We start from the raw sequence: 57671 nt of genomic DNA, 5'->3' as shown, positions 1-57671 counted from the left end.
TCTGCTCCACCCGCAGGAAGCCGCCATAGTGGAGCGGGCACCGCTGTTCCCGACCCTGCGCCCGGGCCTGTATGCCTTGCAGTTCAGTTATCAGGAAAACAGCGTTGAGTTGGCTGGCGCCTTTGTCGTCACGGAAAAAAACAGCCCGCAGGCAAGCGACTTGAGCACGGCGCAAGACGTGGGCCAGGTTCTACTGTTCACCCCGGCACGCGGCATCGAATCCTTTGACTCCCTGGCCCTGCTCGACAACCACCTGTTGCAGAGCCTGGATCACCCCAGCGGCCAGCGTGAATTCAAAGCGTTGCTGCCGGTGCGCTATCACGCACTGAGCGCCGCCGGTATCTGGCCACTGCAATTGTCGCCCATCGTCGACAAACCGTTGTTCGAGCACACCGACGGCGCGCTGATCGACAGGCGTACCCAGGATATCGACCACGCCTTGAGCCTTGTGGATAACCCGGCCCAAGACCCGGCGCACGTGATCAATGCCCTGGACCAGGCCATCACCGCCGCCATGCCCGACCTCACGGCCCGCCTGGAGCTCCGAGCGCAGACCCTGCTTGAGCGCTGCTTGCGCTACAGCGCACCCGACTGGTATCGCAGCGCCAGCGAAGCCGCCCGGGCCACGCTGGCGGAACATCTCAATGGCTATAACCAGGCCCGACAGACCCTGCTGAACCTGCTGGCTCCCGCCACAACCCCCCAGAGCCTGGCTCGCCATCAATGGCTTGAGCGCCTGAGCGACGAGCTGGATATCCATGACCTGGAACCGGAGCACTTACAGCTCAGCACCCGTCGTTTCGTGGCTAACGTCGGCCACTACGATCACCAGCGGAACCTGATCGAACTGGCCCTGCGCGGCCTGCATAGCGGTGACGAAAGCAGGGGTTCCCCCTTCCGGACCCAAACCACCCTCACCTACAACGACGCGCCATTGCCCGAGGCCTACCAGGACGTGACACCCACCTGGCTCGCGCAGCAGATGACCAGTCTGCAACCGCGCATCGACTTTGCCAATGTGCAACGGGCACTGCATGCCCGAGCCGAAGTCAGTACCGCCATCGAACAGATGCTCGACCGACGCATTAACGCGCTGGCCTACACCGTCGTCCTGCAAGGCCACATAAGCGAAGACGACTTCCAGTTGATCCAGCACCTGCGCCAAGGCACCGACCCTCGACTCAACGCCGACACTCTCGGCGCCAGCTCGCTTGCGCTGCACGATGCGCAACTTCTGGATCTCTGGGTGCTGCGCCGCACAAATGCCAGCGGCACAGTCGACCGTATCCTGCTGTGCACACCCGAAGCACCGCGTGAGCAGCAGTTTCATGCCTTCGACACGGAGCTGGCGTGCCAGCAGCACATCCTCGGCTGGACGCTGGGCAATGGCCTCAATCCCCCTCCCGGCAGCCTGACCGACTACTTGATCACCCGCCTGCCCTTGCGCTTTCGCAACAGCATGAAAAACGTACTGAGCGGGCTGACCTTCAAGTTTCACGCCCAGGAGTACAAAGAGGTCGCCTTCATCAACACCGGTACCCACGCCGAATGCCTCAAATCGATGGCGCGTCATGTACTGGTCACGCGTATAGACGACTACGCGTTCAGCACACCGGGCTGGTATCGCTCGACCACCCACGAGAGCAGAAGAATACTCGCGACACGGGCTGAAAATGCCGAGGGCGCCCTGGATGCCTACAGCGCACATCCCTTGTCTGAAACCCAATTCCCCGACTTCAACGCCTTTTTGCATGAAAACGCCAAACGGCGATTGAACGAAATGCTCGGTCGCCCTCGAAACGATGTGGACCCGGACACGGTCTGGGTTTACTCGCCAGCATCTCTGGTCGGCACTCCCGATTCCCCGCCCATGACGTACACCCGGCTCTATCGTGATGGCTATGCCGACGGCGTGGGTTTTCTCGATGAAAAGTTTTCCCGTTCGGCAACCTTCAAAGGGCCAGAAGGTATCGATCTGCGCGCCCTGACAGCCGAAAAGGTCGCACGCTCGGTAACCGGTGCCTGGATTGGCGAGCGCTACATCGACAAGGTCAGGAGCGAGCTGTTGAAGCCGGACGACTCCGCCTATGCCTTCCGACGTGATGCAGTACTGGCCATCATCCAGCAACAACTGCTCAGCGCCGCCCTGGAGTCCAGGCTCAAGGGGGACATCGCCAACGTCGACCTGCAATGGCTTGAGCAAAGCATCTCCAGCATGGCCGACACTTCGCAGGCAACCCGAGGGACCTACGCCATCCATCGCTTGCTGGTGGACGGTGACTGGGTCATCGATAACTACCTGTTCAGCCACGGCACAAACCCCGTGCTGCTTTACACGCCGCAGGCACCCGACGGGGTCAGTTTTCGCGAGGCCAGGCAGTTCAATTACCTGCTCAAGAAAACGCCCGGCATGATTGCCTACTTCACAAATCGGGTCGGCGTGTCCTCTCAAGTGCGGGTCCGCCAGTTTCTGGAAGAGGCCCGCCAAGGGCTGCCCGAAGACCTGGACAGCAGCAGTACCAGCCCGGCGCGTTACGACTCAACGCGCACAGTGCCGCCGATATCCGACCTGCGCCAGGCGCTGTACAACATGAAGCTGCAACGCAAGATCGATGATGTGTACGCCACCACCGTCAATCGCACACAGATGATTACCGGTATTCTCTGGACCTGCGTGGAATGGGGCGTGGCCATTGCCACCGCACCATTCCCGCTCCTGAGCTTGAGTACCGGCCTGCTGCTGGCCTTCAAAGACGCCATGCTCGCGCTGCACGCCTACCATCAGGGCGATACCGCCGCAGCCCTTGAGCACTTCGCGGGCTACTTGCTCAACAGTGCCGGAGCCGTACTGACAGACCTGCGTCCGGCATTACGCTCACTCAAACCCCTCGGCAAACTGGCACGCCTGCCCGCTGCCAAGGCAGAGCCGGTACGGGCAATGAAGTTGATCAAAGCGCTGGAGCCTGCGCAGCCGACGCCAGTGGGCATGCAATCGGTGATCTTCGAGGGGCAACACCTTTGGGCCCCCAACACGCCGGATGTCATTGGCCGCTACTTGCTGTATCGCCTCGACCCTGCCAGCGGGAAATTGGTCTCGACCACGCGTGTGGCCGCACCGAACGCCGAAGGCGTCTGGAAACGTACAGGGGTTTCCGGTGGGGCTCCGGAGTACGAAGCACTGCCTGAAACGCCCAAGCCGCTTAGTGTCTATGAGATGCCCGAGAAAAAATGGCGTGACCTTGTGCCTGTCCTGGACCCACAGGTACGGAGCACTTTGCTCCGCTTGAACACCGAGTATGATATGCCCCCCGGCTCCATATTGGGCTCTGCCGCAGACAGTATGAAATCGCTGCACGGTATTTACGTGCAACAAGTCGAACGCCTGACCACGGACGCGCGGAATTTTTTCACCTTCCTCGATCCGCTCCCCCCACCTGCTGCCGTCCCGCCCGTTGAGGCCAGTACTTCATTGGCGCAGCTGATCGACAGCGACGCCTTTGCCGGCAACAAAAATCTGATTATCGGTGCAGTGCCAGGCTCCATCGCCAGCAAACAGGTGTTGATCGAACAGATGGACGCGTTGGTCGCGAAAGGCTTCAAGCGCTTGTACCTGGAATACCTGCCGGGGGATGTCTTCAGGCCGAAGCTTGAAAAGCTCAACAAAGGCAAGTCCTGGCTGAACATCAAGAAGCATCTGCAGACCATCGACACAGCCTTCGGCTTCGCCGAGGACGCGGACTTCTCTTATGTCGCCCTCGTGCGCACGGCCCAAGAGAAGAAAATCCAGATCAAGGCCCTGGACGCGACCACCTCCTATCAACTGGATGACTCCATGACGATGCTGGGTACCTCGCCCTCCACCACACCACGGGACAACAGCCTGAGAAACTTCTACTCCCATAAAGTCATCCAGGCCGATGTGGCCGATGCCCCGGATGAGCGTTGGATCGCGCTGGTGGATCAGTCGCGCTTGAGGACCTTCAATGAAACACCTGGCCTGGCCGACCTGCAAAACGCCGTCGCCCTGCGCATCGACGATGTCGGGTTGGATCAACCGGTGGGCATCTGGGTGGACACCCCTGGCTCGATAACCGGTGACGCGCTAGCCAAAGGCGACTATCGCATGAGCCTGCAAACCCCCTATAAAGCCCCTGCCCCCCTCCAGGCTGTTGCTGCCCCCGGCGCTCAACATTTCGATAATTTTGATATTCCCGGCGCGATGAGGGACGAGATTGATCACCAGTCCCAGAACCGATATGGCCTGGACTCTCGTTACCGCCCACAGGGACAAGAAAGCGGCAAAGCATTCGACATGTTTGTCGCACTGCGAAAGCGCTTGAAGAGTGAAGCCGAGCGCTATTTCACCGAGTACGTGGCGCCCGCAAAGCCAACACTTCCCGAGATAACGGCGGCCACCACGCCCGAATCGTTCCTCAAACAAATCGTCGATGGCCCCTATCCAGGGCTGATACTGGGTGAGGCTCACGGCCAGCAATCGTGCAAGGCGTTCCTACGAACCCAGATGAAAAAGCTCAGTGAGCTGAAATTCGAGACCCTCTACGTGGAACACCTGTGGACGGATCTGCACCAGGCACAGTTGGATGCGTTCTTTGAGTCTCAGCACCTGACCGGCCAGCTCAAGGCCTTCCTGAAAAGCCAGGATGCCGGCCACATGCCGTTCTACACGGGACCCAATACCTACTCGGAGGTCTACCAGGCCGCCGCCAAGTACAAGATTCGCATCAAGGCCCTGGACTGCGCCGCCAGCTATAACCTCAAGGGCATCTCCGACGGCGATGAAACCCGCGCCAGCATGTTCAACTACTTCGCCACCCAGGTCATTCAGGCCGACCAGGCTGCACGTGGGCCACACAAATGGATTGCCTTCGTCGGCAATAGCCACGCCAATCGTTACATGGGGGTGCCTGGGTTGGCGGAAACACTGGGCACAGTCAGTTTGAATATCAGGGACGCCGCGCCCACGCTGAGCAAAAGGATTCACCACAGTGCCTGGGAGACCATCACCACTAAACCTGGCTGGCCCGCGCTACGGTGCGACTTCGACCTGGATGAAGGGGTGGCGGGCATGAAAATACCAGCCCCCTTTACCCCCGTCGACCGTTCGAAATTGAGCGAGGCCGGGTACTTCCTGATCGAGCGCCCCTCCCGCCTTGAAACCAACCTGGTGCACCGCTCCAGTACCGGGGAAATTATCTCCACCCCGATCCAGGTGGACGACAAAGGTCTGTTTTTTATTGATCGTTGGGGCAAGCGCGATCAACGCTTCCTGCACCAGTTCACCTTGATCGAAATGCTTAAAGCGGATGTACACCTGAGGCCCGCACCGTAAGCCCAGCCTGCTGCAACCCGTCACCTGATCGACACGTTTAAAAGGCATGTACAAAAAAACCCGCTGGCCAGATCGGCACAGCGGGTCTTTTGTTCGGGCAGGGTGCGCATCAGAAATCCGCTAGCTGCCACACCTCATAAGCCGGTGTCTCATAGGGATGGTTGAGCTTCAACGCAGCCACTACCGCGACGATCAGCTCATCGGCCACCACCAGCTCAACCTTCCATTCCTCGACCACTTCGACCTGACCGACCTGGCCGATAAACGGCTGACTGCCGTCCATCGCCCGGAACTGGCCCTGGCCCAACACCTGCCAGGCACAACTGTCGTAGAGGCCGATGCGCCCGCCACCGGCTGCAAAGACGGCGGTTTTCACCGTCTCTACATGGCTGTCGGGCACAAAGAAGCTGAGCTTGTACACCGACTTAGTTCACCCACACGCGAGCATTACGGAACATGCGCATCCACGGTGCATCTTCGTTCCACTCTTCCGAGCGCCACGAGTTCTGCACAGCGCGGAATACCCGCTCCGGGTGCGGCATCATGATGGTCACGCGACCGTCACGGCTGGTCAAACCGGTGATCCCACGCGGCGAACCGTTCGGGTTGGCCGGGTAGCTCTCGGTAACCTTGCCGTGGTTGTCGACGAAACGCATCGCCACGCAACCCGACAGATCCGCTTCCAGCAACGCCTCTTCGCTGGAGAACTCGGCATGACCTTCACCGTGGGCAATGGCGATTGGCATGCGCGAACCGGCCATGCCTTGCAGGAAGATCGAGTTCGACTCCTGCACCTGGACCATGGCCACACGGGCTTCGAACTGCTCGGAACGGTTACGCACAAAGTGCGGCCAGAACTCGCTGCCCGGGATCAGTTCGTGCAGGTTGGACATCATCTGGCAACCGTTGCACACCCCGAGGGTGAAGCTGTCGTTACGCTCGAAGAAGCCCTGGAACGCATCGCGGGCGCGGCTGTTGAACAGGGCCGACTTGGCCCAGCCTTCACCGGCACCCAGAACGTCGCCGTAGGAGAAACCACCGCAAGCCACCAGGCCCTTGAACTCGTTCAGGTCGACGCGGCCGGCCAGAATGTCGCTCATGTGCACGTCGATCGCGCTGAAACCGGCACGGTCGAACGCTGCCGCCATTTCCACCTGGCCGTTGACGCCCTGCTCACGCAGTACGGCAACTTGTGGGCGAATGCCTTTCTTGATGTAAGGCGCGGCGATGTCCTGGTTGACGTCGAAGCTGAGCTTGACGCTCAGGCCCGGGTTGTCTTCCTCCAGCAGCACGTCGAACTCTTGTTCGGCGCAGTCGGCGTTGTCACGCAGGCGCTGGATCTGGTAGCTGGTCTCGGCCCACTGGCGTTGCAGCAGTCGACGCTGGCCTTCGAACACGGTGTCACCGTTGAAGGTGATGTTGATCTCGCCGTTGTTCATTGGCTGGCCGATCACCGACACGCAGTCGCCCAGGCCCGCAGCGCTGAACTGCGCGAGGATGTCCGGGGTAGCGTCCTGGCGTACCTGGATCACCGCGCCCAGCTCTTCGTTGAACAGGATCGCGGCGATGTCGGCCGAGGTTTCCGCCAAACCGTCGAGGTTGAGGCTCAGGCCGCAGTGGCCGGCAAACGCCATTTCCACGGTGCTGGTCAACAGGCCACCGTCGGAACGGTCGTGGTAAGCCAGCAAGTGACCGTCGGCGTTGAGGCCCTGGATCACCGCGAAGAAGGCTTTCAGGTCTTCGGCGTCGTCGACGTCCGGAGCCTGGCTGCCGAGCTTGCCGTGCACCTGGGCCAGGATCGAGGCGCCCATGCGGTTCTGGCCACGACCCAGGTCGATCAGGATCAGGTCGGTGGTGCCCTTGTCCATGCGCAGTTGCGGGGTCAGGGTCTGGCGGATGTCGGTCACTGGGGCAAAGCCGGTGACGATCAGCGACATCGGCGAGGTCACGGTCTTGTCGACGCCCTCGTCGTTCCAGCGAGTGGCCATGGACATCGAGTCCTTGCCCACTGGAATGGTGATGCCCAACTCAGGGCACAGCTCCATACCGACCGCTTTCACGGTGTCGTACAGACGCGCGTCTTCGCCCGGGTGACCGGCAGCCGACATCCAGTTAGCCGACAACTTGATGTCGGAGAGCTTGGCGATGCGCGAAGCGGCGATGTTGGTCAGGGTTTCGCCGATGGCCATGCGGCCCGACGCCGGAGCGTCCAGCAGGGCCAGCGGAGTACGCTCGCCCATCGCCATGGCTTCACCGGTGTAGACGTCGAAGCTGGTGGCGGTCACGGCCACGTCAGCCACGGGTACCTGCCATGGGCCAACCATTTGGTCACGGGCCACGAGCCCGGTGATGGTGCGGTCGCCAATGGTGATCAGGAAGCTCTTGCTGGCCACGGCCGGGTGATGCAGGACGCGCTCGACACAGTCGGCGATGTTCAGGGTCGACGGATCGAAATCGTCACCCAGTTCGTTTTCCCGAACCACCGAACGGTGCATGCGCGGAGCCTTGCCCAGCAGCACTTCCAGTGGCATGTCCACCGGGCTGTTGCCGAAGTGGCTGTCAGTCACGGTCAGCTGTGGTTCGGCAGTGGCTTCGCCGACCACGGCAAACGGGCAGCGCTCACGTTCGCAGATAGCCTTGAAGCGCTCGAAGTCGGCCGGGCCGACTGCCAGGACGTAACGCTCCTGGGATTCGTTGCTCCAGATTTCGTGCGGGGCCATGCCCGGCTCGTCGTTTGGAATATTGCGCAATTCGAAACGGCCACCGCGGTCGCCGTCGTTGACCAGTTCCGGGAAGGCGTTGGACAGGCCGCCCGCACCCACGTCGTGGATGAAGCTGATCGGGTTGTGTTCACCCAACTGCCAGCAACGGTCGATGACTTCCTGGCAACGGCGTTCCATTTCCGGGTTTTCGCGTTGTACCGAAGCGAAGTCCAGGTCTGCCGAGCTGGTGCCGGTGGCCATCGAGGAAGCGGCGCCGCCACCCAGGCCGATCAGCATCGCCGGGCCACCCAGCACGATCAGTTTGGAGCCGACGAGGATCTCGCCTTTTTGCACGTGCTCTTCACGAATGTTGCCCATGCCGCCGGCCAACATGATCGGCTTGTGGTACCCGCGCACTTCATCACCGTGCGGCGTGGTGATGGATTGTTCGAAGGTACGGAAGTAACCGGTCAGTGCCGGACGACCGAATTCGTTGTTGAACGCCGCGCCGCCCAATGGGCCTTCGATCATGATGTCGAGGGCGGTGACGATGCGCTCAGGCTTGCCGTACGGCACTTCCCACGGCTGTTCGAAGCCCGGGATCTGCAGGTTGGATACGGTGAAGCCGGTCAGGCCAGCCTTCGGCTTGGCGCCGCGACCGGTTGCGCCTTCGTCGCGGATCTCGCCACCGGAGCCGGTGGACGCGCCCGGGAACGGGGCAATCGCCGTCGGGTGGTTGTGCGTCTCGACTTTCATCAGGATGTGCACCGGCTCCTGCACCGCACCGTACTGGCGGGTTTCAGGGTCCGGGAAAAAACGTCCGGCAACGGAGCCGACGATCACCGAGGCGTTGTCCTTGTAGGCCGACAGGACACCTTCGCTGTGCATCACGTAGGTGTTCTTGATCATGCCGAACAGGCTTTTTTCCTGGCTTTCACCGTCAATATCCCAACTGGCGTTGAAGATCTTGTGGCGACAGTGCTCGGAGTTCGCCTGGGCGAACATCATCAGTTCGATGTCGTGCGGGTTGCGCTTGAGGCCGATGAAGGCGTTGACCAGGTAGTCGATCTCGTCTTCGGCCAGGGCCAGGCCCAGCTCGACGTTGGCGGTTTCCAACGCGGCGCGACCGCCACCCAGGACGTCGATTGCCGTCAGCGGCTTAGGCTCGGAGTGACTGAACAGACCGGCAGCCTGTTCAAGGTTCTCCAGGACGATCTGGGTCATGCGGTCGTGCAGGCCGTCGGCAATCAGCTGGGCCTGGGCGTCGGTGAACTCACCGGCGACATAGAACGCGATACCGCGCTCCAGGCGCTGGATTTTCGCCAGGCCGCAGTTACGGGCAATGTCGCTGGCCTTGCTCGACCAGGGCGAAATGGTGCCAAACCGCGGCAACACCAGGAACAGACGACCGGTCGGCTCTTGTACCGGAACGCTAGGACCGTACTTCAGAAGGCGCGCAAGCACCTGCTGTTCGTCGCCGGTCAGGACGCCGGTGACTTCGGCGAAGTGAGCGAATTCAGCATACAGGCCAGTAACAGCTGGAACCTTCTGGCTCAGTTGCTCAAGGAGTTTGCTGTGGCGAAAGGCAGAAAGGGCAGGAGCGCCGCGCAGGATCAACATCTTCGGGACAGCCTCGGAAGGGGGTGTGCTTTGAGGCCGTGCATTCTAGCCTAAACCGCCCGCGACAGCACCCGAAACGCTACACCCGGTATCACCCGAACGTCGGCCAGGGCTGGCAGGCCTATAACCAATGCTCATCAAGGTAAGTGCCGGCGGTTATTTTGCGCCGGATAAACGCCACCAAACGCCTATTCCTAAGGGCTTGGCGCCAATTTTCAAACATCTAGCAGACAAGCCCTTCACTGTCGAGATATGGCGGCCGTGGTCCTTTGCGTATACTGCGCAGATGTTTTCCCCAATGGTATTGCGTCCGCGAGTGGCCAAATGGCTTCTCGCCACCGGACTCTTCCTGGTGCTCAGCGGCTGTGTTGATAAACCCAACACCCTGGAGCGCGTAAAGGAGGATGGCGTGCTGCGCGTGGTCACGCGTAACAGCCCAGCCACCTACTTCCAGGATCGCAACGGTGAAACCGGCTTCGAATACGAGCTGGTGAAGCGCTTTGCCGACGATCTGGGGGTGGAACTGAAGATCGAAACCGCGGACAACCTCGACGACCTCTTTGAACAGGTGGGCAAGCCCAACGGCCCCGTGCTGGCTGCTGCCGGTCTGGTCAGCAGCGAGAAACGCAAGGCGCAGGTCCGGTTCTCCCACTCCTACCTGGAAGTCACCCCGCAAATCATCTACCGCAATGGCCAGTCGCGCCCAACCAACGCGGCGGATCTGGTGGGCAAGAAGATCATGGTGCTCAAGGGCAGCACCCATGCCGAGCAATTGGCCGTCCTGAAACAGAAAAATCCGCGTATCGAATACGAAGAGTCTGACGCGGTAGAGGTGGTCGACCTGCTGCGCATGGTCGACGAAGGGCAAATTGACCTGACCCTGGTCGACTCCAATGAAGTCGCCATGAACCAGGTGTACTTCCCCAACGTCCGGGTGGCCTTCGACCTCGGTGACGCCAGCAACCAGAGCTGGGCGGTGGCCGCCGGTGAAGACAACAGCCTGCTCAACGAGATCAATGACTTCCTCGACAAGGTCGAGAAAAACGGCACCTTGCAGCGCCTCAAGGACCGCTACTACGGGCACGTCGACGTGCTCGGCTATGTCGGCGCCTACACCTTTGCCCAGCACCTGCAGCAGCGCCTGCCCAAATACGAACCGCACTTCAAGACCTACGCCAAGAAAGAAAAAGTCGATTGGCGCCTGCTGGCGGCGATCGGCTATCAAGAGTCACTGTGGCAGCCGACGGTCACCTCCAAGACCGGTGTCCGCGGGCTGATGATGCTGACCCAAAACACCGCCCAGGCCATGGGTGTGTCCAACCGCCTGGATGCCCGCCAGAGCATCATGGGCGGCGCCAAGTACCTGGCGTACATGAAGGACCAACTGGACAGTTCGATCCAGGAGCCGGATCGCACCTGGTTCGCCCTCGCCGCCTACAACGTCGGCAGCGGTCACCTGGATGACGCCCGCAAGCTGGCGGCCAAGGAAGGACTGAATCCGGACAAGTGGCTGGATGTGAAGAAGATCCTGCCCCGCCTGTCGCAGAAACAGTGGTACAGCAAGACCCGCTACGGCTACGCCCGTGGTGGCGAGCCTGTGCACTTCGTGGCGAACATCCGTCGTTACTACGACATCCTGACCTGGGTCACACAGCCACAACTGGAAGGCGACCAGGTGGCCGAGGGTAACTTGCATGTACCCGGCATCGACAAATCAAAACCGGCCCAAGAGCCAGCCCCGCTTTGACAAACGCCTTGAACCACATATGGGAGCCAGCCTGCTGGCTCCCACGCTGGTTTTGTATGGTTGCTTAGGCCTTCGCCGCAGCCGCCAGGATCAGTGCCTTCATCTCCGACACCGCCGACTTGAATCCGACAAACAAGGCATGCGCGACCAGTGCGTGGCCAATGTTCAGTTCGTTGATGCCCTTGATCGCCGCAACGGCTTCGACGTTGTGGTAATGCAGGCCATGACCGGCATTGACGATCAACCCCTGAGCCAGGCCGCAGGCCACGCCGTCGGCCACGCGCTGCAGCTCTTCGGCGACTTCGGTGGGAGTCTGGGCATCGGCATAACGGCCGGTGTGCAATTCGATGGCCGGGGCACCCACGCGCTTGGAAGCCTCGATCTGCCGCTCATCAGCATCGATAAATAACGACACTTCACAGCCGATTTTGGCCAGGCGCTCTACTGCGGCCTTGATCCGTGCCTCCTGCCCCGCAACATCCAGACCGCCTTCGGTGGTCAGCTCCTGACGGGTTTCCGGAACCAGGCAGATGTGCGCCGGACGAATGCGTTCGGCGAACGCCATCATTTCCTCGGTCACGCCCATCTCGAAATTCATCCGGGTCCGCAGCACGTCCTTGAGAATCAGTACGTCGCGCTCCTGGATATGCCGGCGATCTTCGCGCAAATGCACGGTGATGCCATCGGCGCCCGCCTCTTCAGCGTCGAGCGCAGCCTTGACGGGGTCAGGGTATCGGGTGCCCCGGGCCTGACGCAGAGTGGCTACGTGGTCGATGTTCACGCCAAGAAGAATGCGGGTGCTGGTGGTCACGGAAAGCGCTCCAGAAGAAGAGAAAGTTCGGTGCACAGCATACGGGGTGATCAGGGCTTGCGAAACAGCTCGCGACTGACCAGGGGACGACCGCCCAGGTGAACGGCCAGCGCCTGGCGCATCAGGCGCTTGGCAGCCGACAGCGCACCGGGGGCGCTCCAGTCTGCTTCGGCCATGGCCAACAGTTCACAGCCATTGAACAGCCCCGGCTGCAACAGGTACACCCGCTCCAACCCGGCATCCACCTGCAGGCGGTACAGACCATCGGCGGCAATCGGCTCGGCGTGGACATCCTGGGTCAGTGCAAAGCCATAGCCCAGGTCATCGAGCAAGCGCCATTCGAAGGAGCGCAACAACGGTTCCAGCGCGCGACCTTCAGCGAGGGCCAGCAAGGTCGCGGCATAGTGCTCGAACACCGCGGGATGGGGATCTTCGGCAGGCAACAGGCGGATCAGCAACTCATTGAGGTACAGGCCACTGAACAGCGCCTCGCCGCTGAGCCAGGTCGAGACGCCGGCACTTTCCATGCGCCCGACGTTTTTCAGCTCGCCGCGCCCACGAAACTCCACTTCCAGCGGCACGAATGGCCGCGCCAGAGTCCCGGCCTTGCCCCGCGCGCTGCGCAACACCGCCCGCAGCCGCCCTTGCGGCGTGAGGAAGTCGACCAATGCACTGTTCTCGCGGTAGGCGCGCGAATGCAGGACGTAGGCGAGTTGGCTGGGTGGCGGAGAGGACATGGGCGTCTCACTGAAGGAGTGCTGTTTTGAAATCAACACAAACCAAATGTGGGAGCGGGCTTGCCCGCGATGGCGGACTTACAGTCAACATCGCTGCTGAATGTTCCATCCTCATCGCGGGCAAGCCCGCTCCCACAGGGTTCTACGGTACAGCGCTAACCGGGTTTACAGGTCGCCGTAACCCAGCGAACGCAGGGCGCGCTCGTCGTCGGACCAGCCACCTTTGACCTTCACCCACAGGTTGAGCATGATCTTGGAGTCGAACAGCAGCTCCATATCCTTGCGCGCCTCGGTGCCGATACGTTTGATCCGCTCGCCCTTGTCGCCAATGATGATCTTCTTCTGACCGTCACGCTCGACGAGGATCAGGGCGTGGATGTGCAGGGTCTTGCCCTGCTGCTTGAACTCTTCGATTTCCACGGTGATCTGGTACGGCAGCTCCGCACCCATCTGGCGCATGATCTTCTCGCGCACCAGCTCAGCAGCGAGGAAGCGGCTGCTGCGGTCGGTGATCTGATCTTCCGGGAAGAAGTGATCGTTTTCCGGCAGGTAACCGGCGATCACCCGCTCCAGCGCTTCGAGGTTATGCCCATGCTGGGCCGAGATCGGCATGATCTGCGCGTTCGGCAGTTGCTCTTGCAGCCAGGTCAGGTGCGGCATGAGCTCGGCTTTGTCTTCGATGCGGTCGGTCTTGTTCAGCGCCACGATCAAAGGACCGGTCACGTACTGCACACGCTCGAGGACCATCTGGTCTTCGTCGGTCCACTTGGTGCGATCGACCACGAAGATCACCACGTCGACGTCTTTCAACGCCGCCGAGGCGGTCTTGTTCATGTAGCGGTTCAGGGCCTTCTCGCCACCCTTGTGCATGCCGGGGGTGTCGACGTAGATCGCTTGCACCGCGCCCTCGGTCTTGATCCCGAGCATGTTGTGGCGGGTGGTCTGCGGTTTACGCGAGGTAATTGCCAGCTTCTGACCCAGGATGTGGTTCAGCAACGTGGATTTGCCCACGTTCGGGCGGCCGACGATGGCGACATAGCCACAGCGAGTTGCAGTTGAATCAGTCATGGCCATTCTCCACGCCCAGGGCTATCAGTGCTGCGGCGGCCGCTACCTGTTCGGCAATACGACGACTCACACCCTGACCTCGGCTTTTTTCATTCAATAAGGTGATTTCACATTCGACGAAGAACGTTCGGCAATGGGGCTCACCCTGGATATCCACCACTTCGTAACGCGGCAGCTCACAGGCACGCGACTGCAGGAATTCCTGCAGGCGGGTCTTTGGATCTTTATTGGTATCGACCAGCGTCAGGCTCTCGAACTCGGAAGCCAGCCAGGCCAGCACGCGTTCGCGCGCCATGTCCATGCCGGCATCCAGGTAGATCGCGCCGATCAGCGCTTCCAGGGCATCGGCCAGGATCGACTCGCGCCGGAAACCGCCGCTCTTCAACTCACCGGAGCCCAGGCGCAGGTAGTCACCCAGATCAAAGCCACGGGCCAGCACTGCCAGTGTCTCGCCTTTGACCAAGCGCGCGCGCAAACGCGACAGCTGGCCTTCGCGGGCCAGCGGAAAGCGGTCGAACAGCGCTTCACCGGCCACGAAGTTGAGGATGGCATCACCGAGGAATTCCAGGCGTTCGTTGTTGCGCCCGGCAAAGCTGCGGTGAGTCAGGGCCAGGACCATCAGTTCCTGATCCTTGAAGGTGTAGCCGAGCTGACGCTCGAGACGGCTTAAGGAGACGCTCACGGTTTACCCACGCTGAGTTCGTGGTCGACTTCCCCCGCAGCATCGCTGCGAAGGCCTGGGACAAATAACGCTGTGTTCAAAAATTACTTCCTGAATATCGTTGGCTTCAATGCAGTGCGGCAACCTTCTGCAGGTTCCAGAAAAGCATTCGGCGCTGTGTTCAACAGCGCCGTGTGGGATTACTTGATCAGGCCAACCCGCGAGAAATTCGGCAGGTGGCTGAGTTTCGGTTCAGGCCAGCTCATCCAGACCGCAAAGGCCTTGCCGACGATGTTCTGGTCGGGAACCATGCCCAGCAGGTTCTTGGGAATGCTTGGGTCATCCCAGTAGCGACTGTCGTTGGAGTTGTCGCGGTTGTCGCCCATCATGAAATAGTGCCCCGCGGGCACCGTCCATTGACGGTCCGGAGTGGCCCGGTAGCGGCTCATTTCCTTGCGGATCATGTGCTCGGCGACACCGAGTTTTTCCTTGTACAGCTCGGCGCTGCCCAAGGTGCCCGGCTCGGTGCCCACCAGTTGCTCGGCAATCGACTCACCGTTGACGAACAGGCGCTTGTCGGCGGTGTAGCGAATCTGGTCGCCCGGCAGGCCAACCACACGCTTGATGTAGTTGACGTTCGGGTCGCTTGGGTAGCGGAACACCATCACATCGCCGCGCTGCGGATCACCCACCTCGATGACTTTCTTGTCGAGTACTGGCAAGCGGATCCCGTAGGAAAACTTGTTCACCAGAATGAAATCGCCGACGTCCAGGGTCGGTTTCATCGAACCAGACGGAATCTGGAACGGCTCCACCAGAAACGAACGCAGCACCAGTACGATGAACAGCACCGGAAAGAACGATTTGCCGTATTCCACCAGCAACGGTTCTTTGTTCAGTTTCTCCACGACGACCATGTCGGGTTGGCTGACAGTGCCCTGATACGAGGCAATGGCAGCACGCCGACGCGGCGCCAGATACACCAGATCGAGCAACGCCAGCAAACCGCAGACGAAGACAGCGATGACCAGCAACAGCGGGAAATTTAGTGACATAGGACCTAACTATCCAACCTGAGCACAGCAAGGAAGGCTTCTTGTGGAATTTCCACGTTACCGACCTGCTTCATGCGTTTTTTACCGGCCTTCTGCTTTTCCAACAGCTTGCGCTTACGGCTAACGTCACCACCGTAGCATTTGGCCAATACGTTCTTTCTGAGTGCCTTGACGGAGGTCCGCGCGATGATCTGCCCGCCAATGGCGGCCTGGATCGCAACGTCGAACATCTGGCGCGGAATCAGTTCCTTCATCTTCTCGGTCAACTGGCGACCTTTGTAGTGCGCGTTGTCCTTGTGCACGATCAGCGCCAGGGCATCGACCTTGTCGCCGTTGATCAGCACGTCCAGCTTGACCAGATTAGCCGACTGGTAGCGATCGAAGTGGTAATCCAGCGAAGCATAGCCGCGACTGGTGGACTTCAGGCGATCGAAGAAGTCCAGGACCACTTCGTTCATCGGCAAATCGTAGGTCACCTGGACCTGGGTACCCAGGAACAACATGTCGTGCTGCACGCCACGCTTTTCGATACACAGGGTAATGACGTTGCCCAGGTGCTCCTGCGGCACAAGAATATTGGCCCGCACGATCGGCTCACGCATGTCTTCGATCGAAGACAGGTCTGGGAGCTTGGACGGGTTATCGACGTAAATCGTTTCACCGGTTTTCAGCAACAGCTCGAAAATTACCGTTGGCGCCGTGGTGATCAGGTCCAGGTCGTACTCGCGCTCCAGGCGCTCCTGGATGATTTCCATGTGCAGCATGCCAAGGAACCCGCAACGGAAGCCGAAGCCCAGGGCGTCGGAGCTTTCCGGGGTGTACTGCAGGGACGAGTCGTTGAGGGTGAGCTTTTGCAGGGCTTCACGGAAGTCTTCGAAGTCGTCGGAGCTGACCGGAAACAGACCGGCGTACACCTGCGGCTGGATGCGCTTGAAGCCTGGCAGCACGTCGACGTCAGGGGTCGAACTCAAGGTCAGGGTATCGCCCACTGGCGCACCGTGAATGTCCTTGATACCGGCGATGATGAAGCCTACTTCACCGGCTTTCAGGTCGACGGTGGCAGTGTGTTTCGGGTTGAACACACCGACGCTGTCCACCAGGTGGATCTTGCCGGTGGATTTGACCAGGATCTTGTCGCCCTTCTTCACGCGGCCGTGGCGTACGCGAACCAAGGAAACAACGCCCAGGTAGTTGTCGAACCAGGAGTCGATGATCAATGCTTGCAGCGGATCTTCGATGTTGCCGGTAGGCGCGGGAATGGTCTTGACCAGGCGCTCGAGCACCTCATCGACGCCCAGGCCAGTCTTGGCACTGCACTCGACGGCATCGGTGGCGTCGATGCCGATGATTTTTTCGATTTCTTCTTTCACGCGGTCCGGATCGGCCTGTGGCAGGTCGATCTTGTTCAGCACCGGCATGACTTCCAGGCCCTGCTCGATTGCCGTGTAGCAGTTGGCAACCGACTGCGCTTCCACGCCCTGGCCAGCATCGACCACCAGCAACGCACCTTCACAGGCCGCCAACGAGCGGCTGACTTCATAGGTGAAGTCAACATGGCCGGGGGTGTCGATGAAATTCAGCTGGTACTTGATGCCGTCTTTGGCGGTGTAATACAAGGTAACGCTGTGGGCCTTGATGGTGATCCCGCGTTCGCGCTCAAGGTCCATGGAGTCCAGAACCTGGGCTTCCATTTCACGCTCGGCCAGGCCGCCGCACATCTGGATGAAGCGATCGGCCAGCGTCGACTTGCCATGGTCAATGTGGGCGATGATGGAGAAATTACGGATATGACTCAAATCACTCACGGATCAACACTCAAAAAGGCTGCAGGCATAGCCCGCCGAAAAATAGCCGGGAATTGTACCTGAAACACCAGGCAAGCGTCACGTTTGCAGGTGAAGGCATCACTTGCAAAAACGCCCCGCTCTGGCGAACGGGGCGTTTTTGCAGACAAACTTCGGTTCAAATACCGCTGGTCAGCCGGCTCGACGCATCAGCCAGAGGCCTGCCAGCGCACACACCGCAGCTGGGATCAACACCGCAAACAGCGGCGAGAAACCGAACACCAGGCTCGACGGGCCGAGCAAATCCTGGACGATGCGAAAGGTGAAGCCCACCAGCACACCGGTGAAGACCCGCTGACCGAGGGTTACCGAACGCAGTGGACCAAAGATGAAGGAGATCGCCATCAGCACCAAGGCTGCGGTGACCAGCGGCTGCAACACCTTGACCCAAAATGCCAGCCAGTAGCGGCCGTTGTTCAGGCCCTGGTCAGCCAGGTAATGGATATAACCCCACAGGCCGCTGATCGACAGCGATTCCGGGGCCATCACCACGGTGCTCAGCAGTTGCGGGCTGAGGGCCACATCCCAACGCTCGACCGCAGCGCTCACCACTTCAGTGCTCTTGCCGTGGAACAGGGTGGTGGTGACGTCACTCAACTGCCAGTGATCGGTGTCGAACTCGGCGCGTTTAGCGAAGCTTGCGGACAGCAGGTGGTGGTCATTATCGAAACGATAACGGGTCACGCCATACAGGCGGCCATTGGGCTGCACCGAGTTGACGTGAATGAACTCGTCCCCCTGGCGGTGCCACAAACCGTGCTTGGCGCTTTGCGAATCGCCACTGCCCTGGGCCAGCGAACGGTTGGCCTGGGCGATGTTTTCCGTGGCGGGCGCCACATACTCGCCGATCAACACGCCGGCCACCATCAGGAACAGCATCGGCTTCATCACTGCCCAGACGATCCGCCCAATGGATACGCCGGCCGCACGCATGATGGTCAATTCGCTGTTACTGGCCAGGCTGCCAAGGCCGATCAGGCAACCGATCAGGGCAGCCATGGGCAACATGTCGTACAGCCGGCGCGGCGCGGTCAGGAGCACGTAGCCCAGAACGTCCATCACCGTGTAGGTATCGCTGGCATCGCCCATTTCATCAATGAAGGCGAACAGGGTCGCCAGACCGAGGATGATCCCCAGCACGGCCAGGATCGCCATGAATACACTGCTACCAATGTAGCGATCGAGCTTAACCACGGGTCACCTCCAACGCATAGCGGCGACTCGCCATCTTCAAGCGCAACGGCTCCCAGTAGAGCAACCCCAGGCCAATGACCAGGAAAATCCCGTGGACCCACCACAACCCCAGCGCCGGCGGTAATTTGCCCTTCTCCAATGCGCCGCGGGCAGCGATCAGGATGGTCAGGTAGGCCATGTACAGCAGGATCGCCGGCAACAGCTTGAGGAACCGGCCCTGACGCGGGTTGACCCGCGACAGTGGCACGGCCATCAGGGTCACGATGAACACCAGCAACGGCAGGGACAGGCGCCATTGCAATTCGGCATGGGAGCGCACGTCATCGCTGCCCAGCAGGTTGGCGGTACTGATGGCGTCGCGGTCGGTTACTTCGTCGCTGACGTCAGGCTTGGGCAACAGTACGCCATAGGTGTCGTACTTGATGATCCGGTAATTGGCCTGCCCCGGATTGCCGTCATAACGATAGCCGTTGTCCAGAATCAGGTAGCGGTTGCCGTCCGGCTTGATCTCCTGACGGCCCTTCTCGGCCACCAGTACAGAGATGCCGCGATCCTTGTTGCCTGAGGCTTCGTTCTTCTGCGAGATGAACACGCCTGCCAGGTTGACGCGATCGTCCGAGAGTTTTTCGGTATAGGTCACCCGCGTGCCGTCGCGCAACGACTGGAAGCGTCCTGGCTCCAGGGTATCGAACTCGGTCAGGGCATCCTGCTTGTTCAGCAGCAACTGGAACTGGTTGGCACCTTGCGGGGCCAGGCCCAGGCTCAACCAGGCCACCAGCAATGCGATCAGCGTGGCCGGGAACAAGGTGTAGGCGAACAGGCGTTGCTGGCTCATGCCGGTGGCCGACAGCACGGTCATTTCGCTCTCGAGATACAGCCGGCCATAAGCCAGCAGAATCCCCAGGAACAACCCCAATGGCAGGATCAACTGCAAGAAGCCCGGCAGACGGAAGCCCATGATCAGGAACAGGGAACCCGGATCCAGCAGGCCGGCAGCGGCTTGGGCGAGGTACTTGATGAAGCGCCCACTCATGATGATGACCAGCAGCACGGCACTGACGGCGCTCAGGGTCACCAGGACTTCACGGGAAAGATAACGGAAGACAATCAAACCAGACACTCCAGGGTTGTCAGGCTAAGGCGGCCAAACAAGCAAACAGGTCGGGCGGCTCGTGAAACCATGAGCCACCGCAAAAGATGCGGCATTATCCTGTGATTGACCGCGCCTGTCACTGCGCACGCTCACGCCGGCATGCAATGCATTAAAGATCACTTGCGCAAGGGTTGTCAGGCGCAGTCAGCGAGGTTCAAACTGCGGCCTTTGTCGCGGGCCTTACCCGCACCTTTCTATATAGAAGGCAAACGTGTGCGCACAGGCTGCGGCACGCTGCACTTTGACCATTTATTCAGGGACCCGGACATGGAACTGGTTGTAAAAAGCGTTAGCCCAGAAACCTTGAAAACCGCCACGCTGGTCATCGCAGTCGGCGAAGGCCGGACACTCGGCAACGTCGCCAAACAGGTCGATGAGCTCAGCGGCGGCGCCATCAGCGCCATCCTCAAGCGTGGCGACCTGGCCGGCAAAGTTGGCCAGAGCCTGTTGCTGCACAGCCTACCGAACCTCAAGGCCGAACGTGTGCTGCTGGTAGGTGTGGGCAAGGACGCAGAATTGGGCGATCGTCCATTGCGCAAAATCGTCGCTGGCATCCTCAACACCCTCAAGGGCCTGGGTGGCAGCGATGCCGCACTCGCGCTGGACGAAGTGGTGGTCAAGGGTCGTGACAGCTATGGCAAGACCCGCCTGCTGGCCGAAACCCTGCTGGACGGCGAATACAGCTTCGACCAGTTCAAGAGCCAGAAGGCCGAACCACGCGCCCTGAAGAAAATCACCCTGTTGACCATCAAGGCTGCACAGGCCGAAGTGCAACGTGCCGTGACCCACGCCAGCGCGATTGCCAACGGCATGGCGTTCACCCGCGACCTGGGTAACCTGCCGCCGAACATCTGTCACCCAACCTTCCTGGGCGAGCAAGCCAAGGCACTGGGTAAAGAGTTCAAGAGCCTGAAAGTCGAAGTGCTGGACGAGAAAAAGATCAAGGAACTGGGCATGGGCTCGTTCTACGCCGTGGGTCAGGGCAGCGACCAGCCGCCACGCCTGATCGTCATGCAATACAACGGCGGCAAGAAGTCCGAGAAGCCGTACGCCCTGGTGGGCAAGGGCATCACCTTCGACACCGGCGGTATCAGCCTCAAGCCGGGCGCCGGCATGGATGAAATGAAGTACGACATGGGCGGCGCCGCCAGCGTGTTTGGTACCCTGCGCGCGGTGCTCGAGCTGAAGCTGCCGATCAACCTGGTGTGCATCCTGGCCTGTGCCGAGAACATGCCGAGCGGCGGCGCTGCCCGCCCAGGCGATATCGTCACCACCATGAGCGGCCAGACCGTGGAAATCCTCAACACCGACGCCGAAGGCCGCCTGGTGCTGTGTGACGCCCTGACCTACGCCGAGCGCTTCAAGCCACAGGCAGTGATCGATATCGCCACCCTGACCGGCGCCTGCATCGTCGCCCTGGGCTCCCACACCTCCGGCCTGCTGGGCAACAACGACGAATTGATCGAACAATTGCTGAGCGCCGGCAAGGCTGCCGACGACCGTGCCTGGCAACTGCCGCTGTTCGATGAGTACCAGGAACAACTGGACAGCCCGTTCGCCGACATCGCCAACATTGGTGGGCCGAAAGCCGGCACCATCACGGCAGCGTGCTTCCTGTCGCGCTTCACCAAGAACCTCAACTGGGCGCACCTGGACATCGCGGGCACCGCCTGGACCAGCGGTGGCAAGGATAAGGGCGCCACTGGCCGCCCAGTACCGTTGCTGACCCAATACCTGCTGGATCGCGCCAAGGCCTGAAACCGATGACCTGAAGCGGCGTCACCCTCGGGGGCGCCGCTTCAGGCTCAGGAACCGCAATGACCAAAGTCGACTTTTACATCCTGCCCAGCGCCGATCCTCAGGCGCGACTGGATTTCGCCTGCAAGCTCAGCGAAAAGGCCTGGCGCATGGGGCACCGCATCTACCTGCACTGCAGCGACGCCGCCCAACGCGACGACCTGGATGCTCGCCTCTGGGCGTTCAAGGGCGAAAGCTTCGTACCACACGGCCCAGCCGAGAGCGAACCGGACGGCTTGATTGTGCTGGGCCTGGGCGATGATCCGGGCGAGCACCAGGACCTTCTGGTCAACCTCGACCTCAAGGTCCCACCATTTGCCCAACGGTTTGCCCGAGTGGCAGAAGTAGTAGTCGAAGATCCCGCTATTCGTCAGGCCGCGCGGGAGAGTTTCCGCTTCTACCGCGAACAGGGCTATCCTCTGCAAGATCACCGTCTACAGCGACTCTGAGTACAAGATGGACACGCCAAAACCACTGCAAAAGGCCGCTCACCTGCTGGATGACCTCGAGTCGATCCGCCAGTTGCTCGGCGATGACAACCTGCAACCACCACTGCTGACCGACACCGTCGAGACCGCGAGTGATGAAGGCCAGATTCCCTTGCTGTTCGACCAAGTCAGCGGCAAACCACTGGCCGAAGCCGTCGAACAACCTGCTCCAACTCCAGCACCAGCACCAGCACCAGCCGCCACGACCACCGCTCAGCAAGCTGCCGACGTCATGCTGCATCTGGATGGTGAGTTACGCGCGGCCGCGCAGTTGATCATGCAAGACGTGATCGATGACTTTGCCCCGCACATCGAGACGGAAATCAAGCGTCGCCTCGATGCACGAATGGAACGGTTATTGAGCCAGTACGACAACTGACCGCGTGCTTTTGAGTACCCCCTTGTACGAGGGATAGGTCGCCAGTGAAATTGGCGACCTTACACTTCAAATACCAACCCACTATTCAATGGCATTACATTCAGCAACTAATACTTAACTGAATAGTGCACAACATCAACTAGCCCTTACCTGGACGAGGTAATTCCTTGAAGGTGCAGGCGCCCTCGGCTTTATCTTCGCAATAATACTGGCTATACCACGGTTCCCAGGCTCCCCCCGCCTGAATACTGACAACAGTGCCTTCGCGCTTGAAGCGCATGTCCAACTTACCACCGTCACGCAGACTGTACCCGCAGTGCAGGATTTCACCGATCACCACACCTTCGACTGCATCGCCATGGGCCTTGAATATTGCCTCATCGAACCCACCTACCGGGCCGCGCCCAACCTGCGAAGTGCCATTCCACTCACCCTGGCCGCTGACGGTAGCTGCGACATAACTGCCGGTGGTACCGACTTCCTTGATATCCGCAACTTTCGGGCAATACTCCACGGTTCCTGCCCAGGCATTCGCCGACATCAGGAAAGGAATCAACAACGCAATTTGTTTGATATACATAAATGCTCCATGCCATTATTTAATAACACTATATTTCCCTGCAGGCACTGTGCAGCACATTCAACTTGCACACACCTCCTTGAATACTACGCACACACAGCACTTACTCAAACAAGCAAACTTGTAGGCAAATTCCTTATATGCCAAGGAAACTATCGCGCTAATTAGCTCCCCACCTGCCCCTCCCCCCATCAGCCCAATGCAATTCCCACACGAGACTGGAGCACCGCGACCGCCGCTCCTGGAAAAAACAGCAGATTTCTCCCTCCTGCCATCAGCTCGCTCTACGCCCCAGGCGACATCCCCGCTATACTTGCCGGCTTTTCCTGAATAAATGCCAATAGGGTCCCGCCGCGCATGGATAAGACCTACCAGCCGCACGCAATTGAAACTTCCTGGTACAACACCTGGGAGTCCGAGAACTACTTCGCCCCGCAAGGCGCGGGCGATTCCTACACCATCATGATCCCGCCGCCGAACGTCACCGGCAGCCTGCACATGGGTCACGGTTTCAATAACGCGATCATGGACGCCCTGATCCGTTTCCGCCGCATGCAGGGTCGCAACACCCTGTGGCAACCGGGTACCGACCACGCCGGTATCGCCACCCAGATGCTGGTGGAGCGTCAGCTCGAAGCCAAGGGCCAGAGCCGCCACGACCTGGGCCGTGAGAAATTCCTGGAAAAAATCTGGGAATGGAAAGATGAGTCCGGCGGCAATATCAGCCGGCAGATCCGTCGCCTCGGCTCGTCGGTGGATTGGAGCCGCGAGCGCTTCACCATGGACGACGGTCTCTCGGAAGCGGTCAAGGAAGCGTTCGTGCGCCTGCACGAAGACGGCCTGATCTACCGCGGCAAGCGCCTGGTCAACTGGGACACCAAGCTGCACACGGCGATTTCCGACCTCGAAGTGGAAAACCACGACGAGAAAGGTTTCCTGTGGAACCTCAAGTACCCGCTGGCCAACGGCGCCAAGACCGCTGAAGGCAACGATTACCTGATCGTCGCGACCACTCGCCCGGAAACCATGCTCGGCGACTCCGCCGTGGCCGTGAACCCGAACGATGAACGCTACAAGGCCCTGATCGGCCAATTCGTCGAGCTGCCGCTGGTTGGCCGCCGCATCCCGATCATTGCTGACGATTACTGTGATCCTGAATTCGGCACCGGCTGCGTGAAAATCACCCCGGCCCACGATTTCAACGACTACGAAGTCGGCAAGCGCCACAACCTGCCGCTGCTCAACATCTTCGACAAGAACGCCGCGGTGCTGCCTGCCTGCCAGGTGTTCAACCTCGACGGTACGCTCAACGACAGCATCGACGGCAAGATCCCGGCCGAATACGCCGGCCTCGACCGTTTTGAAGCGCGCAAGCAGATCGTCGCTGCGTTCGACGCCGCCGGCCTGCTGGTCAGCGTTGACGATCACGCCCTGAAAGTGCCCAAGGGCGACCGCTCCGGCACCATCATCGAACCGTGGCTGACCGACCAGTGGTACGTTTCCACCAAGCCACTGGCCGAGCCTGCGATTGCCGCCGTGGAAGACGGCCGCATCCAGTTCGTACCGAAACAGTACGAAAACATGTACTTCTCGTGGATGCGCGACATCCAGGACTGGTGCATCAGCCGTCAGCTGTGGTGGGGCCACCGGATTCCGGCCTGGTACGACGAGTCGGGCAAGGTCTACGTCGGTCGCGACGAAGCCGAAGTGCGCGCCAAGCACAACCTGGGGCCAGATGTTGCCCTGCAGCAGGACAACGACGTCCTCGACACTTGGTTCAGCTCGGGCCTGTGGACCTTCTCCACCCTCGGCTGGCCGCAACAGACCGAGTTCCTCAAGAAGTTCCACTCCACCGACGTACTGGTGACTGGCTTCGACATCATTTTCTTCTGGGTTGCCCGGATGATCATGCTCACCATGCACTTGGTGAAGAACGAGGATGGCACGCCGCAGGTGCCGTTCAAGACCGTGTACGTACATGGCCTGGTGCGCGACGGCCAGGGCCAGAAGATGTCCAAGTCCAAGGGCAACGTCCTTGATCCGCTGGACATCATCGACGGCATCGACCTGGAAACCCTGGTGCAAAAACGCACCAGCGGCCTGATGCAGCCAAAATTGGCGAAAAAGATCGAGAAGCAGACCCGCGACGAGTTCGCCGACGGCATCGCCAGCTACGGCACCGACGCCCTGCGCTTCACCTTCTGCTCGCTGGCGTCCACCGGTCGCGACATCAAGTTCGATATGGGCCGCGTCGAAGGCTATCGCAACTTCTGCAACAAGATCTGGAACGCTGCGCGCTACGTGCTGGACAAGGGCGAGGACTGCGGCCAGAACGGCGAAGCCTACGAGCTGTCGCTGGCCGATCGCTGGATCATCTCCCAGTTGCAACGCACCGAAGCAGAAGTAACCCGCCAACTCGAGCAGTTCCGCTTCGACCTGGCTGCACAGGCCCTGTACGAGTTCATCTGGAACCAGTATTGCGACTGGTACCTGGAACTGTCCAAGCCAGTGCTGTGGGACGAAAACGGCCCGATCGAACGCCAGCGCGGCACCCGTCGCACCCTGGTGCGCGTGCTGGAAGTGGCGCTGCGCCTGGCGCACCCGTTCATGCCGTTCATCACCGAAGAAATCTGGCAGCGCATCGCGCCGCTGGCCGGCATCGACGGCAAGACCATCATGCTGCAACCTTGGCCAGTGGCCAATGAAGCACGCATCGACCAGGCGGCCGAAGACGACATCGAATGGCTCAAGGGCCTGATGCTGGGCACGCGCAACATTCGCGGCGAGATGAACATCGGCCCGGGCAAACCCCTGCCGATCTTCCTGAAGAACGTCAGCGCCGAAGACCAGCGTCGCCTCAGCGAGAACGAAGTCCTGCTGAAAAAGCTGGCCAAGCTGGAATCCATCACCGTGTTGGCAGCCGGCGAAGAAGCGCCATTGTCGGCCACCGCGCTGGTTGGCGAGATGGAAGTGCTGGTGCCGATGGCCGGCCTGATCGACAAGGGTGCGGAACTCGCCCGTCTGGACAAGGAAATCCAGCGCCTGCAAGGTGAAGTGCAGCGTGTCGGCGGCAAGCTGTCCAACGCCGGTTTCGTCGACAAGGCCCCGGCCGAAGTCATCGAGAAAGAACGCGCCAAACTGGCCGAAGCCGAACAGGCTCTGGGCAAGCTGGCCGAGCAACACGCGCGGATTGCCAGCCTGTAACGGCATACCGCTATAAAACAGGGAGGCCCGCAACGGCCTCCCTTTTTTGTGCCCGCCCCTTCCCCACAAACACCACAACACCCTGTGGGAGCGGGCTTGAACGCGATGAGGCCCTCATATTCAACATTGATGTGACTGACAGATCGCCATCGCGGGCAAGCCCGCTCCCACAGGGATTCGTGCTGATCTTCACAATTGCATTCACAGCGCCTGGATGTGGGACAATGCCCGTCTCTTTCAGCCACACCCGAATCGACTACGCCCATGACCACCCCCCGCACACCCCGCCCTGCGCGCAAGAAGCCTGATTCCGCGACCCCGGCCAAAGCCGTGGAGCCCCGCGAAAAGGCCAGCCTGCACCCGCGCAACCGCCACCAGGGCCGTTACGACTTCCCGGCGCTGATCAAGACCACGCCGGAACTGGCGCAGTTCGTGATCATCAACCCCTATGGCAAAGAGAGCATCGACTTCGCCAGCCCGGATGCGGTGCGGGTGTTCAACCGGGCATTGCTCAAGTCGTTCTATGGCATCGCCCATTGGGACATCCCGGCCGACTATCTCTGCCCACCGGTGCCGGGACGTGCCGATTACGTGCACTTTCTTGCCGACCTGCTGGCCAGCGTCAACGACGGTGAGATCCCCCGCGGCGCTCCGGTCAAGGTGCTCGACATCGGCATGGGCGCCAACTGCGTTTATCCGTTGATCGGCTACAGCGACTACCGCTGGCACTTCCTCGGCTCGGAAATCGATCCGACCGCAGTGGCCGCCGCCAAAGCCATTGTGCAATCCAACGGCCTCAACAAAGCCATCCAGCTGCGTCAGCAAAGCAATCCCAAGCACATCCTGCTGGGCTTGCTGGAGCCGGGCGAACGTTTTGACCTGACCATGTGCAACCCGCCGTTCCATGCCTCCATGGACGAGGCGACCAAGGGCAGCGAACGTAAATGGCGCGCCCTGGGCCGTGCCGACCCGAAACGCAAACTGCCGGTACTGAACTTTGGCGGACAGTCCGCCGAGTTGTGGTGTGAAGGTGGTGAAGCGCGGTTCGTGACGCAACTGATCGCCGAAAGCGCGCACTTTCAACACAAGGTGCTGTGGTTCAGTACCCTGGTCTCGAAAGCGTCAAACCTGCCAGTCATCCAGACCGCGCTGAAAAAGGCCGGCGTGCTGGAGAGCCAGGTAGTGGAGATGTCCCAGGGACAAAAGCAAAGCCGCTTTGTCGCCTGGACCTTCCAGACCAAATCCGAGCAGCAAGTCTGGCGCGAGCGCTGGGTTCGCAAAAGCTGAGTCTCGCCTGGCACATTACGCCAGGCACAAAAAAGCCGCGCCCGGATTGCTCCGGGGCGCGGCTCTTTTTTATGCGTCTTACTTGTTAACAGCGTCGGTCAGGCCTTTAGCCACAACCAGCTTGATAACTTTCTTGGCAGCGATTTCGATGGCAGCGCCAGTCGAAGGGTTGCGGCCGGTACGGGCAGGACGCTCGGTCACTTTCAGCTTACCGATACCTGGCAGGGTGATTTCACCGCCGTTTTCCAGTTGATCAGCAACGATTTGGCCCAGTTGGTCCAGTGCGTTACGCGCGGTGGTTTTAGGCGCGTCGATAGCTTCAGCGATATCGGCGATCAGTTGGTCTTTAGTAAGAGCCATGTAGTGTTCCTTCCCTATCAAATTCATATGGATTGCAGAGTGCAGTGTCAGCCATCGAGCCCGATCTTCTGGATCTGGCACCCTCGGCTACAACACCGACGGGTCGGGGTTATAGATACCGAAATCAGGGTTTGGTTCGACCTGACAAATGCTGAATGCACGCTTAACGCAGTGACTTCGCGTAAGACCGGGCAAAACTAGCACAGAGACGGGGAAATATCCGCCTCTACCTACCCATTTGGTCAGCTTTATTGCTCTAAATCCGCAAAAAAGCGCATAAGCCCGGCATGACCCGCCTCCCAACCCCGTCGAGCACCGCCAAAACCAACAGGTGCGGTACACTGGGCACTTTTTCGGGGGAGCACGCCCTCCTCCATTCATACAGCCGAGAAGCCCATGCCGATCCGTCATTGCATCGTCCACCTGATCGACAAAAAACCCGACGGCACACCCGCAGTCCTGCACGCCCGCGACTCGGAACTGGCCGAATCCGCCGCCATCGAGAACATGCTCGCCGACCTCAACGAGAGCTACAACGCCAAGCAAGGCAAAGCCTGGGGCTTGTTCCACGCCGAGTCCGGTGCACATCCGTTCAGCGGCTGGCTGAAGGAGTACCTCGACGGCGGCAAGGACTTCACCGCGTTCAGCCGAATTGCCGTGGAGCACCTGCAAAAGTTGATGGAGGAGTCCAACCTGTCGACCGGCGGTCACGTCCTGTTCGCCCACTACCAGCAAGGCATGACCGACTACCTGGCCATTGCTCTGCTGCACCACAGTGAAGGCGTGGCCGTGACCGACCAGCTCGACGTGACCCCGTCCCGGCACCTGGACCTGGGCCAGTTGCACCTGGCCGCACGGATCAACATCTCCGAGTGGCAGAACAACAAGCAGTCCAAGCAGTACATTTCGTTCATCAAAGGCAAGAACGGGAAAAAGGTCTCGGAGTACTTCCGCGACTTCATCGGCTGCCAGGAAGGTGTCGACGGCCCGGGTGAAACCCGCACCCTGCTCAAGGCCTTCAGCGACTTCGTCGAAAGCGAAGACCTGCCGGAAGACTCCGCCCGCGAGAAGACCAAGACCCTGGTCGACTACGCCAGCAGCCAGGCCAAGCTGGGTGAACCCATGGGCCTGGAGGAGCTGTCGGAACTGATCGACGAAGAACGCCCAAAAGCCTTCTACGATCATATCCGCAACAAGGACTATGGCCTGTCGCCGGAAATCCCCGCCGACAAACGCACCCTCAACCAGTTCCGTCGTTTCACCGGCCGCGCCGAGGGCCTGTCCATCAGCTTCGAAGCGCACCTGCTGGGCTCGAAGATCGAGTACGACGAAGAAGCCGGCACCCTGGTCATCAAGGGCCTGCCGACCTCCCTCACCGACCAGCTCAAGCGTCGCAACTGATGCTCGCAGGCGCACTGAAGAAGGTCCTGCTGATTGTACTGGTGCTGGTGGTCTATCAGAACTGGGGCAAGATCGAACGGCTGTTCAACCCTTCGCAGGTGGTCGCCGAGCAGGTCCGGGCCAACGCCCGGGTGGTGCTCTACGCCACCGACTGGTGCGGCTACTGCAAGCTGACCCGACGTTTCCTTGATCAGAAGGGCATACCGTTCAAGGAATACGACATCGAGAAAGATGCCGAGGCGCGCAAGGTCTATGAGGCCCTGGGCGGTCGCGGCATCCCGGTGCTGGACGTGAACGGCACGCTGATTCGCGGCTATGAGCCCGAGGCGATTCTGGCTGCCTTGAAATAGACCAGGTCAAAAGATCGCAGCAGCTCACCTCAGGCTGCGATCTTGACCGCTGCTAGCAAGCCTCGATACGAAAACCAAACCGCGGAAAGTGCACATGCACCACCCCACCACGCGGGTCTTCGCGGCGCAGGATCAGCTCTTCACTGCCGGCAAACAGCAACTCGCCGGCCACCGGATCAACCCCGTAGTCGGTTGCCGCGATCACCACCTGCTGGCCTGCGGTAAATCCGTTCGGTTCGTTGAACGGTTCATCCGGCAGGGCCGCCGGGGTTGAGTCCCGCGCCACCTGCAAGGCTTCTTCTGCGCTCATCTCACTGAATGCACCATGACCGAAACCCAGTACCCGGGTCAGCCAGGCCGAGACTGTCGGATAGGCATCCACCAGGGGCGCAGTGACGGGCGTGGCCTTCAAGAACCACAGCGGATGGGCCAAGGCGAAGTCGGCAATCGAAGGCTCACCGAACAGGTAGTCGCCATCACGCTGCAGTTGCTGCTCAAGGCGCGCCATGATCGTCGGCCATTGATGACGGGCCTGGTCCGCCGACAACCGGGTGGCGCTACCACCACTGAACAGTCCGGCGCGGTCGGCGACAAAGGCCTTCACCGCCTCCGGTGATAACCTGGCAAAACGTACCGCTATCGATTCGGGCTGGAACACCAGGCTGACCGCATGCTGGAACACCACCGAGTCGGCCCAGGCGGCGACCGTGGCGCTGACCATTTCCTGACCTTCGGGGAAGAACGCCGGCAGGGCTTTTTGCTGCTCCAGTCGGCGGGCAATCAGCGCGGTGTCGCAATAGATATCGGCACCGATCTGCAGCACCGGCGTACGGCGGTAGCCACCAGTCAAGGCCGTGAGGTCGGGCTTGGGCATCATCGGCGAGATGTTCACCGAGCGCCAGGACAACCCTTTGAAGCCCAGCAACAGCCGCGCCTTTTCTGCGAAAGGAGAAGTCGGGTAATGGTGAAGAATCAACTCTGACATACACAATCCGCCGCTGATGTAAGAAGCCAGCAGCTTAGCGCGCAATCGAATAGCAGCCTACCCATCTGCCTGATGACAACTGATCACTCAGGGTGATAAGTCGCCACCAGGCATTCCTTGGCGCTCTTGCGCAGCTTCTTGATCAGGCGTTCCTGGCGCAACGCTTCGCTCTTGTCGAGGCAGGCCTCGGTATAGACCAGCGCCATCGCCGGGCTCGAGAGAAAAAATCGCGCGCCCTTGCCGCTCTGGTGCTTGGCGAAACGCTTTTGCGGGTCGTCGCTGATGCCGCAATACAACGCGCCATTGGCCGCACGAACGAGGTAGACGAACCAGGGCTTGCTGGCAGGCACCACGGGGTCGACGGGTATGACGGGGGATTGGCTGGGGCTGTTCACGTGACGTTCAGGGCTTGAAGGAAAACAGCTGCAGATCTTATCAGCGACTGGCCTGGAACGCCCTCAAGCCTTTGAGCGCCTGTTTGCGCACGGCATTGCCCACCAGCGGCGTCCAGCCCAGGAGCAGGCCTTTGACACCGAGGGCCTGGCGCGACCAGCGCCACAGATCAAAGGTGTCGTGGTGCTCGCAGATCTTGCCGTCACGCAGGACGAAGCGGGCCTGGATGTCGTTGACCACGGTGTTGCCGGTCTGGCTGAACAGGTAGCGGGCAACCCAGTGCGCACTGCCGCTGCGCTCATCGGCTTGCACGTTGTCGAAGGTCAGGGAAAAGTCCTTGGCCCGGGTGGTGAGCATCCGCCACATGTCAGCGGCATCGCGCCCGCGCAGCTCGCCAAAAGCCGGATCACTGAACAGCACATCCTCGCTGTAGCAGGCGCTCATGGCTTCGGCATCCAGGCGCTGAAAGGCTCGATAGAACTCAGTGATCACGGCGCGATTGGCGTCACTCATGGGCAGGCTCCCTGCATGGTCAAAAAATGGCTGCGAAAGATACCTGCACGATAGTCTGCAAACCTTGGCAACACTACCGCCATTCGCAGCACAAATACCGCCAGTGCGACGCAGTCACACCCGTTCGCTTTCGACCTGCACGTACCGGGCGCGCCCGGCCCCCAGCCCCGCGATGATCGCGCCCAGGCCAATCACCCCGAAAATCCAGCCCAACGCGGTCCAGCCTCCGGTCCAGTCGTGCACCAGGCCCACCGCAAACGGGCCCATGGACGCCAGGGTGTAGCCGAACCCCTGGGCCATGCTCGACAGGTTGGCTGCCACATGGGCATCACGCGAGCGCAATACAATCAGGGTCAGCGCCAGGGCGAAGGTTGCGCCCTGCCCCAGGCCCAGCAGGATCGCCCAGCCCCACAAGCCGTCAATCGGCGCGTACAGGCAACCGAACAGCCCGCCCAGGGTCATCAGCATCACCACCACGATCGCCAGGCGCTGGTCCTTGCCCCGCGTAGCCAGCCAGGGGGCGGCCAGGGAACTGGCCAATTGCACAATTACCGAACCCGACAGCACCAACCCGGCCTGGGTCGGCGTCAGGCCACGGCCGATCAGGATCGACGGCAACCAGCCAAAGACGATATAGGCCAGCGACGACTGCAGGCCCATGTAAAAGGTCACTTGCCAGGCCAGCGGGTCACGCAGCAGCCCGCGTACCCGATACGCGACATTGTGGGCGCCGTGTTTTTGCCCCACCTGCGGCAGCCAGAAAACCGCAGCAAGCAGTGCCGGAATCACCCAGAACCCCAGGCCCACGGTCCAGTTCTGCCCAAAATGCTCGCTCAAAGGCACTGACGCGCCGGCGGCCATGGCGGCGCCCAGGCACAAGGCCATGGTGTAGACGCCCGTCATGGTGCCGGCGTGCTTGGCAAAATCGCGTTTGACGATCCCCGGCAGCAATACGCCGATCACCCCAATGCTGGCGCCGGCCAGGATGCTCCCGGCAAACAGGCCGATCTCGCCGAAAGAACTGCGCAGGATGATCCCGCCCGCCAGGGTCAGGAGAATCCCCAGCACCACGCGCTCGGCACCAAAACGCCGCGCCAGGATCGGCGCCAAGGGCGCGAACAGCCCCAGGCACAACACGGGCAAGGTAGTCAGCAACCCCGCCTGGGCCGCCGACAAGCCAAGACTCTTCGACACCTCACTGAGCAGCGGCGCCATGCTCGACAGCGCCGGACGCAGGTTCAACGCCACCAGGATCAGCCCCAGCAACAACAACCAGGGACGAAGCAACAGCGGCTGGCTCTGCTGGACTTGCTCGTCATCGGCCTCGGCATCGATCAGCAGCTCTTCAAGCTCTGCCGAGCGTTTGGGGGAGACGGTATCGCGGGTGTTGGCCGGTTGGCTGGACATGGAATTCTCGGTTTCAAGGCTCATTGATCAACTGCCGGCAAAGGGCCTTGGCCCGCTCCGGATCGCGCTGCAAGACGGCGTCGAGCAAATCGACATGCAAGTCGAACACGGCTTGACGTCTGGGGACGATGTTCAAAGTCTCGCGCAACTGCGCGCCGACAATGCTGGAGAAGTAGCGGTACAGCTCACTGAGGGTCGGGTTGTGCGCGGCATCCACCAAACGGCGGTGAAACACCATGTCGCAGGCGATGTAGCTATCAAGGTCGCCGTGATAGTGGGTACCACTGACTGTCAGCGCCTCACGCAGGGCCACCAGGTCCTCATCGGTCCGCCGCAACGCCGCCAGCCCAATCGCCTCCACCTCAAGGATATGCCGGGTCTCCCGGGCCTGTTCATGGGAGCAACGGGACAAGGCCTTCATCGTATCCAACGGATCGACCACCGCCCGCAGGTAACTGCCGTCACCCTGGCGAATCTCAATCAACCCGGAAAACGCCAGCACCCGCATGGCCTCACGCACCGTATTACGGCTAATCCCCAACTCAGCCGCCAACTCAGGCTCGGTGGGCAGGCGCTGGCCAACCGTCCAACTGCCGGTGTTAATGCGCAGGCGCAGTTGCTCCAAGGCCTGGTCGACCAGGGAACGCTTGATCAGTGGAGAAGTGTCTGTCATTAAATTCGCCCTTTCATCCAATCATAGGATGAATTTTTTTGACATGTTAGTCAGCTTGACTGGGTAGAGCAATGAGGATGTTGGTTGCGGGGGGCCCGACGTCAGGTGTAAAGCCGTTGGTTGCTTGGGGTCGGGCGGCGTTCGGGCGAAAAAAAACCCGGAACAAGTCCGGGTTCATCTCACTCAGCAACCCCAATCAATGCAAAATCTGACTCAAGAACAACTGGGTCCGCTCATTCTGCGGATTGTCGAAAAAGTCATTCGGCGCCGCCTGCTCAACAATCTCCCCCTTGTCCATAAAGATCACCCGATTCGCCACCGTCCGCGCAAAACCCATCTCATGGGTCACGCAGAGCATGGTCATACCATCTTCGGCCAAACCGATCATGGTATCGAGCACCTCCTTGACCATCTCCGGATCGAGCGCCGACGTCGGCTCATCGAACAGCATGATCTTCGGCTTCATGCACAGCGCCCGGGCAATCGCTACCCGCTGCTGCTGGCCACCCGACAGTTGCCCTGGATACTTGTGCGCCTGCTCCGGAATGCGTACGCGCTCCAGATAGTGCATGGCAATCTCCTCAGCCTTGCGCTTGGGCATCTTGCGCACCCACATCGGCGCCAGGGTGCAATTCTGCAAAATCGTCAGGTGCGGAAACAGATTGAAGTGCTGGAACACCATGCCGACTTCACGGCGCACCGTTTCAATCTGCTTGAGGTCATTGGTCAACTCCACGCCATCGACCACGATCCGCCCTTGCTGATGCTCTTCCAGGCGGTTGAGACAGCGAATGGTGGTCGACTTGCCGGAACCCGAAGGCCCGCACAGGACAATCCGCTCGCCCTGCTTGACGTTGAGGTTGATGTCTTTCAACACATGGAACTGGCCGTACCACTTGTTCACGCCCTGCATCTGAATAATGCCTTCAGGGCTCACCGGCTGTTTGCTTGCTTCGCTCATTACAGAACTCCTAACGCTTGTGGCCAGTGTCGAGCTTGCGTTCCAGGTGCATGGAATAGCGCGACATACCAAAACAGAAAATCCAGAACACCAGGGCCGCGAACACGTAGCCCTCAGTGGCCATGCCCAACCATTTCGGGTCGGCGGCGGCTTGCTTGACGCTGTTGAGCAAGTCGAACAGGCCGATGATGATCACCAGGCTGGTGTCCTTGAACAGCGCAATGAAAGTGTTGACGATACCGGGGATCACCAGCTTCAAGGCTTGCGGCAGGATCACCAGGCCCATGCTGCGCCAGTACCCCAGGCCCATCGCGGCAGCCGCTTCGTACTGCCCCTTGGGAATCGCTTGCAGGCCGCCACGCACCACTTCGGCGACGTAGGCCGACTGGAACAGGATCACCCCGATCAGCGCCCGCAGCAGCTTGTCGAAGTTCATGCCCTCGGGCAGGAACAACGGCAACATCACCGAGGACATGAACAGCACCGTGATCAATGGCACGCCGCGCCAGAACTCGATGAAGGTCACGCAGACCACCCGAATCGCCGGCATGTTCGAGCGCCGTCCCAGGGCCAGGATGATGCCCAGCGGCAGCGCTCCGGCAATCCCGACCGTGGCGATCACCAGGGTCAGCATCAGGCCGCCCCATTGGCTCGTCGCCACTTGGCTCAAGCCGAAAACGCCGCCATGCAACAGGCACCAGGCAATGATCGGGTACAGCACCAGGAAGCTCAGCCCGTACACCGCTTTGCGCGGGAAGCGCGAGATGAACAGCGGTGCCACGCCGATGACCGCCAGCCACACGGTCAGGTCCACGCGCCAGCGCATGTCCACCGGGTAGTAGCCATACATGAACTGGCCAAAGCGCTGCTGGATGAACACCCAGCAGGCGCCGTCCTTGGTGCAGTCGGCCTGGCTGGTACCGACCCAGTTGGCGTCGATGATCGCCCACTGCAGGATCGGCGGCACCACCAGGTAGATCAGGTAGAACGCGAACAGCGTCAGCAGGGTGTTGAGCCAGCTGGAGAACATGTTGGCGCGCATCCACGCCACCACGCCGATGCTGCTGCTCGGCGGTGGCATGTCCGGTTTGAAAGTATGAGTACTCATGCGCTATTCCTTACCGCTCGATCAGCGCAATGCGCTTGTTGTACCAGTTCATCAGCAAGGAAATGCTGATGCTGATCGCCAGGTACACGCTCATGGTGATGGCAATCACCTCGATCGCCTGTCCGGTCTGGTTCAGCACCGTGCCGGCAAACAGCGAGACCATTTCCGGGTAACCGATACCGGCCGCCAGCGAGGAGTTCTTCGCCAGGTTGAGGTATTGGCTGGTCAGCGGCGGAATGATCACCCGCAGGGCTTGGGGGATGATCACCTTGCGCAGGGTCGGGCCGTTGCGCAAACCGAGGGAGTGCGCCGCCTCGGTCTGGCCGTGGCTGACCGACTTGATGCCCGAGCGCACGATCTCGGCGATGAACGCCGCGGTGTACACGGTCAAGGCCAGGGTCAGTGCCAGCAGTTCCGGGATCAGCACCCAGCCACCGACAAAGTTGAAGCCTTGCAGCTTGGGCAACTCCCAGTGCAGCGGTGTGCCGAAGATCAACGCACAGAGCGCCGGGATCAGCAGGAACAGCGCCAGGCCCACCCAGAATTTATGAAACGGTACACCGGTCGCCTCGAAGCGTTTGGTCGCCCAGCGGTTCATCAGCACAATCGCCACAATGGCAACGCCGATGCTGGCGACAAACGGCCAGAAACCGTCCGCCGTCAACGCGGCCGGCATGTTCAAGCCGCGGCTGCTGACGAAGAAGGTGTCGCCGAAGTTATGGCTGTTGCGTGGCCCCGGCATGGTCAGGAACACCGCGAAGTACCAGAACAGGATCTGCAGCAGCGGCGGAATGTTGCGGAAGACTTCCACGTACACGGTCGCCAGCTTGGCAATGATCCAGTTCTTCGAAAGCCGTGATACGCCGACGATAAACCCCAGGATCGTCGCCAGGATCACGCCAATGAAGGTCACCAACAAGGTGTTGAGCAGGCCGATGACAAACACCCGGGCATAACTGTCCGATTCGGTGTAGTCGATCAGGGTTTGCGCGATACCGAAACCGGCACTGCGCTCAAGAAAATCGAAGCCGGAGGTAATACCCCGGTGTTGCAGGTTGGTCTGCGTGTTGTCGAACAGATACCAGCCCATCGAGACCACCGCCACAATGGTGATGATCTGGAATAGCCACGCACGCACTTTTGGATCGCTGAGGCTGAGCCTCTGCTTTGGTGCGCCGATAGAATTTTGCATGGAGTGCCCCAGAAATAATGGTACAGAACATCACCCGGTGGTTGGCCCACCGGGTGATAGAACCATCAGCGCACTGGTGGTGCGTATTGAATGCCGCCGTTGTTCCACAGAGCGTTCAGCCCGCGGTCGATTTCCAGCGGAGTGCCCTTGCCGAGGTTTTTCTCGAACACTTCACCGTAGTTGCCGACTTGCTTGACGATCTGCACGACCCAGTCTTTCGGCAGCTTCAGGTCCTTACCGTATTCACCGTCCGCCCCGAGCATACGAGCGACATCCGGGTTCTTGGTGGACTTGGCTTCGGCTTCGACGTTTTTCGAAGTAATGCCGGCCTCTTCAGCGTTGAGCATGGCGTAGCCTGTCCAGCGGATCACGGCCAGCCACTCGTCATCGCCATTACGCACGACAGGGCCCAGTGGCTCCTTGGAAATGGTTTCCGGCAGAACCACGTAGTCCTTCGGTGCGGCCAGCTTGCTGCGCTGGGCGAACAGCTGGGACTTGTCCGAGGTCAGCACGTCGCAACGACCGGATTCCAGCGACTTGGCGCTTTCGTCGGAGGTGTCGAAGGTGATCGGCGTGTATTTCAGGCCGTTGCCGCGGAAGTAATCGGAAACGTTCAGCTCGGTCGTGGTACCGGCTTGAATGCAGATGGTCGCGCCGTCCAGTTCCTTGGCACTCTTGACGCCCAGCTTGTTGTTTACCAGGAAGCCGATGCCGTCGTAGTAGGTGATGAAGCCAGGAAACTTCAGGCCCATGCCCGCGTCGCGGGAACTGGTCATGGTGGTGTTGCGCGACAGGATGTCAATTTCACCGGACTGCAGCGCGGTGAAGCGTTCCTTGGCGTTCAACTGACTGAACTTCACTTTGGTTGCGTCGCCGAATACCGCGGCGGCCACCGCGCGACAGAAGTCGGCATCAATACCGAGGATCTTGCCGGTGGAATCCGGTACCGAGAAACCCGGCAGACCGTCACTGACGCCGCACTGTACAAAACCCTTCTTCTGCACTGCATCCAGGGTTGCACCCGCCTGAGCGAACCCGCTGACACCGAGTACTGCGGCCGCAGTCATCACTGCCAGGGTGGATTTCAACATCTTCATTCAAACCTCCAGTTTTGCTCTTGTTGTGTCGGAGCTTGAGTCCTGCCGCACCCTTATGAGGCGCTGTTGACCCGTGTTGGCTTGTTTTAGGGTCAAGCGGCGTAAGACCTTAGCTATGAGTCTAGTAGGAGAAAATCCACATCATGGAAAACTCACTGCTCACCAATCGGCCGAACGGGCTGTAGCCCTTTCTTGTCTGCCAAGCCCGTAGCGGCCTATGGCGAACGTCCATCAGCGGATTTTTTGCTCTCCCGCGCCGGGCGGTTGCCTGATAGTGTTACCGCCAGGCGCAGGATCGCGTGCACAGGTTTTCCCATAGCAAGGCCCGTACCACACCGGGCGCTAAAGCGATTCAGCCGCAGGTCAAGAGCAAAACTTGCAACCTTGCGACAACTTCTTAACTGATCGACCCGCCGTGCACTTTGAGCTCGCACTCAAAGCGGGCGAACGCACAACATTGGAGCAGCCATGACCGAGCCCTTGATTCTTCACCCCGCCAAGCCGGAAGACGCCTGTGTCATCTGGCTCCACGGCCTGGGCGCCGACCGCTACGACTTCCTGCCCGTGGCCGAAGCCCTGCAGGAAACCCTGCAGACCACGCGCTTCGTCCTGCCCCAGGCGCCGACCCGCGCAGTGACCATCAACGGTGGTTACGAGATGCCCAGCTGGTACGACATTCTGGCCATGAGTCCGGCCCGGGCAATCGACCGCGAGCAACTGGAAGCGTCGGCGCAACGCATCATCGATTTGATCGAAGAGCAGCGCGCGGGCGGAATAGACCCTTCGCGGATTTTCCTCGCGGGTTTTTCCCAGGGTGGCGCGGTGGTCCTGCACAGCACCTTCCTCAAGTGGCAGGGTCCACTGGGTGGCGTACTTGCCCTCTCCACTTATGCCCCCACCTTCACTGACGAACTCGAGCTATCCGCCAGCCAGCAACGTATTCCGGTGCTGTGCCTGCACGGTCAGTACGATGAGGTGGTGCAAAACGCCATGGGCCGCAGCGCCTACGAGTACTTGAAGACCCGTGGTGTCACCGTGACATGGCAGGAATACCCAATGGGGCATGAAGTGTTACCTGAAGAAATTCGTGATATTGGCGCCTGGCTCGCCGAGCGTTTGCGCTAATCCGCCCACATCTATGTAGCAGTGTGACCAACGCACTACGCCGCGCCCGATTCTTGCATTACACTGGCCGGCGTACATTCCTTAACCAATTGATGAGATGACCGTGCTCAAAGCACTCAAGAAAATGTTCGGTAAAAGCGAGGCTGAGCAGCTCGCGCCCAGCTCCAGCGCACCCTCCCCAACCACCAGCCACCGCACCGACGGTCATCAGCCTGGGCGGACCGCAGCTGTCGCGGCACCGCAGAACGAGCCGGTGAACACACCGGCCACCGACGTTGCCCCGCCAAAAGCGCGCAGCGAGACCCCGAAGCCGCGTCGCGAACGCGCGCCAAAACCGCCGGTCGTGGCCTGGAAACTCGAAGACTTCGTCGTCGAACCCCAGGAAGGCAAGACCCGCTTCCACGACTTCAAGCTAGCCCCGGAGCTGATGCACGCCATCCAGGACCTGGGCTTCCCGTACTGCACGCCGATCCAGGCGCAGGTATTGGGCTTCACCCTGGCCGGCAAAGACGCCATCGGCCGCGCACAAACCGGCACCGGCAAGACCGCCGCGTTCCTGGTCTCGATCATCACCCAGTTGCTGCAGACTCCACCGCCCAAAGAGCGCTACATGGGTGAGCCACGGGCACTGATCATCGCGCCGACCCGTGAACTGGTGGTGCAGATCGCCAAGGACGCAGCCGACCTGACCAAGTACACCGGCCTCAACGTCATGACCTTTGTCGGCGGCATGGACTTCGACAAGCAGCTCAAGCACCTCGAAGCCCGGCACTGCGACATCCTGGTCGCCACCCCAGGCCGCCTGCTGGACTTCAACCAGCGCGGCGACGTGCACCTGGACATGGTCGAAGTAATGGTGCTGGACGAAGCGGACCGGATGCTCGACATGGGTTTCATCCCACAAGTGCGCCAGATCATTCGCCAGACCCCACCGAAAAGCGAACGCCAGACCCTGCTGTTCTCGGCCACCTTCACCGAAGACGTGATGAACCTGGCCAAGCAATGGACCACCGACCCGTCCATCGTCGAGATCGAAGCCGAGAACGTTGCCAGCGAAAACGTCGAACAGCACATCTACGCCGTTGCCGGTGCCGATAAGTACAAGCTGCTCTACAACCTGGTGACCGACAATGGCTGGGAGCGGGTGATGGTCTTCGCCAACCGCAAGGACGAAGTGCGGCGCATCGAAGAACGCCTGGTCCGCGACGGCGTCAACGCTGCCCAACTGTCGGGCGACGTGCCGCAGCACAAGCGCATCAAGACCCTTGAAGGTTTTCGCGAGGGCAAGATCCGCGTCCTGGTGGCCACCGATGTCGCCGGCCGCGGGATTCACATCGACGGCATCAGCCACGTGATCAACTTCACCCTGCCGGAAGTGCCGGACGATTACGTGCACCGCATTGGCCGGACCGGTCGTGCAGGCGCCGAGGGCGTCTCCATCAGCTTTGCCGGTGAAGATGACTCCTACCAGCTACCGTCCATCGAGGCGCTGCTGGGCCGCAAGATCAGTTGCGAAACCCCGTCGACCCATCTGCTGCGCCCGGTAGAGCGCAAGCGCCCGTAAGTTCGGGTCGCCACACCCCAAGCGCAGCCGGTCACGGACTGCGCTTTTTTTACGCCTGGATATTGCCAACAAGAACAATAAGTCCACAATGGACAAATTAGTTCACACGCAAATCCACGGAGCCTGCGCATGCCCCCTTCCCCTTTTGTGATCGACCAAGCCCAGGCTCGCGAACTGCTGGCGCAGGTTGACGTGCCGCAGATCCTGCGCAAATTGTTCCGTGACCTGGCAGCCGGCCAGGCCGTGCAACCGGCCCAGCAACTGGTGGAGTTCCCCCAGGGTGCCGGGGACTTCATCAATTACCTCGGGGTGTTGGCCGAAGATGCTGTCTATGGGGTGAAAACCTCGCCCTACATCGTGCGTGCGCAAGGCGGCGCGCTGGTGACCGCCTGGACCCTGCTGATGTCGATGCGCACCGGCCAGCCTCTGCTGCTGTGCGATGCCGGCGAACTGACCACCGCGCGCACCGCCGCCACCACGGCAGTAGCAGTGGATGCCCTGGCCCGGCCGGATGCCACTCGCCTGGTGATCATCGGCAGCGGCCCCGTAGCCCAAGTGCATCTGCACTACGCCCGGCAACTGCGCGAGTGGCACAGCATCAGCCTCTATTCGCCAAGCCTGGCGACGCGTGATCCAGAGGCTCTGGCGCAGTGGATGGCCATGGACTCGCGCCTGCAGATCCAGGACAGCCTGGAGGCGGCGCTCGAGGAGGCCGATGTGATCATGCTCTGCACCTCCTCCGCCGGCCCGGTGATCGACCCACTGAGCTTGCGCAAGCCCGCCTTGATCACCTCCATCAGTACCAACGCGGTGCGCGCCCACGAAGTCCCGCCGCACAGCCTCGGCCAGATGCAGGTGTATTGCGACTACCGTCGGACCACTCCAGACGCTGCCGGGGAAATGTTGATCGCCCGCGAACAACACGACTGGAACCCGGCGGCGATCGTCGGCGACCTGGCGCAACTGCTCAGCGGCCAGACACCACGCCCGACGTACGAGCGCCACGTGTTCTTCCGCTCCATCGGCCTGGGCCTGGAAGACATCGCGCTGGCCAATGCCATCTACCACCTGCTCAACTGACCCAAATCCCTGTAGGAGCGAGCATGCTCGCGATGAGGCCATCATCTTCAACATTAATGTTGGCTGACCGACCGCCATCGCGAGCAAGCTCGCTCCTACAAGGGACAGGTGTTTACGCCTTTAAGGACACGTTCATGACCCAGGCAGACTTCATCATCATCGGCGGCGGTATTGCCGGGGCTTCCACCGGTTTCTGGCTGTCGCCCCACGGCCGGGTCATCGTGCTCGAGCGCGAATCCCACCCGGCCTACCATTCCACCGGGCGTTCCGCGGCGCTGTACACCGCCGCGTATGGCACCCCGCAAGTACGCGCGCTGACCCAGGCCAGCCGGGAATTCTTCGATGCCCCGCCAGCAGGCTTCTGCGAACACCCGCTGCTCACCCCTCGAGGCGAGATGACCGTTGACTTCACCGGCGACCCGGATGAGTTGCGCAATCAATACCTCAGTGCCAAGGCCACGGTGCCGCAGATGCAGTTGCTCAGCGCCGACGAGGCCCTGGCGCGCCTGCCGATCCTGCGTCGGGAAAAAGTCTTTGGCGCAATCTACGACCCGACCGCCACCGACATCGACACCGATGCCCTGCACCAGGGTTATCTGCGGGGCATCCGCCGCAATCAGGGACAGCTGCACACCGATTGCGAAGTGCTGGGCCTGAGCCGTGATCCCCAGGGGCTGTGGCACGTGCAGACCGCCGGCCAGACGTTCAGCGCGCCGATCATCATCAATGCCGCCGGCGCCTGGGCCGACCATCTCGGTGCAATGGCCGGCGCCCAGCCGCTGGGGCTGATCCCCAAGCGGCGCGCGGCGTTTATCTTCGAAGGCCCCAAGGACCTTGATTGCCACGCCTGGCCGATGCTGGTGAGCCTCGACGAGTCCTTCTACATGAAACCCGATGCCGGGATGTTCCTCGGCTCGCCGGCCAACGCCGACCCGGTAGAGCCCCACGACGTGCAGCCGGAAGAACTGGACATCGCCATGGGCATCTACCAGATCGAAGAGGCCACCACCCTGACCATCCGCCGCCCGACCCGTACTTGGGCCGGCCTGCGCAGCTTTGTCAGCGATGGCGACCTGGTCAGCGGCTTCGACCCGCAAGTACCCGGGCTGTTCTGGGTTGCCGCCCAGGGCGGCTACGGTATCCAGACTTCGCCCGCCATGGGCCAGGCCAGCGCGGCGCTGGTCCGCGGAGAGGCGCTGCCGCCGGCACTGCAACACTTTGGCCTCAGCGCCAGCATGCTCTCCCCTTCGCGCCTGGGTTGAGCCGGCGCCGGGGTGACGTTCGAACCCGATTGCGGCAAACTTCCAGCGCCCCGGCTCACGGGGCGCCGATTGCCTGGAGCAGCACCGATGACCCCACCTCTACAAGACCCTGCACTGGATAACTTCCGGGCAATCGCCGACGCCATTGCCACGCTGTTTTTCCCCCACGCCGAGGTGGTGCTGCACGACCTGCGCACACAGAAAATCGACTACATCGCCAACAACCTGTCCAAGCGTGAAATCGGCGGCGATGCGGCGCTCGAAGACATGCTCAGCGAGGACATCAGCGAACGCAACATCGGCCCCTACGAGAAGCTCAATTGGGATGGCCAGAAAATCCGCAGCCTGAGCAGTGTCCTGCGCGACAGCAACGGCCACCCGATGGCCGTGCTGTGCATCAACCTGAACATTTCGCTGTTCGAGAACGCCAAGGCAGCACTGGACCTGTTCCTGTCACCGAGCAAACTGATCCCACAGCCGGATTCACTGTTTCGCGATGACTGGCAGGAGCGCATCAACACCTTCCTGCACAACTGGCTGCGGGAACGACAACTGGGCCTGAGCGTGTTGACCCGCGAGCACAAGCGCGAACTGGTGCTGGCCCTGCATGCCGAAGGCGCCTTCAAGGGCAAAAGCGCCTCCAACTATGTGGCCAATGTGCTGAACATGGGACGGGCGACGGTGTACAAGCACCTGAAGGAATTGAAGGCCGTGCACGGCTGAACCGCGGACAGGCACTGGCGGCTTGCCAGCGAAGCACGCGAGGATGCCGTGTTGAATCAGGCTTGGCGCGTCATCGTTGACGACCATCGCGAGCAAGCTCGCTCCTACAAACACCCCCGCATACACCGATCAAACCTGTGGGAGCGAGCCGGGCGGCGCTCCGCTTGCTCGCGATAGCAGTTAATCAGTCGCCGTAGATGTCCGACTTGAAGTACTTCTGGGAAATCTGCTGGTATTCGCCATTGGCGCGAATGCCGTCGATGGCCTTGTTCAACTCGGCGACCAGTTCGCTGTTGCCCTTGCGCACCGCAATCCCGGCGCCTTCACCGACGTATTTCGGATCCTTGAGTTCTGGCCCGACGAACGCATAACCCTTGCCACGCGGCATCGAGAGGAAATCGCTCAACGGAATGGTGTCGGCGAAAATACCGTCCAGACGACCGGCGGCCAGGTCCATGTAGATTTCTTCGTTGTTGCTGTAGCGCTTGACCAGCACGCCCTTGGGCTCCAGCACTTCAGTGGCAAAACGATCAGTGGTGGTGGCGCGCTGAACCCCCAGGGTCTTGCCCTTGAGGCTGGCGTACTGGTCATCCACCACGGCACCGTCCTTCATCACAAACCGCGACGAGGTGAAGTAGTACTTGTGGCTGAAATCCACCGACTTCTTGCGGTCTTCGTTGATGGTCATGGACGACAGGGCCGCATCGATTTTCTTCACCTTGAGGGAAGGAATCAGCCCATCGAATTCACCCTCGACCCACTCGCACTTGACCTTCATCTGCGCGCACAGCGCATTGCCAATTTCATAGTCAAAACCGGTGATCGTGCCTTCGGAGGTTTTCGAGGCGAACGGCGGGTATGCCGCTTCAATGCCCAGGCGCAGGGTTTTCTCAGCCGCGAACAACGGGCTGCACGCCAACAGACTGAGGGCCAGACCACTGATGAGGGGAAGCTTCTTCATGTTGAATTTCTCGCGAGTTGTTGTTGGTTTGGCAAGAGGAAGAGAAGCAATTGCACGCTCAAGGCTTGAAGCCTCAAGCGGTTTTTTATACTTATAATTCCATACTGGACTTTTATGTATTACTCGTCAATCAGGCGCACGGAGGTATCTCGGCCATTGGTCGAGTGGGGATATCAAGCGTTGGAGGTTACGGTTTCCAGCGATCCGCTGCCGCGTGATCGCTGTCACGCCCGTCCACCCAGCGCGGGCCGTCACTGGTCAGTTCTTTTTTCCAGAACGGCGCGCGGGTCTTCAGGTAGTCCATGACAAAGGCGCAGGCGTCGAACGCCGCCTGGCGGTGGGCGCTGGCGGCGCCGACAAACACGATCGGCTCGCCCGGCTGCAACGCTCCGATGCGGTGCAGCACTTCCAGCTTGAGCAACGGCCAACGCTGCTCGGCCTCCTCGGCAATCTTGCCCAGCGCCTTCTGCGTCATGCCCGGGTAGTGTTCCAGGAACATCCCGGCCACATCGAGGCCGTCGTTGAAGTCACGCACGTAGCCGACAAAACTCACCACCGCGCCCACGCCGACATTGGCGGCATGCATCGCGTTGACTTCAGCGCCCGGATCGAAGGGCGACGCCTGCACGCGAATCGCCATGACTCAGCCTCCGGTCACAGTGGGAAAAAACGCCAGTTCATCGCCGTCGCCGACCGGTTCATCCAGTTGGCACAGCTCTTCGTTACGCGCACACATCAGGTTCTGCTCGCTCAGCACCTCGGCGCCGTCACGTTGCGCCAGCAGCGCCCGGACATCGTCGACCGTGGCGAAATCGCCCTCTACCTGTACCGAATCCACGCCCAGGGCTTCGCGGTAACGGGCAAAAAACTTCACGGTGAGGTTCATTGCCCGGCCACCTGATAGTGCCCGCTCTTGCCACCCAGCTTCTCCAGCAGGCGCACACTCTCGATGACCATGCCCCGGTCCACGGCCTTGCACATGTCATAGATGGTCAGCGCCGCGATGCTGGCGGCGGTCAGGGCTTCCATTTCCACCCCGGTCTGCCCGGCCAACTTGCAACGCGCGGTGATGCGCACGGCATCGACCCCTTCGGCACTGAGCTCGACCTTGACCCCGGTCAGCATCAGCGGATGGCACAGCGGGATCAGGTCGGAGGTTTTTTTCGCTGCCTGGATTCCGGCAATACGGGCCACGGCGAACACATCGCCCTTGGGATGGCCGCCGCTGACAATCATTTGCAGGGTTTCGGGAAGCATGCGCACCAGCGCTTCGGCCGTGGCCTCACGGGACGTCACGGCTTTTTCGGTGACGTCGACCATATTGGCGCGACCTTGGGAATCGAGATGAGTCAGCACGGGGTTACTCCTGATCAGGAGCGCCGATTGTAAACCCGCGGGTCAATTTTCCGCACGCTTGAATATCAGGGACACAGCGGGCCATAAAAAACGGGCAGCTGTTGGGCCGCCCGTGTTTGCCGAGGAGGTTACAGATGGGATTCGGCGTATTCGGCCAGAATCGAACGTGGCACCCCTTGCAGGGTGATGTGCACACCGTTGGGGAAGTCCTTGAAGCGTTCGGTCAGGTACGTCAGCCCGGAGCTGGTCGCGGACAGGTAAGGGGTATCGATCTGCGCCAGGTTACCCAGGCACACCACTTTGGAACCGGCACCAGCACGGGTGATGATGGTTTTCATCTGGTGCGGCGTGAGGTTCTGGCATTCGTCGATCAGGATCAGGCTCTGCTGGAAGCTGCGACCGCGGATGTAGTTGAGGGATTTGAACTGCAAAGGCACTTTGCTGAGGATGTAGTCGACGCTGCCATGGGTGCTTTCGTCATCCATGTGCAAGGCTTCGAGGTTATCGGTGATGGCGCCAAGCCAAGGCTCCATTTTTTCCGCTTCGGTACCCGGCAGGAAGCCGATCTCCTGGTCCAGCCCCTGCACGCTGCGGGTGGCGATAATGCGCCGGTAGCGCTTGCTGACCATGGTCTGCTCGATAGCCGCGGCCAGGGCCAGGATGGTTTTACCGGAACCGGCAGCGCCCGACAGGTTGACCAGGTGGATGTCCGGGTCCAGCAAGGCGTACAGCGCCAGGCTCTGGTAGATGTCGCGAGGTTTCAGACCCCAGGCTTCCTGGTGCAACAGGGGTTCCTGATGCAGGTCGAGGATCAGCAGCTTGTCGACCTGGATTTCCTTGATCCAGCCGACAAATCCCTGCTCGTCGATGATGAATTCGTTGATGTGCACCGCCGGCAGGTTGTCGATCAACTGCACCTGGTGCCAGGTGCGGCCGTGGTCCTGACGGGTTTCGACCTTGCTCACGCGGTCCCAGAAGGAGCCGGTCATGTTGTGATAACCGTTGGGCAGCAACGACACGTCATCAACCAGTTGGTCGGTGCTGTAGTCCTCTGCCGCGATCCCGCAGGCCCGGGCCTTGAGGCGCATGTTGATGTCTTTGGTGACCAGCACCACCGGCAACTCCGGTTCGCGCGCGTGCAGGTCGATCAACTGGTTGATGATGATGTTGTCGTTCAGGTGCTCGGGCAGAACGATGTTCGGTTCGGTACGCTTGCTCATCAGAATCGACAGCAGCCCCTTGGGCCCGCTTTTTCCACGCTGGATCGGCACACCCAGTTCAACGTCTTCAGGGGATGCGTCGCCCAGGGTCTTGTCGATCAGGCGAATGGCCTGGCGGCATTCGGCGGCAACGCTGTGATGGCCACTCTTGAGCTTGTCCAGCTCTTCAAGGACGGTCATCGGGATGGCAACGTGGTGCTCTTCAAAGTTCAGCAACGCGTTGGGATCGTGAATCAATACGTTGGTATCGAGTACATAAAGGATTGGCTGGTTGGAAGAAGAACTACGTCCGTGATCATCCATACTCGGTCACCTTTGTGGGAGCCAGTCGACGCAATACCGTGACAGTTCTGCGCCTCGAAGTGGCCACCGAGTCCACTTGACGTGCGCCTACGGCACGACTCAAGTGAACTGCACACAAGGGGTCTTGGAAGACGCCACCTGTGTTGCAGGTTTCGGCGGTCTGTCTTCGTAATACTCCAAAACCCATGACAGAAAAAAGCACTTTGATGCTTTTTTGAAGTTTATTTTTTTACCCGATAAATACCGCTTGGCGCATGGCACCGGCACCGTTAAAGTCGGAAGTCCGCCTGCATCGAATTGCCCCTGAAAATCGGCCGAAAGCCAATGATTCCGGGCTTTTACCTTTTCAACGAAATGCCTGCCGACACTCCTCCCAGCCAATCCCGCTTTGCGCCGTTCGCGCCAACAGCCAAGGCAGCGCCGTTTTCACCCCATCCTGCCGGGTGTTGAAATTGATCACCCCATGGCGCCATAGCAACATCAGGGTCAAGACCCGCTGTGCACTCTGCTCCCCCGTCAGTTGCCGGGTGCTGTCGGCCGGATCGATGTCCCACAGCGCCACCTGCAGCCCCTGGGCCTGGAAAAACCCCGCACCATCGGTGCGCCGTTGACCATTGGGTGGGCGGAACAGCGGCACGAAGTTTTCCGGCAGCCGCTTCTTCACCAGTTCGATGCTGCGTGTCACCGAGTACTGCCAGTCCTGCCAGTGACTGTGGGAACGGAACTGCCACCCCTGGACCCCGACGCACTGGCCCGCGTAAAGCCTTTGCAACTGGGCGACCGACTGTTGCGCCAGGCGGCCCTGGATATCACTGCCCAAGACAAAGAACACCCCGGACAGATTGGCCTTGCGCAGATACTCGGTCAGCCAGGCAGTGTGATCCGGCACCCGATTGGCGCCGCTGTCGAAACTCAGGACAAACAGCCGGTCATGCAGGGGCTCGCCATTACGCTCGTAGTCGCCAAACAGCTCGACTTCACTGCTCGTCTGGGGCAGCAACGCGGCCTTGCGCAATTGTTCGTCCAGGTAGTGCTGGTGAAACTCCCGGCTCGGCTCGGCCCAACGGGTATAAAAGGAGTCCGGCCCGAGTTCGAACTTGGCGGCCTGCTGGCGCAATGTCTCGCGGTCCTCGACCAGGAAACAGAAGGAGGCGTCCTGGTCGCAGCTTTGCTCGGCGAACCCGTAGTTGGCCAGCAAGCGCACCCACATCCGCTCGCGCAGGGCATTGATCGCCTCGAGATTGATCATGCGCAAGCCCAGGCGCTGCTTCAGGGCCGGCTCGTCGAGCCCTTCACTGTCGAGCAGAGCCCGAGAGAACGCGAGGATCTCCGCCCGTGAGGCGACATCGAACAGGGTCGGGCTGGTCAGTTGCTCTGGCCAGGTGCTGCGATCGAGGGTGGCCGGTTCGTTGGGCGCGGCAAGCACGCCCGCACTGAACAGCCAGGCGCCAAACAGTAAAGCGATACGCAAAGGGACGTCTCCGTTGCAAAACCCCGCGGCACTATAGCCCATCCGCACCTTGCCTCCCCTCCTTCTGTGGGAGCAAGGCTTGCCCGCGATTGGCATAGGTATCTACACAACGTTGTAGCGGCCTGTGGCGAGGGAGCTTGCTTGCGTGGCGGCCGCTGGGGTGTTGGATTGGGCCCAGTACATATCCATTTTTTCGGTAACGGCCTCCTATGGTTCCGCTTTTACAGCGGCTCACTTTTGGAGGAGCCCAAAAGTAAGCAAAAGGCTCTTGCCCCACCACTTGGCACCTCGCTTGGGCTCGGTGTGCCCCTCACTCCGGCTTGAAACCGTGGGCCGCCGCCACGCGCCATCCATGGCGCGGGGCGGCTAACCCGGCGTCCTGCCGGGTTACCCACGGCTTCAAGCCTGCGTTCGGCCAGCGTGGTTAACGGGGCGCCCAGGATCAAAAAAGCCAAACCAAAGCCAGAGCCAGAGCCAGAGCCAGAGCCAGATCAAAAGATTGCTGACTTCGTCAGCGTCTTAGGAAGTAGAAGCGACACCGCGCATGCCCTAGCGATCAGGTCGGCTTTTAGGCCGCCTCGCTTTGTTTTTGATCCTGGGCGCCCCGTTAACCACGCTGGCCGTACTTCGATATTGATTTGGGGGGTAAACCGGCAGGACGCCGGTTTAGCCGCACTGGGCCATGGATGGCCCATTGCGGCGGCCCCCAAATCAATGTCGGAGTACGGGCATGCCGAGCCTAAGCGAGGCACCGAGTGGTGGGGTAAAAGCGTTTTGCTTACTTTTGCGCTGTTCAAAAGTGAGCCGCCGTCTGGCGGAACCATAGGAGGCCGTTACCGAAGAAATGGATATGTACTCGGTCTAATCCAACACCCCGGTCGGCCCACAGGTACAACGTCGCACCACAGTTGTGTAGATACCTATGCCGCGATTGGCGAGATTGGCGCGACGCGGTATGCGCGCAAAATCCGCTTATCGTTCATCACGAGCAAGCTTTGCTCCTACCACACGCACACCGCCCGGCACCTATCGTCCTGATAGCTGGAGTCAAACCGCCCAACCCCCTAGAATCCCCGCACGATTAAAGGAGACGACTTCATGCTGATGGTGATTTCCCCCGCCAAGACCCTCGATTACCAAACACCGCCGGCCACCCAGCGCTTCACCCAGCCGCAATACCTCGATCATTCCCAGGAACTGATCCAGCAGTTGCGCGAGTTGAGCCCGGCGCAGATCAGCGAACTGATGCACGTTTCCGACAAGATCGGCGGCCTCAATGCCGCGCGCTTTGGCAGCTGGACCCCGGCGTTCACCCCGCAGAACGCCAAGCAGGCGCTGCTGGCCTTCAAGGGCGACGTCTACACCGGGATGAATGCCCAGACTTTCAGCGAAGCCGATTTCGACTATGCCCAGCAACACCTGCGCATGCTCTCGGGCCTGTACGGCCTGTTGCGCCCGCTGGACTTGATGCAGCCCTACCGCCTGGAGATGGGCACCAAGCTGGCCAACGCCCGGGGCAAGGACCTCTACGCGTTCTGGGGCACGCTGATCAGTGAATGGTTGAATGAGGCCCTGGCCGAGCAAGGCGACGACGTGCTGCTCAACCTGGCCTCCAACGAATACTTCTCGGCGGTCAAGCGCAGCGCCCTGAATGCCCGGATCATCAATACCGAGTTCAAGGACCTGAAGAACGGCCAGTACAAGATCATCAGTTTCTACGCGAAAAAGGCCCGCGGCATGATGAGCCGCTTCGTCATCCAGGAACGCATCAACGACCCCGCCGACCTCAAGCAGTTCGACCAGCAGGGTTACCGCTACAGCGCCGAGCAGTCGAAACCCGACAGCCTGGTGTTCCTGCGCGACCACGCCGAGGACTGACGCACCCTCCTGGCGCACGGCCCGACCAGCGGTACGTGCGCCCCGCCCCCCTTTCTCCTCTCTGCACGTCATCACGCCATTCTTATGGCGCCAAAAAACCACCACCCCATTGCGCTAACTTTAATTTCACTCGACAGGGGTGATTTTTTTCACTAGTGGCACCGTTTTTTTAACCCGGTAGTGGCATAAAACTATCCCCGTCAATTAACTCCCCATTAATAAAGGGCCAAACGGCAAGTGCTATCAATATGAGAGCAGTGCCATCTTTGCCAATATTTCAAGAAATTTCAGAGTGGGGGATGAACGGCCATGAACTATCTGAAAATACGCCGCTCATACCACCGGTAACGATTCTCCATGTCGCTGTAGGAGATAACTTACGCCAAGTGCCAAGCCACTCACCAAGTTGTCACATTGAACTTGGCAGGCTTCACCATTAAACCGGGATAACAGTGAACGACAGGAGACCCCTCACCTCACTATTGCCCAAAGGCCAAGGCTGCGCCCCCCATAAGCGTGCTCAATGCGGGCACCTAAGTGGTTAAGGTTACTGGCATTTTGCCGAACCTCAGGATCACCCGACAGTTGCACCACGGCGCCCCAAAGGACGCCCGGCTGCATATCAGGGCGAGCCAACACAATCAGGCCAAGTTACGCACAACTTGAGTGCACTTATTTAGACACTCGCCACTGAGCATGCCAATAGAAGGAAGTGCGGTGTTCGCCTGCCGAACTTCCGCGTTAATTACGACCGCTGAACACTATTAACTTCGGCCATTTAATGGCGTGATAAACACAGAGGTAAATGCGATGCGCATCAGCATATTTGGTTTGGGTTACGTCGGTGCAGTCTGTGCCGGTTGCCTGTCTGCACGAGGCCATGACGTCGTCGGCGTCGATGTCGCCAAAGACAAGATCGATATGATCAATGCCGGTCGTTCGCCGATCGTTGAACCGGGCCTGGGCGAGCTACTCGCACAAGGCATCCAGACCGGTCGCCTGCGGGGTACCACCAACTTCGCCGAGGCCATTCGCGACACCGACCTGTCGATGATCTGCGTCGGTACGCCCAGCAAGAAAAACGGCGACCTGGAACTCAACTACATCGAGGCGGTATGCCGCGAGATTGGTTTTGTCCTGCGTGACAAGACCACCCGCCACACCATCGTGGTGCGCAGCACCGTATTGCCGGGCACCGTGGCCAACGTGGTGATCCCGATCCTCGAAGACTGCTCGGGCAAGAAGGCCGGGATCGACTTCGGCGTTGCGGTCAATCCTGAGTTCCTGCGTGAAAGCACGGCGATCAAGGACTACGACCAGCCGCCGATGACCGTAATCGGCGAATTCGACACCGCCTCGGGCGACGTTCTGCAATCGCTGTACGAAGAACTCGACGCGCCGATCATCCGCAAGGACATCGCCGTGGCCGAGATGATCAAGTACACCTGCAACGTCTGGCACGCCACCAAAGTGACCTTCGCCAACGAAATCGGCAACATCGCCAAGGCCGTCGGCGTCGATGGCCGCGATGTGATGGACGTGGTCTGCCAGGACAAGACCCTCAACCTGTCCCAGTACTACATGCGCCCGGGCTTCGCCTTCGGCGGTTCCTGCCTGCCCAAGGACGTGCGCGCCCTGACCTACCGCGCCAGCTCCCTGGATGTCGAGGCGCCGCTGCTCAACTCGTTGATGCGCAGTAACGAGTCACAGGTGCAGAACGCCTTCGATATCGTCGAAAGCCACGACAAACGCAAGATCGCCCTGCTCGGCCTGAGCTTCAAGGCGGGCACCGACGACCTGCGCGAAAGCCCGCTGGTAGACCTGGCAGAAATGCTCATCGGCAAGGGCTACGACCTGAGCATCTACGACAGCAATGTCGAGTACGCCCGGGTTCACGGCGCCAACCGCGACTACATCGAGTCGAAGATCCCCCACGTCTCGTCCCTGCTCAACTCGGACTTCGACTCGGTGATCGACAACTGCGACGTGATCATCCTCGGCAACCGTGACGAGAAGTTCCGCGCCCTGGCCCAGGACGCGCCCCACGGCAAACAGGTCATCGACCTGGTGGGCTTCATGTCCAAGGCCACCAGCGTCAGCGGCCGCACCGAAGGCATCTGCTGGTAAGGCGCCGACACCTGGATCACCTGTAGGTGCATGGCTTGCCGGCGATGACGGACTCACATTCGCCATCGCCAGCAAGCTGTGCTCCTACCGGGCCCCGGAGCTTGCCACTGACTTTAGGATTGCGATTATGCACAGGCTAAAACACGGCCTACTCCAGGCCGCCGGTTGGCTGTTGTTTTTATGTTTGTTGATGGGCCTGGCCTTACTGTTGCCCGCGTCCACCTTTGACGCCGAGTCCAAGGACTTTATTTTCCTGATTGGCGCCGTGGGTATCTGGCGCTATTCGATGGGTGCCACGCACTTTCTGCGCGGCATGCTGTTTCTCTACGTGGTCTACCCGCACCTGCGGCGCAAAGTGCGCAAGCTGGGCAGCGCGGCGGATCCGTCCCATGTATTTCTGATGGTCACCAGTTTTCGTATCGACGCGTTGACCACCGCCCAGGTGTACAGCTCGGTGATCCGCGAAGCCATCGAGTGCGGCTTCCCGACCACCCTGGTCTGCTCGATCGTGGAAATGTCCGATGAGCTGCTGGTGAAAAGCCTGTGGGCAAAAATGAACCCGCCGGCTCACGTCAAACTCGACTTCGTGCGCATCCCTGGCACCGGCAAGCGTGACGGCCTGGCCTACGGTTTTCGCGCCATCTCCCGCCACCTGCCGGACAACCGCGCCGTGGTCGCCGTGATCGATGGCGACACCGTGCTCGCCGAAGGTGTCGTGCGCAAGACCGTGCCGTGGTTCCAACTGTTCGAGAACGTCGGCGGCCTGACCACCAACGAATTCTGTGAAGTGCGCGGCGGCTACATCATGAGCGAATGGCACAAGCTGCGTTTCGCCCAGCGCCACATCAACATGTGCTCGATGGCCCTGTCCAAGCGCGTGCTGACCATGACCGGGCGCATGTCGGTGTTCCGCGCGACCGTGGTCACCAACCCGGAGTTCATCGCCGATGTCGAAAGCGACTCGCTGCAACACTGGCGCCTGGGCCGCTTCAAGTTCCTCACCGGTGACGACAAATCCAGCTGGTTCAGCCTGATGCGCCTGGGCTACGACACTTTCTACGTGCCGGATGCCGCGATCAACACCGTGGAGCACCCGCCGGAGAAGAGCTTCATCAAGGCCAGTCGCAAGCTGATGTTCCGCTGGTACGGCAACAACCTGCGGCAGAACTCCCGGGCTCTGGGCCTGGGGATGAAACGCCTGGGTCTGTTCACCTCAGTGGTGCTGTTCGACCAGCGCGTGTCGATGTGGACCTCACTGCTGGGCCTGACCGTGGCGATCATCGCCAGCTTCAAGTACGGCACCGCCTTCATCCTGGTGTACCTGCTGTGGATCGGCATCACCCGGCTGCTCCTGACCCTGTTGCTGTCCTGCTCCGGACACCGGATCGGCCCGGCCTACCCGGTGATTCTCTATTACAACCAGATCGTTGGCGCGCTGGTGAAGATCTACGTGTTCTTCCGCCTCGATCAACAGTCCTGGACTCGCCAGCCCACTTCCCTGACCCGTGACCTGGCCAGCTTTCAACGTTGGTTCAACACCTGGTCGTCTCGGACCATGACCTTCTCCGCCGGCAGCATTTTTGTCGCCGCGCTGTTGCTGATGGTCTGACCCGCCTTGCCTGAATTAACTAGGAAATCGCCCCTATGAATACCGCCGTGAACGTCAACGTAGTGCATGAATCCGAAGCCCAACGCCAACACGCCCGAGTCAAGATCCCGGCCAAGCTGCGCTTCTTCGGCCCGGACCGCACGCCCGTGGAGGCGCGCCTGATCGACCTGTCGGCCGGTGGCCTGAGCTTCAATGGTGGGCAGATCCCGTTCAAGGTCGGTGAGGTGAAAAAGGGGCGGCTGCAGTTTCTGATCGACAACCTTGGCCTGGCCATGGACGTCGAGCTGATGGTCCGTTCGTTCGACCGCCAGACCGGTCGCGTCGGCTGCCAGTTCCAGAACCTGGAACCCCAGGACATCTCGACCTTGCGCCACCTGATCACCTCGCACCTGTCTGGCGATATCGTGACCATGGGCGACGTGCTGGCGACCCTGCAACGGGACAACTTCACCAAGGCGCGCAAGCTCAAGGACGGTGGCAGCGGCATGACCGCCTTCGGTCGCCTGCGGGCGGTGACCTTCAGCGCCGGGATCTTCGTCATTGGCCTGGCGGCGTTCGGCTTCATCCTCAAGTCGGTGTACGGCATGTACTTCGTCAGCCATGCCCAGGCGGGCCTGGTCAGCGTGCCGGGAATGAACGTCACCATGCCCCGCGATGGCACGGTGCAGAGCCTGGTGCAAACCGACGGCGTGGCCGCCAAGGGCGCGCCCCTGGCGACTTTCAGCACCAGCATGCTCGACGTACTCAAGGGCCATCTGGACGAAGACCAGTTGCAGCCGGCCAAGGTTGAGGAACTGTTCGGCAAGCAGATGACCGGCACCCTCACCTCCCCCTGCGACTGCACCGTGGCCCAGCAGATGGTTGCCGACGGCCAGTACGCCAGCAAGGGCGATGTGATCTTCCAGTTGGTGCCGCGCAACAGCCAGGCCAACGTCGAGGCGCGCTTCACCTATCGCCAGTTCGCCGACGTGCGCCCAGGCACCGCAGTGAACTTCCAGGTGGCCGGCGACGACGAGCTGCGCAGCGGCAAGATCGTCAGCAGCACCAGCCTCAACAGCGCCGACCTGTCCTCCGACATCCGCGTGCAGATCAAGCCTGACGCTCCCCTGGACAGCACCTTCGCCGGCCGCCCGGTGGAAGTCAGCAGCGACCGTGGTCCGTCCCTCAACTGGCTGATCGACAAAGCCATGGCCAAAGGTCTTTAAGCGGAGGACATGCCTGTGATCACGCCCCCATTCCAAAGAACACCGCAGCCTCTGTGGGAGCGAGCCATTGTGGGAGCGGGCTTGCCCGCGAAAGCAACGCCTCGGTCCGCCAGGCACACCCAACCATGCCCATCGCGGGCAAGCCCGGCTCCCACAAAAGCCTATTTGCACAAGGGTTATGCGTTCTGCGCACTGGCCCTGGCCATCGGCCTCAGTGGCTGCGCCGGCCTGCCCGACCAGCGCCTGGCCAACGAAGCGCTGAAACGTGGCGACACCGCGCTGGCGCAGCAGAACTATCAACAACTGGCCGAGCTGGGATACAGCGAAGCCCAGGTTGGCCTGGCCGACCTGCAGGTGGAAACCCGTGACCCGGCGCAGATCAAGGCCGCCGAAGCCACTTACCGGGCTGCCGCCGAAATCTCGCCACGAGCTCAGGCCCGTCTGGGTCGCCTGCTGGTGGCCAAGCCGGGTTCCAGCGAAGCCGAGCAGCACGAAGCCGAAGGCTTGCTGAAAAAGGCCTTCGCCAATGGCGAGGGCAATACCCTGATCCCGCTGGCGATGCTGTACCTGCAGTATCCCCACAGTTTTCCCAACGTGAACGCGCAGCAGCAGATCAGCCAATGGCGCAGCGCCGGTTACCCGGAAGCCGGCCTGGCCCAGGTGCTGCTGTATCGCACCCAGGGCACCTACGACCAGCACCTGGATGACATCGAGAAAATCTGCAAAGTGGCGCTGAGCAGCACCGACATCTGCTACGTCGAATTGGCCACGGTCTATCAGAAACGTGCCCAACCCGAGCAACAGGCCGAACTGCTCAAGCAACTGCAGGCCGGCTTCAGCCGCGGCACCGTGTCGGCCCAGCGCATGGACAGCGTGGCACGGGTCCTGGCGGATGCCAGCCTCGGCACCCCGGACGAAAAAACCGCCCAGGCCATGCTGGAGCAGATCGCCCCCGCCTACCCCGCCGCCTGGGTCAGCCTGGCCCAATTGCTCTACGACTTCCCTGAACTGGGGGATGTCGACAAGCTGATGGAGTACCTGGAAAACGGTCGCGCGGCCGACCAGCCGCGGGCCGAACTGCTGCTGGGCAAACTCTACTACGACGGCAAGTGGGTGCCGGCCGACGCCAAGCAGGCGCAATCCCACTTCCAGAAAGCCGTGGGCCGGGAAGTCGCCGCCGACTACTACCTCGGCCAGATCTACCGCCGGGGCTACCTGGGCCAGGTCTATTCGCAAAAAGCCCTGGAGCACCTGCTGACCGCTGCGCGCAATGGCCAGAACAGCGCCGACTTCGCCATCGCCCAACTGTTCTCCCAAGGCAAGGGCACCCGGCCCAACCTGCTCAACGCCTATGTCTTCAGCCAACTGGCCAAGGCCCAGAACACCCCGCAAGCCACTGAGCTGGCACAGACACTCGAAGCCCAATTGCCGCCCGCGCAACTGGCCGAGGCGCAACGCCTGTTGCAACAAGAACAGGCAATCCGTGGCGCCGTAAGCCAGACCCCCTTGAACGTGCAGGCCCTGCAAGAAGATGGTGAGGAATCCCTATGAAGTTGAATCCCTTTGTAAAGGCTGGCATCGGCCTGAGCTTCGCCCTGCTGTGGTCCTGCCCGACCCTGGCCGCGATGACTGATACCAAGCACATGGGCCTGGACGTGAAGATCACCGGT

The 57671-nt window shown here is 60.7% G+C and carries 47 protein-coding genes (2 of these 47 only partly in view); 20 read left to right on the top strand and 27 right to left on the bottom strand.

Features of this window, described 5'->3' with window-relative positions; genetic code table 11:
* Positions 1-5350, top strand: the 3' portion of a protein-coding gene (locus QMK50_RS18875; protein WP_320333716.1) for a membrane-targeted effector domain-containing toxin. It extends 401 nt beyond the left edge of the window; 5350 of the gene's 5751 nt are visible here — the last part of the coding sequence; its start codon lies off the left edge, out of view; it ends in the stop codon at positions 5348-5350.
* Between the two features lie 109 nt (positions 5351-5459).
* On the opposite strand, the gene QMK50_RS18870 is transcribed toward QMK50_RS18875, so the two are convergent.
* Positions 5460-5771, bottom strand: a complete 312-nt coding sequence (locus QMK50_RS18870; RefSeq protein WP_159993937.1) for an NGG1p interacting factor NIF3 — start codon at positions 5769-5771, stop codon at positions 5460-5462.
* A 4-nt stretch (positions 5772-5775) separates the two neighbouring features.
* The gene (purL, locus tag QMK50_RS18865) at positions 5776-9672 is read right to left on the bottom strand and encodes a phosphoribosylformylglycinamidine synthase (RefSeq protein WP_320333715.1); all 3897 of its coding nucleotides are present in this window, start codon (positions 9670-9672) and stop codon (positions 5776-5778) included.
* A 286-nt stretch (positions 9673-9958) separates the two neighbouring features.
* Here purL and mltF point away from each other — a divergent pair, with 286 nt between their 5' ends.
* Positions 9959-11419, top strand: a complete 1461-nt coding sequence (gene mltF, locus QMK50_RS18860) for a membrane-bound lytic murein transglycosylase MltF (RefSeq protein ID WP_095171180.1) — start codon at positions 9959-9961, stop codon at positions 11417-11419.
* A 64-nt stretch (positions 11420-11483) separates the two neighbouring features.
* Here the strand turns inward: mltF and pdxJ are convergent, their stop codons facing one another.
* From pdxJ to lptF, 8 genes are all read right to left on the bottom strand, one after another.
* Positions 11484-12230: a pyridoxine 5'-phosphate synthase gene (gene pdxJ / locus QMK50_RS18855; protein WP_320333714.1), complete on the bottom strand. Its 747-nt coding sequence runs from the start codon at positions 12228-12230 to the stop codon at positions 11484-11486.
* 50 nt (positions 12231-12280) lie between these two features.
* Positions 12281-12967, bottom strand: coding sequence for a DNA repair protein RecO (gene recO, locus QMK50_RS18850; protein ID WP_095171184.1), 687 nt, complete (start codon positions 12965-12967; stop codon positions 12281-12283).
* Positions 12968-13132: 165 nt separating this feature from the next.
* Complete coding sequence (gene era / locus QMK50_RS18845; RefSeq protein WP_007944847.1) at positions 13133-14035, bottom strand: GTPase Era; 903 nt, start codon at positions 14033-14035, stop codon at positions 13133-13135.
* Entirely contained in the window at positions 14028-14717 is a 690-nt protein-coding gene (gene rnc / locus QMK50_RS18840; RefSeq protein WP_095171185.1) for a ribonuclease III, read from the bottom strand. Before rnc ends, era begins: the two co-directional genes overlap by 8 nt.
* Positions 14718-14896: 179 nt before the next feature.
* On the bottom strand, positions 14897-15751 hold the full coding sequence (gene lepB / locus QMK50_RS18835) for a signal peptidase I (protein ID WP_320333713.1): 855 nt from the start codon (positions 15749-15751) through the stop codon (positions 14897-14899).
* 5 nt (positions 15752-15756) lie between these two features.
* Positions 15757-17556, bottom strand: coding sequence for a translation elongation factor 4 (lepA, locus tag QMK50_RS18830; protein WP_095171189.1), 1800 nt, complete (start codon positions 17554-17556; stop codon positions 15757-15759).
* 171 nt (positions 17557-17727) lie between these two features.
* The gene (gene lptG / locus QMK50_RS18825) at positions 17728-18789 is read right to left on the bottom strand and encodes an LPS export ABC transporter permease LptG (RefSeq protein WP_095171191.1); all 1062 of its coding nucleotides are present in this window, start codon (positions 18787-18789) and stop codon (positions 17728-17730) included.
* Positions 18782-19900, bottom strand: a complete 1119-nt coding sequence (gene lptF, locus QMK50_RS18820; RefSeq protein ID WP_159993931.1) for an LPS export ABC transporter permease LptF — start codon at positions 19898-19900, stop codon at positions 18782-18784. Before lptF ends, lptG begins: the two co-directional genes overlap by 8 nt.
* 309 nt (positions 19901-20209) lie before the next feature.
* Here lptF and QMK50_RS18815 point away from each other — a divergent pair, with 309 nt between their 5' ends.
* From QMK50_RS18815 to QMK50_RS18805, 3 genes are read left to right on the top strand one after another with little or no spacing between them, the layout of a single operon-like run.
* Entirely contained in the window at positions 20210-21700 is a 1491-nt protein-coding gene (locus tag QMK50_RS18815; RefSeq protein WP_159993929.1) for a leucyl aminopeptidase, read from the top strand.
* A 59-nt stretch (positions 21701-21759) separates the two neighbouring features.
* Entirely contained in the window at positions 21760-22188 is a 429-nt protein-coding gene (locus tag QMK50_RS18810) for a DNA polymerase III subunit chi (RefSeq protein ID WP_095171196.1), read from the top strand.
* A 7-nt stretch (positions 22189-22195) separates the two neighbouring features.
* Positions 22196-22606: a DNA polymerase III subunit chi gene (locus tag QMK50_RS18805; RefSeq protein ID WP_320333712.1), complete on the top strand. Its 411-nt coding sequence runs from the start codon at positions 22196-22198 to the stop codon at positions 22604-22606.
* Positions 22607-22745: 139 nt separating this feature from the next.
* Here the strand turns inward: QMK50_RS18805 and QMK50_RS18800 are convergent, their stop codons facing one another.
* On the bottom strand, positions 22746-23186 hold the full coding sequence (locus QMK50_RS18800) for a DUF3757 domain-containing protein (RefSeq protein ID WP_159993925.1): 441 nt from the start codon (positions 23184-23186) through the stop codon (positions 22746-22748).
* Positions 23187-23543: 357 nt separating this feature from the next.
* On the opposite strand from QMK50_RS18800, the gene QMK50_RS18795 reads away from it, so the two are divergent.
* Both QMK50_RS18795 and rlmF read left to right on the top strand, forming a co-directional pair.
* Complete coding sequence (locus tag QMK50_RS18795) at positions 23544-26390, top strand: valine--tRNA ligase (protein ID WP_159993923.1); 2847 nt, start codon at positions 23544-23546, stop codon at positions 26388-26390.
* Between the two features lie 264 nt (positions 26391-26654).
* The gene (rlmF, locus tag QMK50_RS18790; RefSeq protein WP_095171203.1) at positions 26655-27677 is read left to right on the top strand and encodes a 23S rRNA (adenine(1618)-N(6))-methyltransferase RlmF; all 1023 of its coding nucleotides are present in this window, start codon (positions 26655-26657) and stop codon (positions 27675-27677) included.
* Positions 27678-27755: 78 nt separating this feature from the next.
* Here the strand turns inward: rlmF and QMK50_RS18785 are convergent, their stop codons facing one another.
* Positions 27756-28037, bottom strand: coding sequence for an HU family DNA-binding protein (locus QMK50_RS18785; protein ID WP_007905514.1), 282 nt, complete (start codon positions 28035-28037; stop codon positions 27756-27758).
* A 396-nt stretch (positions 28038-28433) separates the two neighbouring features.
* Here QMK50_RS18785 and yejK point away from each other — a divergent pair, with 396 nt between their 5' ends.
* Together yejK and QMK50_RS18775 are read left to right on the top strand one after the other, a co-directional pair.
* Positions 28434-29438 carry a nucleoid-associated protein YejK gene (gene yejK, locus QMK50_RS18780; protein ID WP_095171205.1) on the top strand — a complete coding sequence of 335 codons (1005 nt, stop codon included), beginning with the start codon at positions 28434-28436 and terminating at the stop codon, positions 29436-29438.
* Positions 29438-29788, top strand: a complete 351-nt coding sequence (locus QMK50_RS18775) for a glutaredoxin family protein (protein ID WP_095171206.1) — start codon at positions 29438-29440, stop codon at positions 29786-29788. Before yejK ends, QMK50_RS18775 begins: the two co-directional genes overlap by 1 nt.
* Positions 29789-29840: 52 nt before the next feature.
* Here QMK50_RS18775 and QMK50_RS18770 read toward each other — a convergent pair whose 3' ends face one another.
* From QMK50_RS18770 to QMK50_RS18730, 9 genes are all read right to left on the bottom strand, one after another.
* A complete protein-coding gene (locus QMK50_RS18770) occupies positions 29841-30773 on the bottom strand; it encodes a glutathione S-transferase family protein (RefSeq protein ID WP_320333711.1) in 933 nt (310 codons plus the stop codon).
* Positions 30774-30856: 83 nt separating this feature from the next.
* Entirely contained in the window at positions 30857-31168 is a 312-nt protein-coding gene (locus tag QMK50_RS18765; protein ID WP_320333710.1) for a GIY-YIG nuclease family protein, read from the bottom strand.
* 40 nt (positions 31169-31208) lie between these two features.
* Positions 31209-31679, bottom strand: a complete 471-nt coding sequence (locus QMK50_RS18760; RefSeq protein ID WP_159993917.1) for a nuclear transport factor 2 family protein — start codon at positions 31677-31679, stop codon at positions 31209-31211.
* Between the two features lie 114 nt (positions 31680-31793).
* Complete coding sequence (locus QMK50_RS18755; RefSeq protein WP_320333709.1) at positions 31794-33110, bottom strand: CynX/NimT family MFS transporter; 1317 nt, start codon at positions 33108-33110, stop codon at positions 31794-31796.
* Positions 33100-33759, bottom strand: coding sequence for a FadR/GntR family transcriptional regulator (locus QMK50_RS18750; protein ID WP_320333708.1), 660 nt, complete (start codon positions 33757-33759; stop codon positions 33100-33102). The genes QMK50_RS18755 and QMK50_RS18750 overlap by 11 nt, the downstream gene beginning before the upstream one ends.
* 196 nt (positions 33760-33955) lie before the next feature.
* Positions 33956-34720 (bottom strand): amino acid ABC transporter ATP-binding protein, encoded by a 765-nt coding sequence (locus QMK50_RS18745; protein ID WP_320333707.1) that lies wholly within the window; start codon positions 34718-34720, stop codon positions 33956-33958.
* Positions 34721-34730: 10 nt separating this feature from the next.
* Positions 34731-35828, bottom strand: a complete 1098-nt coding sequence (locus QMK50_RS18740; protein WP_095171219.1) for an amino acid ABC transporter permease — start codon at positions 35826-35828, stop codon at positions 34731-34733.
* A gap of 10 nt (positions 35829-35838) precedes the next feature.
* Complete coding sequence (locus QMK50_RS18735; protein WP_320333706.1) at positions 35839-37020, bottom strand: amino acid ABC transporter permease; 1182 nt, start codon at positions 37018-37020, stop codon at positions 35839-35841.
* A gap of 65 nt (positions 37021-37085) precedes the next feature.
* Positions 37086-38117 (bottom strand): amino acid ABC transporter substrate-binding protein, encoded by a 1032-nt coding sequence (locus QMK50_RS18730; RefSeq protein ID WP_095171222.1) that lies wholly within the window; start codon positions 38115-38117, stop codon positions 37086-37088.
* Between the two features lie 468 nt (positions 38118-38585).
* Between QMK50_RS18730 and QMK50_RS18725 the strand changes: the two genes are divergently transcribed.
* The 5 genes from QMK50_RS18725 (at position 38586) to QMK50_RS18705 (ending at position 43871) form a co-directional block, all read left to right on the top strand.
* Positions 38586-39242, top strand: coding sequence for an alpha/beta hydrolase (locus QMK50_RS18725; protein ID WP_320333705.1), 657 nt, complete (start codon positions 38586-38588; stop codon positions 39240-39242).
* Positions 39243-39339: 97 nt separating this feature from the next.
* Positions 39340-40806, top strand: a complete 1467-nt coding sequence (rhlB, locus tag QMK50_RS18720; protein WP_095171225.1) for an ATP-dependent RNA helicase RhlB — start codon at positions 39340-39342, stop codon at positions 40804-40806.
* A gap of 129 nt (positions 40807-40935) precedes the next feature.
* Positions 40936-41886 (top strand): ornithine cyclodeaminase family protein, encoded by a 951-nt coding sequence (locus QMK50_RS18715; protein ID WP_320333704.1) that lies wholly within the window; start codon positions 40936-40938, stop codon positions 41884-41886.
* A gap of 134 nt (positions 41887-42020) precedes the next feature.
* On the top strand, positions 42021-43148 hold the full coding sequence (locus tag QMK50_RS18710; RefSeq protein WP_320333703.1) for an FAD-binding oxidoreductase: 1128 nt from the start codon (positions 42021-42023) through the stop codon (positions 43146-43148).
* Between the two features lie 87 nt (positions 43149-43235).
* Positions 43236-43871 (top strand): transcriptional regulator, encoded by a 636-nt coding sequence (locus QMK50_RS18705; RefSeq protein ID WP_095171231.1) that lies wholly within the window; start codon positions 43236-43238, stop codon positions 43869-43871.
* Between the two features lie 184 nt (positions 43872-44055).
* On the opposite strand, the gene QMK50_RS18700 is transcribed toward QMK50_RS18705, so the two are convergent.
* The 6 genes from QMK50_RS18700 to QMK50_RS18675 form a co-directional block, all read right to left on the bottom strand.
* Positions 44056-44832, bottom strand: a complete 777-nt coding sequence (locus QMK50_RS18700; protein ID WP_159993904.1) for an ABC transporter substrate-binding protein — start codon at positions 44830-44832, stop codon at positions 44056-44058.
* Positions 44833-45019: 187 nt separating this feature from the next.
* Positions 45020-45472, bottom strand: coding sequence for a molybdopterin synthase catalytic subunit MoaE (gene moaE / locus QMK50_RS18695; RefSeq protein ID WP_095171234.1), 453 nt, complete (start codon positions 45470-45472; stop codon positions 45020-45022).
* Positions 45473-45475: 3 nt separating this feature from the next.
* Positions 45476-45718, bottom strand: a complete 243-nt coding sequence (locus QMK50_RS18690; RefSeq protein WP_095171236.1) for a MoaD/ThiS family protein — start codon at positions 45716-45718, stop codon at positions 45476-45478.
* A complete protein-coding gene (gene moaC / locus QMK50_RS18685) occupies positions 45715-46188 on the bottom strand; it encodes a cyclic pyranopterin monophosphate synthase MoaC (protein ID WP_095171238.1) in 474 nt (157 codons plus the stop codon). The genes QMK50_RS18690 and moaC overlap by 4 nt, the downstream gene beginning before the upstream one ends.
* Positions 46189-46316: 128 nt before the next feature.
* Entirely contained in the window at positions 46317-47711 is a 1395-nt protein-coding gene (locus QMK50_RS18680) for a PhoH family protein (RefSeq protein ID WP_095171240.1), read from the bottom strand.
* A gap of 346 nt (positions 47712-48057) precedes the next feature.
* A complete protein-coding gene (locus QMK50_RS18675) occupies positions 48058-49182 on the bottom strand; it encodes a polysaccharide deacetylase family protein (RefSeq protein WP_320333702.1) in 1125 nt (374 codons plus the stop codon).
* 1098 nt (positions 49183-50280) lie between these two features.
* On the opposite strand from QMK50_RS18675, the gene yaaA reads away from it, so the two are divergent.
* From yaaA to QMK50_RS18645, 6 genes are all read left to right on the top strand, one after another.
* Positions 50281-51060, top strand: a complete 780-nt coding sequence (yaaA, locus tag QMK50_RS18670; RefSeq protein WP_320333701.1) for a peroxide stress protein YaaA — start codon at positions 50281-50283, stop codon at positions 51058-51060.
* A gap of 810 nt (positions 51061-51870) precedes the next feature.
* A complete protein-coding gene (locus QMK50_RS18665) occupies positions 51871-53187 on the top strand; it encodes a nucleotide sugar dehydrogenase (RefSeq protein ID WP_159993898.1) in 1317 nt (438 codons plus the stop codon).
* A 127-nt stretch (positions 53188-53314) separates the two neighbouring features.
* On the top strand, positions 53315-54796 hold the full coding sequence (gene alg8 / locus QMK50_RS18660) for a mannuronan synthase (protein WP_413787301.1): 1482 nt from the start codon (positions 53315-53317) through the stop codon (positions 54794-54796).
* Positions 54797-54831: 35 nt separating this feature from the next.
* Positions 54832-56001, top strand: a complete 1170-nt coding sequence (locus tag QMK50_RS18655) for an alginate biosynthesis protein Alg44 (protein ID WP_159993896.1) — start codon at positions 54832-54834, stop codon at positions 55999-56001.
* 165 nt (positions 56002-56166) lie between these two features.
* The gene (gene algK / locus QMK50_RS18650) at positions 56167-57552 is read left to right on the top strand and encodes an alginate biosynthesis TPR repeat lipoprotein AlgK (protein ID WP_413787300.1); all 1386 of its coding nucleotides are present in this window, start codon (positions 56167-56169) and stop codon (positions 57550-57552) included.
* A protein-coding gene (locus QMK50_RS18645; RefSeq protein WP_320333699.1) for an alginate export family protein crosses the window boundary here: on the top strand, positions 57549-57671 show its beginning. It continues 1365 nt past the right edge of the window; only the first 123 of its 1488 coding nucleotides appear in the window; it begins with the start codon at positions 57549-57551; its stop codon lies off the right edge, out of view. Before algK ends, QMK50_RS18645 begins: the two co-directional genes overlap by 4 nt.

It is taken from the genome of Pseudomonas sp. P5_152, assembly GCF_033989915.1.
GTDB lineage: Bacteria > Pseudomonadota > Gammaproteobacteria > Pseudomonadales > Pseudomonadaceae > Aquipseudomonas.
This window is presented reverse-complemented; position numbering and strand designations above follow the sequence as displayed.

What these genes read in the sequence shown, in the direction of transcription:
- purL (WP_320333715.1), bottom strand. Translation starts at nt 9,672, where the DNA reads ATGTTGATCCTGCGCGGCGCTCCTGCCCTTTCTGCCTTTCGCCACAGC.
- mltF (WP_095171180.1), top strand. Translation starts at nt 9,959, where the DNA reads ATGTTTTCCCCAATGGTATTGCGTCCGCGAGTGGCCAAATGGCTTCTC.
- recO (WP_095171184.1), bottom strand. Translation starts at nt 12,967, where the DNA reads ATGTCCTCTCCGCCACCCAGCCAACTCGCCTACGTCCTGCATTCGCGC.
- era (WP_007944847.1), bottom strand. Translation starts at nt 14,035, where the DNA reads ATGACTGATTCAACTGCAACTCGCTGTGGCTATGTCGCCATCGTCGGC.
- lepB (WP_320333713.1), bottom strand. Translation starts at nt 15,751, where the DNA reads ATGTCACTAAATTTCCCGCTGTTGCTGGTCATCGCTGTCTTCGTCTGC.
- QMK50_RS18815 (WP_159993929.1), top strand. Translation starts at nt 20,210, where the DNA reads ATGGAACTGGTTGTAAAAAGCGTTAGCCCAGAAACCTTGAAAACCGCC.
- QMK50_RS18810 (WP_095171196.1), top strand. Translation starts at nt 21,760, where the DNA reads ATGACCAAAGTCGACTTTTACATCCTGCCCAGCGCCGATCCTCAGGCG.
- QMK50_RS18805 (WP_320333712.1), top strand. Translation starts at nt 22,196, where the DNA reads ATGGACACGCCAAAACCACTGCAAAAGGCCGCTCACCTGCTGGATGAC.
- QMK50_RS18800 (WP_159993925.1), bottom strand. Translation starts at nt 23,186, where the DNA reads ATGTATATCAAACAAATTGCGTTGTTGATTCCTTTCCTGATGTCGGCG.
- QMK50_RS18795 (WP_159993923.1), top strand. Translation starts at nt 23,544, where the DNA reads ATGGATAAGACCTACCAGCCGCACGCAATTGAAACTTCCTGGTACAAC.
- rlmF (WP_095171203.1), top strand. Translation starts at nt 26,655, where the DNA reads ATGACCACCCCCCGCACACCCCGCCCTGCGCGCAAGAAGCCTGATTCC.
- QMK50_RS18785 (WP_007905514.1), bottom strand. Translation starts at nt 28,037, where the DNA reads ATGGCTCTTACTAAAGACCAACTGATCGCCGATATCGCTGAAGCTATC.
- yejK (WP_095171205.1), top strand. Translation starts at nt 28,434, where the DNA reads ATGCCGATCCGTCATTGCATCGTCCACCTGATCGACAAAAAACCCGAC.
- QMK50_RS18775 (WP_095171206.1), top strand. Translation starts at nt 29,438, where the DNA reads ATGCTCGCAGGCGCACTGAAGAAGGTCCTGCTGATTGTACTGGTGCTG.
- QMK50_RS18770 (WP_320333711.1), bottom strand. Translation starts at nt 30,773, where the DNA reads ATGTCAGAGTTGATTCTTCACCATTACCCGACTTCTCCTTTCGCAGAA.
- QMK50_RS18760 (WP_159993917.1), bottom strand. Translation starts at nt 31,679, where the DNA reads ATGAGTGACGCCAATCGCGCCGTGATCACTGAGTTCTATCGAGCCTTT.
- QMK50_RS18755 (WP_320333709.1), bottom strand. Translation starts at nt 33,110, where the DNA reads ATGAGCCTTGAAACCGAGAATTCCATGTCCAGCCAACCGGCCAACACC.
- QMK50_RS18750 (WP_320333708.1), bottom strand. Translation starts at nt 33,759, where the DNA reads ATGACAGACACTTCTCCACTGATCAAGCGTTCCCTGGTCGACCAGGCC.
- QMK50_RS18745 (WP_320333707.1), bottom strand. Translation starts at nt 34,720, where the DNA reads ATGAGCGAAGCAAGCAAACAGCCGGTGAGCCCTGAAGGCATTATTCAG.
- QMK50_RS18740 (WP_095171219.1), bottom strand. Translation starts at nt 35,828, where the DNA reads ATGAGTACTCATACTTTCAAACCGGACATGCCACCGCCGAGCAGCAGC.
- QMK50_RS18735 (WP_320333706.1), bottom strand. Translation starts at nt 37,020, where the DNA reads ATGCAAAATTCTATCGGCGCACCAAAGCAGAGGCTCAGCCTCAGCGAT.
- QMK50_RS18730 (WP_095171222.1), bottom strand. Translation starts at nt 38,117, where the DNA reads ATGAAGATGTTGAAATCCACCCTGGCAGTGATGACTGCGGCCGCAGTA.
- QMK50_RS18725 (WP_320333705.1), top strand. Translation starts at nt 38,586, where the DNA reads ATGACCGAGCCCTTGATTCTTCACCCCGCCAAGCCGGAAGACGCCTGT.
- rhlB (WP_095171225.1), top strand. Translation starts at nt 39,340, where the DNA reads ATGACCGTGCTCAAAGCACTCAAGAAAATGTTCGGTAAAAGCGAGGCT.
- QMK50_RS18715 (WP_320333704.1), top strand. Translation starts at nt 40,936, where the DNA reads ATGCCCCCTTCCCCTTTTGTGATCGACCAAGCCCAGGCTCGCGAACTG.
- QMK50_RS18710 (WP_320333703.1), top strand. Translation starts at nt 42,021, where the DNA reads ATGACCCAGGCAGACTTCATCATCATCGGCGGCGGTATTGCCGGGGCT.
- QMK50_RS18705 (WP_095171231.1), top strand. Translation starts at nt 43,236, where the DNA reads ATGACCCCACCTCTACAAGACCCTGCACTGGATAACTTCCGGGCAATC.
- QMK50_RS18700 (WP_159993904.1), bottom strand. Translation starts at nt 44,832, where the DNA reads ATGAAGAAGCTTCCCCTCATCAGTGGTCTGGCCCTCAGTCTGTTGGCG.
- moaE (WP_095171234.1), bottom strand. Translation starts at nt 45,472, where the DNA reads ATGGCGATTCGCGTGCAGGCGTCGCCCTTCGATCCGGGCGCTGAAGTC.
- QMK50_RS18690 (WP_095171236.1), bottom strand. Translation starts at nt 45,718, where the DNA reads ATGAACCTCACCGTGAAGTTTTTTGCCCGTTACCGCGAAGCCCTGGGC.
- QMK50_RS18680 (WP_095171240.1), bottom strand. Translation starts at nt 47,711, where the DNA reads ATGGATGATCACGGACGTAGTTCTTCTTCCAACCAGCCAATCCTTTAT.
- yaaA (WP_320333701.1), top strand. Translation starts at nt 50,281, where the DNA reads ATGCTGATGGTGATTTCCCCCGCCAAGACCCTCGATTACCAAACACCG.
- QMK50_RS18665 (WP_159993898.1), top strand. Translation starts at nt 51,871, where the DNA reads ATGCGCATCAGCATATTTGGTTTGGGTTACGTCGGTGCAGTCTGTGCC.
- alg8 (WP_413787301.1), top strand. Translation starts at nt 53,315, where the DNA reads ATGCACAGGCTAAAACACGGCCTACTCCAGGCCGCCGGTTGGCTGTTG.
- QMK50_RS18655 (WP_159993896.1), top strand. Translation starts at nt 54,832, where the DNA reads ATGAATACCGCCGTGAACGTCAACGTAGTGCATGAATCCGAAGCCCAA.